This window comes from Haladaptatus litoreus, from assembly GCF_900156425.1.
Lineage (GTDB): Archaea > Halobacteriota > Halobacteria > Halobacteriales > Haladaptataceae > Haladaptatus > Haladaptatus litoreus.
In genome coordinates this window covers 1-56,267 of sequence record NZ_FTNO01000007.1, presented here as the reverse complement: position 1 = coordinate 56,267, position 56,267 = coordinate 1, and the positions used below count along the sequence as shown (strand labels likewise).

The 56,267-nt window shown below is 55.5% G+C and carries 58 protein-coding genes and 6 pseudogenes; 24 read left to right on the top strand and 40 right to left on the bottom strand.

Features of this window, described 5'->3' with window-relative positions:
- Positions 1–85: 85 nt before the first annotated feature.
- The 3 genes and pseudogenes from BW974_RS21545 to BW974_RS25960 form a co-directional block, all read right to left on the bottom strand.
- Positions 86–613: a DUF7342 family protein gene (locus BW974_RS21545; RefSeq protein ID WP_076432870.1), complete on the bottom strand. Its 528-nt coding sequence runs from the start codon at positions 611–613 to the stop codon at positions 86–88.
- Between the two features lie 86 nt (positions 614–699).
- Positions 700–1,119 (bottom strand): annotated as a pseudogene (locus BW974_RS21540) (SprT-like domain-containing protein); the annotation flags it as partial.
- Between the two features lie 666 nt (positions 1,120–1,785).
- On the bottom strand, positions 1,786–2,169 hold the full coding sequence (locus BW974_RS25960) for an SWIM zinc finger family protein (RefSeq protein WP_175609778.1): 384 nt from the start codon (positions 2,167–2,169) through the stop codon (positions 1,786–1,788).
- A gap of 118 nt (positions 2,170–2,287) precedes the next feature.
- Between BW974_RS25960 and BW974_RS21530 the strand changes: the two genes are divergently transcribed.
- Both BW974_RS21530 and BW974_RS21525 read left to right on the top strand, forming a co-directional pair.
- Positions 2,288–2,545 (top strand): AbrB/MazE/SpoVT family DNA-binding domain-containing protein, encoded by a 258-nt coding sequence (locus BW974_RS21530; protein WP_076432868.1) that lies wholly within the window; start codon positions 2,288–2,290, stop codon positions 2,543–2,545.
- Entirely contained in the window at positions 2,545–2,973 is a 429-nt protein-coding gene (locus tag BW974_RS21525) for a type II toxin-antitoxin system VapC family toxin (protein WP_076432866.1), read from the top strand. Before BW974_RS21530 ends, BW974_RS21525 begins: the two co-directional genes overlap by 1 nt.
- Before the next feature lie 409 nt (positions 2,974–3,382).
- Here the strand turns inward: BW974_RS21525 and BW974_RS26770 are convergent.
- The 12 genes and pseudogenes from BW974_RS26770 to BW974_RS21465 form a co-directional block, all read right to left on the bottom strand.
- Positions 3,383–3,601, bottom strand: a pseudogene (locus BW974_RS26770) (SprT-like domain-containing protein); the annotation flags it as partial.
- A 24-nt stretch (positions 3,602–3,625) separates the two neighbouring features.
- Positions 3,626–3,808 carry a hypothetical protein gene (locus tag BW974_RS26765; protein WP_076432864.1) on the bottom strand — a complete coding sequence of 61 codons (183 nt, stop codon included), beginning with the start codon at positions 3,806–3,808 and terminating at the stop codon, positions 3,626–3,628.
- Between the two features lie 232 nt (positions 3,809–4,040).
- On the bottom strand, positions 4,041–5,213 hold the full coding sequence (locus tag BW974_RS21510; protein WP_076433228.1) for an AGE family epimerase/isomerase: 1,173 nt from the start codon (positions 5,211–5,213) through the stop codon (positions 4,041–4,043).
- An 82-nt stretch (positions 5,214–5,295) separates the two neighbouring features.
- Positions 5,296–6,315, bottom strand: a complete 1,020-nt coding sequence (locus BW974_RS21505; RefSeq protein WP_076432862.1) for an NAD(P)-dependent oxidoreductase — start codon at positions 6,313–6,315, stop codon at positions 5,296–5,298.
- A gap of 24 nt (positions 6,316–6,339) precedes the next feature.
- On the bottom strand, positions 6,340–7,140 hold the full coding sequence (locus BW974_RS21500) for a sugar phosphate isomerase/epimerase family protein (RefSeq protein WP_076432860.1): 801 nt from the start codon (positions 7,138–7,140) through the stop codon (positions 6,340–6,342).
- Complete coding sequence (locus BW974_RS21495; RefSeq protein ID WP_076432858.1) at positions 7,137–8,516, bottom strand: glycerate kinase type-2 family protein; 1,380 nt, start codon at positions 8,514–8,516, stop codon at positions 7,137–7,139. Before BW974_RS21495 ends, BW974_RS21500 begins: the two co-directional genes overlap by 4 nt.
- A 21-nt stretch (positions 8,517–8,537) precedes the next feature.
- Positions 8,538–9,872, bottom strand: coding sequence for a glucoamylase (locus BW974_RS21490; RefSeq protein ID WP_076432856.1), 1,335 nt, complete (start codon positions 9,870–9,872; stop codon positions 8,538–8,540).
- A gap of 16 nt (positions 9,873–9,888) precedes the next feature.
- A complete protein-coding gene (locus BW974_RS21485) occupies positions 9,889–11,034 on the bottom strand; it encodes an ABC transporter ATP-binding protein (protein ID WP_076432854.1) in 1,146 nt (381 codons plus the stop codon).
- 36 nt (positions 11,035–11,070) lie between these two features.
- Positions 11,071–12,249: an ABC transporter ATP-binding protein gene (locus BW974_RS21480; protein ID WP_076432851.1), complete on the bottom strand. Its 1,179-nt coding sequence runs from the start codon at positions 12,247–12,249 to the stop codon at positions 11,071–11,073.
- Between the two features lie 3 nt (positions 12,250–12,252).
- Positions 12,253–13,152, bottom strand: a complete 900-nt coding sequence (locus tag BW974_RS21475; RefSeq protein WP_076432849.1) for a carbohydrate ABC transporter permease — start codon at positions 13,150–13,152, stop codon at positions 12,253–12,255.
- A gap of 3 nt (positions 13,153–13,155) precedes the next feature.
- Positions 13,156–14,061, bottom strand: a complete 906-nt coding sequence (locus BW974_RS21470; protein WP_076432847.1) for a carbohydrate ABC transporter permease — start codon at positions 14,059–14,061, stop codon at positions 13,156–13,158.
- Between the two features lie 39 nt (positions 14,062–14,100).
- On the bottom strand, positions 14,101–15,435 hold the full coding sequence (locus BW974_RS21465; protein ID WP_076432845.1) for an ABC transporter substrate-binding protein: 1,335 nt from the start codon (positions 15,433–15,435) through the stop codon (positions 14,101–14,103).
- A 161-nt stretch (positions 15,436–15,596) separates the two neighbouring features.
- Here BW974_RS21465 and BW974_RS21460 point away from each other — a divergent pair, with 161 nt between their 5' ends.
- Both BW974_RS21460 and BW974_RS21455 read left to right on the top strand, forming a co-directional pair.
- A complete protein-coding gene (locus BW974_RS21460) occupies positions 15,597–16,700 on the top strand; it encodes a TrmB family transcriptional regulator (protein WP_076432842.1) in 1,104 nt (367 codons plus the stop codon).
- Complete coding sequence (locus tag BW974_RS21455) at positions 16,700–18,559, top strand: MGH1-like glycoside hydrolase domain-containing protein (RefSeq protein WP_245800242.1); 1,860 nt, start codon at positions 16,700–16,702, stop codon at positions 18,557–18,559. Before BW974_RS21460 ends, BW974_RS21455 begins: the two co-directional genes overlap by 1 nt.
- 41 nt (positions 18,560–18,600) lie before the next feature.
- Here BW974_RS21455 and BW974_RS21450 read toward each other — a convergent pair whose 3' ends face one another.
- The 4 genes from BW974_RS21450 to BW974_RS21435 all read right to left on the bottom strand — a co-directional run bounded on the left by BW974_RS21450 (position 18,601) and on the right by BW974_RS21435 (position 24,074).
- Positions 18,601–19,764 (bottom strand): MFS transporter, encoded by a 1,164-nt coding sequence (locus tag BW974_RS21450; protein WP_076433226.1) that lies wholly within the window; start codon positions 19,762–19,764, stop codon positions 18,601–18,603.
- 438 nt (positions 19,765–20,202) lie between these two features.
- Positions 20,203–20,628 (bottom strand): SWIM zinc finger family protein, encoded by a 426-nt coding sequence (locus BW974_RS25955; RefSeq protein ID WP_245800241.1) that lies wholly within the window; start codon positions 20,626–20,628, stop codon positions 20,203–20,205.
- Positions 20,629–21,379: 751 nt separating this feature from the next.
- Positions 21,380–23,566 carry a heavy metal translocating P-type ATPase gene (locus BW974_RS21440; RefSeq protein ID WP_076432838.1) on the bottom strand — a complete coding sequence of 729 codons (2,187 nt, stop codon included), beginning with the start codon at positions 23,564–23,566 and terminating at the stop codon, positions 21,380–21,382.
- A gap of 79 nt (positions 23,567–23,645) precedes the next feature.
- Positions 23,646–24,074, bottom strand: a complete 429-nt coding sequence (locus tag BW974_RS21435; RefSeq protein ID WP_076432836.1) for a universal stress protein — start codon at positions 24,072–24,074, stop codon at positions 23,646–23,648.
- Between the two features lie 839 nt (positions 24,075–24,913).
- Here BW974_RS21435 and BW974_RS21430 point away from each other — a divergent pair.
- Positions 24,914–25,306: a DUF8147 domain-containing protein gene (locus BW974_RS21430; protein ID WP_076432834.1), complete on the top strand. Its 393-nt coding sequence runs from the start codon at positions 24,914–24,916 to the stop codon at positions 25,304–25,306.
- 342 nt (positions 25,307–25,648) lie between these two features.
- Positions 25,649–25,789: a hypothetical protein gene (locus BW974_RS25950; RefSeq protein WP_175609777.1), complete on the top strand. Its 141-nt coding sequence runs from the start codon at positions 25,649–25,651 to the stop codon at positions 25,787–25,789.
- Positions 25,790–26,023: 234 nt separating this feature from the next.
- Here BW974_RS25950 and BW974_RS21420 read toward each other — a convergent pair whose 3' ends face one another.
- The 3 genes from BW974_RS21420 to BW974_RS21410 all read right to left on the bottom strand — a co-directional run bounded on the left by BW974_RS21420 (position 26,024) and on the right by BW974_RS21410 (position 28,305).
- Positions 26,024–26,800, bottom strand: a complete 777-nt coding sequence (locus BW974_RS21420) for a DsbA family protein (protein WP_245800240.1) — start codon at positions 26,798–26,800, stop codon at positions 26,024–26,026.
- Between the two features lie 111 nt (positions 26,801–26,911).
- The gene (locus BW974_RS21415; protein WP_076432830.1) at positions 26,912–27,448 is read right to left on the bottom strand and encodes a hypothetical protein; all 537 of its coding nucleotides are present in this window, start codon (positions 27,446–27,448) and stop codon (positions 26,912–26,914) included.
- Positions 27,445–28,305 carry a DsbA family protein gene (locus BW974_RS21410; RefSeq protein ID WP_084186438.1) on the bottom strand — a complete coding sequence of 287 codons (861 nt, stop codon included), beginning with the start codon at positions 28,303–28,305 and terminating at the stop codon, positions 27,445–27,447. Before BW974_RS21410 ends, BW974_RS21415 begins: the two co-directional genes overlap by 4 nt.
- Before the next feature lie 106 nt (positions 28,306–28,411).
- Between BW974_RS21410 and BW974_RS21405 the strand changes: the two genes are divergently transcribed.
- Positions 28,412–28,762 (top strand): ArsR/SmtB family transcription factor, encoded by a 351-nt coding sequence (locus BW974_RS21405; protein ID WP_076433220.1) that lies wholly within the window; start codon positions 28,412–28,414, stop codon positions 28,760–28,762.
- On the top strand, positions 28,762–29,025 hold the full coding sequence (locus BW974_RS21400) for a DUF7521 family protein (protein WP_076432828.1): 264 nt from the start codon (positions 28,762–28,764) through the stop codon (positions 29,023–29,025). The genes BW974_RS21405 and BW974_RS21400 overlap by 1 nt, the downstream gene beginning before the upstream one ends.
- A 209-nt stretch (positions 29,026–29,234) precedes the next feature.
- On the opposite strand, the gene BW974_RS21395 is transcribed toward BW974_RS21400, so the two are convergent.
- On the bottom strand, positions 29,235–30,209 hold the full coding sequence (locus tag BW974_RS21395) for a cytochrome c biogenesis CcdA family protein (RefSeq protein WP_076432826.1): 975 nt from the start codon (positions 30,207–30,209) through the stop codon (positions 29,235–29,237).
- A gap of 203 nt (positions 30,210–30,412) precedes the next feature.
- Here BW974_RS21395 and BW974_RS27320 point away from each other — a divergent pair, with 203 nt between their 5' ends.
- Positions 30,413–30,850: a hypothetical protein gene (locus BW974_RS27320; RefSeq protein WP_076432824.1), complete on the top strand. Its 438-nt coding sequence runs from the start codon at positions 30,413–30,415 to the stop codon at positions 30,848–30,850.
- A gap of 384 nt (positions 30,851–31,234) precedes the next feature.
- Here BW974_RS27320 and BW974_RS21385 read toward each other — a convergent pair whose 3' ends face one another.
- Genes BW974_RS21385 through BW974_RS21375 form a run of 3 tightly spaced genes read right to left on the bottom strand, consistent with a single transcriptional unit; the run spans position 31,235 to position 32,433 of the window.
- On the bottom strand, positions 31,235–31,798 hold the full coding sequence (locus tag BW974_RS21385; protein WP_076432822.1) for a DsrE/DsrF/DrsH-like family protein: 564 nt from the start codon (positions 31,796–31,798) through the stop codon (positions 31,235–31,237).
- Between the two features lie 2 nt (positions 31,799–31,800).
- A complete protein-coding gene (locus BW974_RS21380) occupies positions 31,801–32,184 on the bottom strand; it encodes a DsrE family protein (RefSeq protein WP_076432820.1) in 384 nt (127 codons plus the stop codon).
- A 6-nt stretch (positions 32,185–32,190) separates the two neighbouring features.
- Positions 32,191–32,433: a sulfurtransferase TusA family protein gene (locus BW974_RS21375; RefSeq protein WP_076432818.1), complete on the bottom strand. Its 243-nt coding sequence runs from the start codon at positions 32,431–32,433 to the stop codon at positions 32,191–32,193.
- A gap of 205 nt (positions 32,434–32,638) precedes the next feature.
- Between BW974_RS21375 and BW974_RS21370 the strand changes: the two genes are divergently transcribed.
- From BW974_RS21370 to BW974_RS25050, 10 genes and pseudogenes are all read left to right on the top strand, one after another.
- The gene (locus BW974_RS21370; RefSeq protein WP_076432816.1) at positions 32,639–33,820 is read left to right on the top strand and encodes an MBL fold metallo-hydrolase; all 1,182 of its coding nucleotides are present in this window, start codon (positions 32,639–32,641) and stop codon (positions 33,818–33,820) included.
- The gene (locus tag BW974_RS21365; RefSeq protein ID WP_076432814.1) at positions 33,820–34,317 is read left to right on the top strand and encodes a YeeE/YedE family protein; all 498 of its coding nucleotides are present in this window, start codon (positions 33,820–33,822) and stop codon (positions 34,315–34,317) included. The genes BW974_RS21370 and BW974_RS21365 overlap by 1 nt, the downstream gene beginning before the upstream one ends.
- On the top strand, positions 34,314–34,784 hold the full coding sequence (locus BW974_RS21360; protein ID WP_076432812.1) for a YeeE/YedE family protein: 471 nt from the start codon (positions 34,314–34,316) through the stop codon (positions 34,782–34,784). Before BW974_RS21365 ends, BW974_RS21360 begins: the two co-directional genes overlap by 4 nt.
- A gap of 93 nt (positions 34,785–34,877) precedes the next feature.
- Positions 34,878–35,030: a DUF7512 family protein gene (locus tag BW974_RS25945; RefSeq protein ID WP_175609776.1), complete on the top strand. Its 153-nt coding sequence runs from the start codon at positions 34,878–34,880 to the stop codon at positions 35,028–35,030.
- Positions 35,030–36,034 carry a sulfite exporter TauE/SafE family protein gene (locus BW974_RS21355; protein ID WP_175609775.1) on the top strand — a complete coding sequence of 335 codons (1,005 nt, stop codon included), beginning with the start codon at positions 35,030–35,032 and terminating at the stop codon, positions 36,032–36,034. The genes BW974_RS25945 and BW974_RS21355 overlap by 1 nt, the downstream gene beginning before the upstream one ends.
- 393 nt (positions 36,035–36,427) lie before the next feature.
- Positions 36,428–37,549, top strand: a complete 1,122-nt coding sequence (locus BW974_RS21350) for an MBL fold metallo-hydrolase (RefSeq protein WP_076432810.1) — start codon at positions 36,428–36,430, stop codon at positions 37,547–37,549.
- A 20-nt stretch (positions 37,550–37,569) separates the two neighbouring features.
- Positions 37,570–38,853, top strand: coding sequence for an MFS transporter (locus BW974_RS21345; RefSeq protein WP_076432808.1), 1,284 nt, complete (start codon positions 37,570–37,572; stop codon positions 38,851–38,853).
- Positions 38,854–38,988: 135 nt separating this feature from the next.
- Complete coding sequence (locus BW974_RS21340) at positions 38,989–39,393, top strand: helix-turn-helix domain-containing protein (protein ID WP_076432806.1); 405 nt, start codon at positions 38,989–38,991, stop codon at positions 39,391–39,393.
- A gap of 237 nt (positions 39,394–39,630) precedes the next feature.
- Entirely contained in the window at positions 39,631–39,990 is a 360-nt protein-coding gene (trxA, locus tag BW974_RS21335) for a thioredoxin (protein ID WP_076432804.1), read from the top strand.
- Positions 39,987–40,097 (top strand): annotated as a pseudogene (locus BW974_RS25050) (FAD-binding protein); the annotation flags it as partial. The gene trxA and the pseudogene BW974_RS25050, both read left to right, overlap by 4 nt.
- An 862-nt stretch (positions 40,098–40,959) precedes the next feature.
- On the opposite strand, the gene BW974_RS21330 reads toward BW974_RS25050, so the two are convergent.
- The 6 genes and pseudogenes from BW974_RS21330 to BW974_RS21305 form a co-directional block, all read right to left on the bottom strand.
- Positions 40,960–41,679 carry a metal-dependent transcriptional regulator gene (locus BW974_RS21330; RefSeq protein WP_084186437.1) on the bottom strand — a complete coding sequence of 240 codons (720 nt, stop codon included), beginning with the start codon at positions 41,677–41,679 and terminating at the stop codon, positions 40,960–40,962.
- A 65-nt stretch (positions 41,680–41,744) separates the two neighbouring features.
- A complete protein-coding gene (locus BW974_RS21325; RefSeq protein WP_076432802.1) occupies positions 41,745–42,755 on the bottom strand; it encodes a metal ABC transporter permease in 1,011 nt (336 codons plus the stop codon).
- On the bottom strand, positions 42,752–43,540 hold the full coding sequence (locus BW974_RS21320) for a metal ABC transporter ATP-binding protein (RefSeq protein WP_076432800.1): 789 nt from the start codon (positions 43,538–43,540) through the stop codon (positions 42,752–42,754). Before BW974_RS21320 ends, BW974_RS21325 begins: the two co-directional genes overlap by 4 nt.
- Positions 43,537–44,631 (bottom strand): metal ABC transporter substrate-binding protein, encoded by a 1,095-nt coding sequence (locus BW974_RS21315; RefSeq protein WP_076432798.1) that lies wholly within the window; start codon positions 44,629–44,631, stop codon positions 43,537–43,539. The genes BW974_RS21320 and BW974_RS21315 overlap by 4 nt, the downstream gene beginning before the upstream one ends.
- A gap of 553 nt (positions 44,632–45,184) precedes the next feature.
- Positions 45,185–45,637, bottom strand: a pseudogene (locus BW974_RS21310) (transposase); the annotation flags it as partial.
- Positions 45,638–45,907: 270 nt separating this feature from the next.
- On the bottom strand, positions 45,908–47,470 hold the full coding sequence (locus tag BW974_RS21305) for a Na+/H+ antiporter NhaC family protein (RefSeq protein ID WP_076433214.1): 1,563 nt from the start codon (positions 47,468–47,470) through the stop codon (positions 45,908–45,910).
- 261 nt (positions 47,471–47,731) lie between these two features.
- On the opposite strand from BW974_RS21305, the gene BW974_RS25045 reads away from it, so the two are divergent.
- Together BW974_RS25045 and BW974_RS21295 are read left to right on the top strand one after the other, a co-directional pair.
- Positions 47,732–48,091 (top strand): peptide MFS transporter, encoded by a 360-nt coding sequence (locus BW974_RS25045; RefSeq protein ID WP_139328977.1) that lies wholly within the window; start codon positions 47,732–47,734, stop codon positions 48,089–48,091.
- A 236-nt stretch (positions 48,092–48,327) separates the two neighbouring features.
- Positions 48,328–48,978 (top strand): hypothetical protein, encoded by a 651-nt coding sequence (locus BW974_RS21295; protein ID WP_245800239.1) that lies wholly within the window; start codon positions 48,328–48,330, stop codon positions 48,976–48,978.
- Positions 48,979–49,883: 905 nt separating this feature from the next.
- On the opposite strand, the pseudogene BW974_RS21285 reads toward BW974_RS21295, so the two are convergent.
- A pseudogene (locus BW974_RS21285) lies at positions 49,884–51,098 on the bottom strand (orc1/cdc6 family replication initiation protein).
- Between the two features lie 293 nt (positions 51,099–51,391).
- Here BW974_RS21285 and BW974_RS21280 point away from each other — a divergent pair.
- From BW974_RS21280 to BW974_RS21275, 3 genes and pseudogenes are all read left to right on the top strand, one after another.
- Entirely contained in the window at positions 51,392–51,610 is a 219-nt protein-coding gene (locus BW974_RS21280; protein WP_076432790.1) for a hypothetical protein, read from the top strand.
- A 366-nt stretch (positions 51,611–51,976) separates the two neighbouring features.
- A pseudogene (locus tag BW974_RS27485) lies at positions 51,977–52,114 on the top strand (cell division control protein Cdc6); the annotation flags it as partial.
- A 33-nt stretch (positions 52,115–52,147) separates the two neighbouring features.
- Positions 52,148–52,486 (top strand): hypothetical protein, encoded by a 339-nt coding sequence (locus tag BW974_RS21275; RefSeq protein ID WP_175609774.1) that lies wholly within the window; start codon positions 52,148–52,150, stop codon positions 52,484–52,486.
- Between the two features lie 21 nt (positions 52,487–52,507).
- Here the strand turns inward: BW974_RS21275 and BW974_RS21270 are convergent, their stop codons facing one another.
- From BW974_RS21270 to BW974_RS21240, 7 genes are all read right to left on the bottom strand, one after another.
- A complete protein-coding gene (locus BW974_RS21270; RefSeq protein ID WP_076432786.1) occupies positions 52,508–53,122 on the bottom strand; it encodes a DUF8160 family protein in 615 nt (204 codons plus the stop codon).
- Positions 53,119–53,904, bottom strand: a complete 786-nt coding sequence (locus BW974_RS21265; RefSeq protein ID WP_076432784.1) for a ParA family protein — start codon at positions 53,902–53,904, stop codon at positions 53,119–53,121. The genes BW974_RS21270 and BW974_RS21265 overlap by 4 nt, the downstream gene beginning before the upstream one ends.
- A gap of 198 nt (positions 53,905–54,102) precedes the next feature.
- Positions 54,103–54,333, bottom strand: a complete 231-nt coding sequence (locus BW974_RS21260) for a DUF7317 family protein (RefSeq protein ID WP_076433212.1) — start codon at positions 54,331–54,333, stop codon at positions 54,103–54,105.
- Positions 54,334–54,423: 90 nt separating this feature from the next.
- Positions 54,424–54,738, bottom strand: coding sequence for an HVO_A0114 family putative DNA-binding protein (locus BW974_RS21255; RefSeq protein ID WP_245800238.1), 315 nt, complete (start codon positions 54,736–54,738; stop codon positions 54,424–54,426).
- A gap of 96 nt (positions 54,739–54,834) precedes the next feature.
- Positions 54,835–55,176, bottom strand: coding sequence for a type II toxin-antitoxin system VapC family toxin (locus tag BW974_RS21250; RefSeq protein ID WP_245800237.1), 342 nt, complete (start codon positions 55,174–55,176; stop codon positions 54,835–54,837).
- 6 nt (positions 55,177–55,182) lie between these two features.
- On the bottom strand, positions 55,183–55,386 hold the full coding sequence (locus BW974_RS21245; RefSeq protein WP_076432782.1) for a hypothetical protein: 204 nt from the start codon (positions 55,384–55,386) through the stop codon (positions 55,183–55,185).
- Positions 55,387–55,563: 177 nt separating this feature from the next.
- Positions 55,564–55,983 (bottom strand): hypothetical protein, encoded by a 420-nt coding sequence (locus BW974_RS21240; RefSeq protein WP_076432779.1) that lies wholly within the window; start codon positions 55,981–55,983, stop codon positions 55,564–55,566.
- Positions 55,984–56,267: the final 284 nt, after the last annotated feature.

Genomic DNA, 56,267 nt, shown 5'->3' with positions numbered 1-56,267 from the left:
CAACGAGTGAAAGCGTACCCAATCGACGAGCGAGATGGCGTAACAGGGTCTCATCGAGTGTTTTCTCGGTATCGTCGTTCATCGATCAAGCGGACGCTTGTGTGGTGTTGTCGTGGTTCTGTCGTGCCTGTTCGAGTTCTTCGATTCGCCGTCGAACGGTTTTCCACTCTTGCAACTCTGACCAGACATCCTCGACATCAGCATAGTCTGCATGATCGAGTGCATCCACGTGGTCGGGCCCCTTAGCATCGTATTTTTCGCGGTAGCGCCGCTCTTTTTCGATCAACGTGTTTAATCGCTGTTCGAGTTCCTCCATGGGGAGTCCACGTAGCCGATGAATCCGTCGCCATTGGAAATAATCCTCGTCACGGACGAATTCGTCTGGCGTCTCGTTGGTCTGCGTTAGCATCCCGATTTCCGTGAACCACTGCAGGTAGTCTCGAGCGGTTTCCTTCGAGACATTTGCTCTGTCGGCAATCGCAGCAACTCGTGTTGGCTCATACAGCTGCAGGGCAGTGGTGTACACCCGATCTCGTGTAGATTCGTTTTCCCACGTTTCGGTCCATTCCTCGGCGAGACTTGGTGGCTTGGGTGGGGTATCGTCTGAGGTCATATCCTATTCTTCGCACTACTACAGCATATATCTTGCTCGTGCTTAAAATATTGAGTAGTGAATACGAGTTATCGATTTTCGTGATGTTACTGACCGACTCCCTCCTGGACGTGAATCGACCCACCGCACTCACTACAGCTGTACTGGTCAGGGTTACGTACCGTCTTTGAACGTCGATAGCGGGGAATCCGACCGCCGCAGTCCTCACAGACGAGCCACCACTTTGGCGTGGTGAAACGTTCGCAGTGCCGCGAGGTGTCGAGGCGGTCCGTCCAGCGGGTGAATGTTGCCCCGTGATCCGCGTCGCCGAACTCGTGATACTGCCAGGCGTGGATGAATTCGTGCCGGACAGTCGCACTGAATTGCTCCCAGCCGTGGTGTTCGTAAGCCTTCCAGGTCAGCGTGATCGTGATTGCCTCTGTTGTCGGGTCGTACTTCGTGACGCCCGCCTGTCGTTGGGCTTGGTGTGAAACCTCCCAGTCGATTGCTTCGACCGGTAGGTCAGGGAAGTGCTCGGCGGCGACGTTCGTTGCGTGTAGCTGTGCTCGGTCAAGGAGGGCTGTCGGTGTCTCCGGTGTATCGTTGGTCTCAACAGTTAGAAACTATATCAGTAGAAAGAGAACAGTGAGAGATGTCGGATTAACAACTGCCGAGATTCCGGAAGTCGCTCTGGTTACATTTTGAACAACGGGATGGTTTCGAGATAAAGGTGGTACCGCATTCTTCGCATTCAAAAATATCACCGGCCGCCCGTACCTGCTGTCCCGTCTGCCGAGACGGTTTTTCTGAACTAAAAGCACCGCGTAACCGATGTAGTATTTCCATAGCAACGTATAGACACTTGCTCTACATCCATAGGCTTTATCACCAAAATGCCATAATGGCTTCCATCATTACTGTATAGAATATTGTTAATGAAGTCGGCTCACCGGTTATGAGATGCCGCTGAAACCCTCATACTCGCACTCCTTAGGTTCGTCATTCTTCACCCTCTAAGGAAAGTCTCAAGCATCCCGGGAAGTACTCGGCGGCGATATCGGCCGCGTGCTGTTGTTATTTCCCTCAGGTGTATCGTCGGTCGCTGCATCCGTGCTTTCCGTCAGCGTTTACTGGTCGGTGATATCTAAAAACGTCACTTGGCGAGACATGGATAAAAACAGCTGAAGTGGTGGTTAGTTCGGCAGTTCTTTCCGTCCCGTTCTCACGCATGGCCAGCACGGGAAGTCACCGAGACCGTCACAGTCGCAGTCTTCGGGTTCGGTCTCGTCCTTGGAGGGGAAGGCCTCAAGCGTCCCGTCATCGGTTGCGTGTTCGACGGCGGCCATGTGTTTGCAAAAGGCGTTGCGGTGGACGTGATGCAGGCACGTGCAGGCCATTAGGTCTTCAGTCACGTCGTCGATGGAGACAGTGTACTGATGGGATTCAGGGTTCTCGTGGCTCTCGTTGGTGACTTCGATGAGTCCGGGGGCATCGACGTCGACGGAGAACTGTTCCCACTGTGCGCGTTTCTGTGCCGTCTCGTCAGCTTCAAGGGCTGCGGATTGTTTTGTACTCATGGTCTTCGGGTAGCACTTCAGAAGACCGGTGCCGAGTGTTGGCGCACCCGTAGGGTTCACGAATCATCACGCTACATGAGGCGCAACATGTATCAGGTGAGAGCTTGTACTACCGAGTATGGCAACCGAAGAAACCAAGGTCAGCGACCGGGGAATGGTTACGATTCCGGCGTCGCTCCGCCGACGGCTCGACATCGAACCGGGCGACAAACTCCGCTGGAATGCGGACGATGAGGGAAACCTCTCTGTCGAGGTTGTCAAGCAACGCTACGGGGCGTTCGACGACTTTGAGCCGGTGTCAATGGGTGGTAGTGGGTCCGAAACGCACGACCTCGCGGGTCACGAAGAAGATCCTGCCTTCTTCGAGAACAACTGATGGCGGTTGCAGTCGTCGATACAGGCGTTCTCATCGGGATGGCGGATACTGATGACCAACACCACGACAGTGCTATGGAGATTGTTCGCGGGATGGACCACGGTGATCTCCCGACAGGGAGAGTAACGAACTACATTGTTCTCGAAACCCTCAATTGGATACACAACCGGAAGCGCCACGGGACGGCAGCAGAGACGTATGAGCGGTTGAATCAGTCTGCTGGATTCGAAATCCTCCACGCGGCACAAAAGGACTTCACCAGCGCTGTCACCCTTTTTCAGACCTATGATGGCCTCTCCTTTGGGGACGCGACAATCGTTGCGTACATGCAGCGAGAAGGCATCGAGTATCTGTACTCGTTTGATGATGACTTTGACGTGATCGAGGAAATCACTCGTCTAGAGACACCAGATAATCCGTTCAACTGATTATAGAGACCAGTCTTGCCTTGGCAGCTCAGATTGGTAGTGCAAATCTTTTGTAAGGAGTTCAAATCTTTCCTAAGGGCTTCCAAGGGGTTTTGGACAACTATAGTACGAGAGGAGCTTCACGAAGGTTATCGGAGGTTAGTATAAGCTACTAACCAAGTCTCGCTCTAAAACTCGAAGCAAAAGCGATGGCAATAACTCACGGAGAAAGCAATAGCCCGTGATAATTTTCCTCGTGTCTACTCCTTATCACGAGAACGACTTAAACAAGAATTGGTTAGTGACCGTCCGCTTCCTCGACGTGTAGTGACCCACTGCAGTTGCTACAGCTGTACTGTTCGGGGTTACGTACCGTCTTCGAGCGTCGATACCGAGCAATCCGACCGCCGCGATCCTCGCGAACAAGCCATCAATTTGGCGCGGTGAATCGCTCGCAATGCCACGAGGTGTCGAGGCGGTCTGTCCAGCGGGTGAACGTTCGCCTGTGATCGGTCTCGTCGAACTCGTGATACTGCCAGGCGTGAATAAGTTCGTGCCGGACGGTGGCGCTGAATTGCTCCCACCCGTGCTTCTCGTAGGCCGTCCAGGTCAGCGCAATTGTAATCTCCTCCGTTGTCGGGTCGTACTTCGTGACGCCCGCTTAGCGTCGGGCTCAATGTGAAGTCTCCCACTCAATCGTTTCGACCGGCAGATCCGGGAAGTGCTCGGCGGCGACGTTCGTTGCGTGCTGTCGTGCTCGGTCGAGCAGAACTGTCGCTGTCTCGGGTGTATCGTCAGTTGGTGCATCCACGCTTTCCGTGAGCGTTCGCTGGTCAGCGATCTCCGAGAACGCCATTTGGTGAGAAAATGCTGGGCAAGCCCGTAGTACTCGCCTTCGTATACGTCGAAGCCTCAAGTCGCTTCGACTGTCCCGTAGGTATCAATAGCGGAAGTGAACACACCCCATGTCCGGTGAATCCAGAAACCGACACTGAAGGTCTCTGCATATTTATGCAGATGGCAAAATAATCAGACAGTTTCAAATAGACCCAATCGAGAACTAACAGGAAGAGCGGCGTTAAGCTAACTCAAAACGCATCCATTGCAACGAATGCGTTACTGATGGGATGGTAGCCCGGTTCAACTGCCATCCCGCGGTTCGGGTCGTCGCGGTCATTCGTCGGGGACAGTCGCTCGAACCAGTTTCCGTGTCGGGGGTTGACAAAGTCCGATTCCCCATACTCCCATAGTCGATCGTACCAGTCTAAATACGCCTCGTCGTCGCGCCCGAGGAGTGCCGCCGCTCCGATGCCCTCGGTTATCGCCCAGCCGTACTTGTCCGCAACGACGGGCGCACCGTCCTCGTCCACAGTGTAGTAAAATCCCCCGTGTTCGTCGTCCCACCCAGTTTCAATCGCCCAGTCGAATAGGTCGCGTGCGGCGGATTCGAGCCACGGATCGTCGCAGAACTCGGCGAGAAGCGAGAGGAGTTTCGACCACTCCAGATGGTGACCCGGTTGGTAGCCCCAGGGGCGGAACTGGTGGTTCGGTTGGTCCTTGTTGTACTCCATATCGTGTGTCCAGTCGGCGTCGTAATGTTCCCAGAGTCGGCCATCCGTCTCCGCCGCGAGGTCCCGAGCGATTCGCTCCGCGATACCGTACGCACGGTCGAGATATCGATCCTCCTCGGTCACGTCGTAGGCGACGATCATCGCCTCGCAGGTGTGCATGTTTGCGTTCAGGCCGCGATATGGGGCAACCGCCTCCCATTCGCCGTCAGCACGGTCGGCGTACACTCCCTGCTCTGACTCCAAGAAGTGCCGATCGAGGGTTTTGACTGCGCGTTCGAGTTCCGTCTTCGCGCCCGGAATTCCTGCTTCGAGCGCCCGTGCACTGGCAAGCACGACGAATGCGTGGCCGTAACAGAATCGCGTGTTGTCTGCGGTGTCGCGACCGTCGAGTATCCAGTCGTAACCGCTGTTCTCAACGTCCCACTGGTGGTTCGAGAGGAACGACAGGCCGTGTTCGGCCGCCGTCCGACACCAGACGGGACCGTCGATGAGCGCGCCGACGCTGAAGTTGTGGACGGCCCGTGCGGTGGCGACGAGGTGTTTCGTCCGGCCGTCGTAGATGAAGCCATCGCGTTCATCAAGTTGGGCGACATACCCGCCGTAGCGAGTGTCGATGCAATCGGGGTAGTAGAAGTTCAGGACGCGGAGTATCTCGCGTCGAAGCAGTCGGGGGTTGCGATAGTTGAGCATTGTCATGAGTCGTGATCTCGTCGGTGGTATTGAAAGGATTCGGCTTCGTTTGGAAGAGTATACAGCGTTGGACGGGTGACAGTCAGGGCGAACTGAAGTGTGCAGCGAGGTGTTCGGCCCACCGCTCGTTCGCGTCCCGCGTTCGTCCTGCAATGTGGGGAGTATGGACGACATTGTGACGCCCGAGGAGCAGGTCGTCGAGTGAAAGCGGTTCCTCATCCCATACGTCCGCGGCGAGGACGATTTCGTCAGCGAGCACCCGTTCACGGACAGCGTCCATGTCGCAGATTCCGGCCCGTGTGACGAGGATGAGTATCGCCCCATCCGGGAGCGCGTCGATGTGATCAGCCGTCACAACGCCTTCTGTCGCGGGGGTCAGCGGAATCGTCGGGGCGAAGACGTCGGCATCGCTCACGAGTTCCTCCATGCTGTACACCCGCCGCGTGCCCGTGCTGTGGAAACACGGTTCGTCGGCGAACGGATCGTAGGCCGCCACATCGGCGCCGAGATGGCTCGCCGTCGCGGCGTAGCGACTGCCGATGTTGCCAATTCCGGCGACACGAACGCGCTTCCGTGCGACGGTGCCGCTCACGAAGTTCGGGTCATCCGCGAACTGGTGGCCGCGCGCGCCGGGCACCTCGTTGTCCAGTTGGTCGAGGTCCCACGCGTCGTGTGTCTCGGTCATGGCGGTGTGTTTTTGCGGGATTTGTCGAAGCGCGTCGATGGTCAGTCCAATACCGAACTCGGACACCGACTCGCTCCAGAACCCCTCCTTTGTGTGGTCGTGGACCGTCACGCCGCGGTCGCGGAGGTAGTTGGCTAGCTCCTCGTCCACGCCGTACATGGAGTCAGTCATCACGAACGTCTCCGTCAGGTTCGTGAACGCTTGAAGATCGGAGACAGAAGCACGGACGCCGAGCGAGACGAGCACCTCGACCGATTTGGGTGAGGAAACGGCCTCGCTCAGGTTCGTCCCCCTCGTTTCGGGCAGTCGAATGAACTCGACGGAGGTCCTATCTTCGGTCCAGAGTCGGTGCAGGTGGTCCGCGGCGAGCGGCCACACGTCTTCGAACAGCGGGTCGACGACAATTGTGCGTGTCATGGTGAGTTTTAAATGTCAGTAGTTCTATTCGAATAAGTACTGCATGGTGTCAAGTATGTCTGGCGGCATCCGGTGTGGTTCGGCGTTGTACGCCGGAATTTCGGCGGAAATCCATCCATCGTAGCCGACGTCCGAAAGCGCGGCGACGACGCTGTCCCAGTCGATGTCCCCCTGAAGAGGATACGTCGGTCGGTGAGCGTCCGTCAGCCAATCCTTGATGTGAACCTTCGAAATCCGATTGCCGAGTTCACGAATCCAGCGGTCGGGCAAGCCCCAGCGGAAGCCGTTGCCCACGTCGAAGTAGGCGGAAACCAGCCCAGCTGATTCGACAGCGTCGAGGAATTCGACGAACTCGCGCGGCGAGTACAGGAAGTCATTTTGGACATTCTCGATGCCGACGCCGACGCCGGCGTCCGCCGCGTAGCCTGCGATTTCGCGCACCGATTCGACCGCGCGGTCGTAGTCGGCGTCGTAGTCTGCACCAGGGGCGATGACCGCCGGAACGATGAGAATCTCCTCGGCGTCGAGCGTCGCGGCCGCGTCCACCATCTCCCGCGCGATGTCGATACCCCGCCGCCGTTTCTCCTCGTCGGCGCTCGACAGCGGATACTCCCAGTGAAGCGTGGTCGAAACGGCTGGAACGTCGAGTTCGTGTTCGACAGCGGTCTTCCGAATCTGCTCGCGTCCGTCCAGCGTCGTCAGCAGGCCGTTGGCTTGGTAGTTCGGTTCGACGCCGTCGTATCCGGCGTCGGCGAGGATTTCACACGTTGTTTCGATGTCCGATGCCGGAAATCCAGCTTGATTGAGCCCGTATTCGTGTTTCATGAGGTCCAGCGTCGTCCGTCGCTCGTTCGCTTCCGTTCTCGTTCGTCCCTGTCATCATCCGCCTGCCCGATAACGACGGCCCGCAAATCGTTGACGTTGGTTCCCGTCTCGCCGGTTTCGATGAGCGCGTTTCGGTCGTCGAGGAACGGATACGCGTCGTGGTTTCGCAACGCGGCGCGTGCGGCCGCCTGCTGCTCGGGCGAAATCGTCTCGTAGTCCACGAGGGCGCCCGCAGCGTCCGTGCTGCCGTCCAAACCGTCGGTGTCGATGCCCGCGACGACGATTCCGGGACGGTCGATTTCCCGCGTCGCGGCGAGGGCAAACTCCTGATTCGGCCCACCGACCCCGTCGCCGTCCACGGTAACCGTCGTTTCGCCTCCGGAAAGGAGAACCGCGGGCGGGTCGAGCGGATTACCGGTCGCGAGACATTCGACGCCGATTGCGGCGTGCGTGCGGCCGACGTCCGACGCTTCGCCGCCGATGCGGGACGACAGGACGAGTGGCGTATAGCCGTGTTCGCTTGCTTGGTTCGCCGCCGCGTTGAGTGCGGTCCAGTTGTCAGCGATGACGTGGTTCGTCACGCGCTCGAAGGCGTCGGCTTCGTCAGGTTCGGCGGCGGTCGTTTCCCGCCCGTCGAGCGTCGTTTCGATGTCCTCCGGAATAGCGTCAAGGAAATCATGGAGAACCGCGCGGGCGTTCTCTGGCGTCGCCTGTCCGGCATACGTCGGCCCGCTGGCGACCACCGACGGGTCGTCGCCGATGACGTCGCTCACGATCAATCCCACGACGCGGGCAGGGACGGCGGCGCGGGCGAGACCGCCGTCTTTCACACTCGACAGCGCGCGACGGACGGTGTTGATGTCGTGGATGTCGGCACCGGAACGGAGCAGACCGTCCGTGACCGTCCGAAACGAATCGAGCGAGATACCGTCAGCAGGGGCGGAGAGGAGTGCGCTGCCGCCGCCTGAAATCGCCGCGAGGACGAGCGTCTCACTGTCAGCGTCACGGGCGGCGTCAAGAATGTCCCTCGCCGCGTCACGGTTGCGTTCGGTCGGCAGCGGATGGTCACCGGGGCGAACCTTGATTCGTGTCGTTTCGGCGGGCGTGTCCGTCACGACGATGCCGTGGGTCAGATGCTCGCCGAGGACGGATTCGAGGCTTGCCGCCATCTCTCCGGCGGCGTTCCCCCCGCCGAGGACGACGACGCGCGAGAAGTCATCGAGGTCGAACGTCTCGCCTGCGACGGTGAGCATCGACCCGTCACGAGAGAGGGTTCGGCGGACGACTTCCCGCGGCTGTGCGGCGTCGATACCCGCGTGCAGGCAATCGAGCGCGACGGTTCTCGGCGACGGTGGCTTGGTGTGGTCGTGAGTCATCGGTTTCCACTTCGGGTTTTCTTACGTTTCGTTCGCGTCCCGTGTTAACAGTGCAGTTAGATACTCGGCGTGGCACCACGCGAGCGGCATGGCGAACCGAACCACGTCGCGGTCCTTCGTCTGTGCTTCGAGGTCGCGGTAGGCCTCCTGCATGTGACCCAGTTCTTCGGCGACGAAGTCAAAGGACACGTCGCGCAGGACGTCCTCGTCGAACTCCTTCTCGAAGTCGAGTCCCGTATCCCACTCGTTCTCCATGAACGCCTCGAACCGTCGTCGAGTCGTGAGGTGTTCGGGAATGTGGCCCTCTTCGTTCGCGTGGCGTACGATCGTTTCGAGGACATCGTTTCCGCGGTCGGTTTCGCCGTTCACGAACCGGTACTGTGCGTGCCACGCGGTGTACTGCAACCACGGTCCGTTGCCGCCGTGTTGGTGGACGTCGAAATCGCGGTAGAATCCCATGAATCGCTGGATACCGCCAATTTCCGGGTCTTCGAGCGCCGTTGCGCTCCTGTTCGCCGCCTCGTGAAGCGACTCTCCGAAGAGGTCGCCGAGGCCGAAGTAGAAGGGAGCGAACAGCGTCACGTCGGGTCGTGTGTCGAGTTCTCCGGACGGAGCGTACCGCCGTGGGACCTGTGCCGGACTCGTGAACGCGCGTTTCACGCCGCCTTCGAGGTGCGACCGGAACGTGGAAACGTGCTGTTCGACGTCCTCGGACTCCTCGGGGAGGAGCGAGAGCGCCCGTTCGATGTCGCGGAGGGCGGACACGAACACGCAGTTGACCCACAGGGTGTAACCGGATTCGATGCGGCCCTCGTGAATGCTCGTCGTGCTCTCGACGAGATGGGCGTTCGAGTCAAACAGGTCGTCGTGAATGTGTGAGACGGAACGGTCCGCCGCCTCGATGACGTCCTCTCGAAACGATGCGTCGGTCGTTTCGAGCGCGTCGGTCGCATCGAGGGCGAACACGGCATTGGCAAGGATTTGGAGGCCGTGTCCGACGTTGTCCTCCTGCTTGTAGATGCCGCGGTCGGTGCCGTCGAGGGCGTATCGCTGTCGCCACCGCCCGTCCTCTTCCTGTGCGACAAGGAAGAATCGGGCGACGTCGAAGATGTGTTTCCGACACTGGTCGGGACGAACGCCCGTTTCGACCGCGTGAAGCCACGCCTTCGTGATGCAGGCGATGTCCCGCGGATAGGCGTAGGGATAACGGTCGTCCGGGTCGCTCGCGAGCGGGACCGACCCATCGCAGTCGGCCGGATAGACGAGGTCTTCGAGGACGTCGAGGTGGAACGTCGGGTCGTCGAGGGCGGTTGTCGGCGAGTCGTGAATCGTGTTGTTTGTTATATTATGTGACATTTATTGGAAAGCGTGGTCAGTTGGAGATAGAGGGTCGATGTTTCCGCTCGTCAGAAAGCCCCCGCGTTTTGCGTGCGATGCCGGAGTCCGAGTCGAAGAGGAACACGTCCCGCGGGGACACCGTCACGCCGAGCTTCTCGCCCGGGTCCGGATAGGTGTCGGACGGGACACGCGCCATCACGTCCTGATTGGCAACCGAGAGGTGGATGAAATTATCGTTCCCTTGGTACTCCGAAACCGTGACAGTCGCGGTGAACGTCCCTTCGGCGGGGTTGTCGAACAATTGAACGTCCTCTGGCCGGAGTCCCAGCGTTACGGTGTCTCCGTCCGCGAGAGAAACCGTATTCGGCGGAACCGTCGCGAGCGTCGTCCCGCCGTGGTGGAACGCCAGTTCGCTTCCATCCTCATGGACCGTCGTCTCGAAAGTGTTCATCGAGGGACTGCCGAGGAACGTGGCAACGAACTCGTTTTCCGGGTGGTCGTAGGCCACTTCCGGCGGCGCGACCTGCTGGAGTTCGCCGTCGTTCATCACAGCGATTCGGTCGGCCATCGTCATCGCCTCCGTCTGGTCGTGGGTGACGTAGACCGCCGTGACGCCGAGGTCGGTCTGCAACTGTTGGAGTTCCGTCCGCATGCGGGCACGGAGTTTCGCGTCCAAATTCGACAGCGGTTCGTCCAGCAGGAACACGTCCGGATCGCGGACGATGGCCCGCCCAAGCGCGACGCGCTGTTTCTGCCCGCCGCTCATCTCTTCGGGTTTGTCGTCCAGCAGTTCGGTGATGTCGAGAAGTTCGGCGATTTCGTCCACCTTGCGGTTTCGCTCCGCCTTGCTCAGATCGGTCGAGTGTTTTAGCCCGTAGGCCATATTCTCTCGCGTGTTCATCTTGGTGTAGAGCGCATAGCTCTGGAACACCATCGCGATGGAACGTTCGCTCGGCGCGAGGTGTTGAACCTCGCGGTCGCCAATGGTGATCGTCCCGTCGGTTACGGTTTCGAGTCCGGCGAGCATCCGGAGCGTGGTGGATTTCCCACAGCCGGATGGCCCGACGAGGACTAGAAACTCGCCGTCATCGATGTCGATGTCGAGCGAATTGACCGCCACTTCGCGGCCCTGTGCGTCGTCGTAAATCTTCGTGAGGTCGTTCAGTTCAAGCGTCGCCATTCGTCTCACCTCCGTGGTCGTATTCCGTAGTTCGGTTCATCGAATCGCCTCCCCCATCGCGTCGAACGCATGGAGTTCCGTCCGGTCGAACGCTACGTCGACGCTCGTACCGGGCGAAACGCCCTCGGGAAGCGCCCGAACGCGGGCGATGAACGTGTTGTCACCTCGCGCGAGTTCGAGTTCGTAGGCGTTGCCGAGCGGTTCGATAACCTGCACGGAACAGGTCACGGCGTTCGTCAGATTCTCCGAGTCCGGTTGGGAGACGTTCGCCACGTCCTCGCCGAGCGTTTCGAGCAGATGCACGTCCTCGGGTCGGACTCCGAGCGTTTCTGTGTCGGCGGGAAGCGCCGCATCGAGCGAGACGGCGTCGCCGTTCGGCAGGAGCGTGACGCCGTCGTCGACGAACACGTCGAAGAAGTTCATCGGCGGGTTGCCGATGAAACCGGCGACGAACTCGTTTGTCGGCGTCTTGTAGATCTCCTCGGGGGTTCCCACCTGTTGCAGTTTGCCGTCATCCATCACGGCGATGCGGTCGGCGACGCTCATCGCCTCTTCTTGGTCGTGGGTGACGTACACCGTGGTCGTTCCCAGTTCCTGCTGGAGTTCCCGAATTTCGAAGCGCGTTCGAACCCGGAGTTGTGCGTCCAAGTTCGACAGCGGTTCGTCCATCAGGAACGCCTTCGGTTCACGAATGATGGTTCGACCGACCGCGACGCGCTGTCGCTGGCCGCCCGACAGTTGGCCGGGTTTCTTTTCGAGGAGGTCCTCGATTTCGAGGAGTTCGGCCGTGTGTTCGACTTTTGCATCGCGTTCCTCGTCCGTAACGTCCATCTTCCCGAGCGGGAATTCGAGGTTGCCGCGGACGGTCTTGTGCGGGTAGAGCGCGTAGCTCTGGAACACCATCGAGAGGCCGCGCTCTTGTGGAAGCGTCCGCGTGACCTCCTCGTCGCCGATGTCGATGCGTCCGGCGGTCGGCGTTTCGAGTCCGGCGATCATCCGGAGCGTGGTCGATTTGCCACAGCCAGACGGGCCGAGAAGAACGAGGAACTCGCCCGGTTCGATGTCGAGCGAAAGGCCCTCGACGGCCAGCACGTCCCCGTATGACTTTTCGATGTCTGAGAGCGTGATTCCGGCCTGTTTCGTCTCGACCGCAGACTGGTTCGTTTCCGTACTGGAAGCCGATTCCGCGTCAATTTCGGTCGTTTCGGAGGACATTGGTTAGCCCTCCACCGAACCGAAGGTGAGGCCTTCGACCATGTATTTTTCGAGGTACACGAACATGATGATGATCGGAATGCTCGTCAGCAGCGATGCAGCCATTATCTGTCCCCACACCTGGTGGAACCCTGACGAGAGTGCGTCCAGACCGATAGGAAGCGTGAACGTCGATTGGGACTGGAGGAAGATGCTGGCGAAGAGGTACTCGTTCCACGCGATCATGTACGTGTAGATGAACACGGCCACGATGGCGGGTGCCGACAGCGGGAGTGTGATGCGGAAGATGACTTCCAACCGCGAGTAGCCGTCCATCATCGCCGCCTCCTCGATTTCCGGTGGGACGCTCCGGAAGTAGTTCCCGAGCATGTACAGCGACACCGGCAGCGTCTGGACGAGGTACGTGATGACCAGACTGCCGAGGTTGTCCACGAGTCCCATCCAGACGATTATCTTGAAGAGGGGCACGACCAGCAGGATACCCGAGAACATGTACACGAGCAGGACGCCGCGCGAGAACAGGCCTCGTCCGGGGTAATTCAAACGGGCGAAACTGTACGCGCCGAACGTCGAGACGACGACGGACATCCCCGCGGTAATCACCGAAATGATGAGGCTGTTTTTGAAGTACGTGACGAACGGGAACGTCTCGGGGCTGAAGACGCTCTCGTAGTGTTTCAGCGTCAGGTCCTGTGGCACGAACGACGGCGGGAGCGAGTAGATAGCGCTCTCCGGCATGAAGCTCGTGACGACCATCCAGTAGAACGGAAGGAGCGAGACGAACAGCGTCAGCGCTATCGCCCCATAGAACACGACCCGTTCCCACAGGCTGGTTTCGATGCGACTTCGTCCGAAGGCGTTACTGAAGCCCTCGGACACCGTAGCGAGTATCGTTTGTATCATGTGTTACCACTCCAGAATCCAGCTGACGTACACGAGCACGAACATCATCAGCGCGACGAAAAGCACCATCGCGATGGCGGCCGCCTGCCCGTGATTGTAGTTTGCGAACGCCGTCTGGTAGGCGTACAGCGACAGGGTGTTTACCTTCTTGGTCAGCAGCCAGATGTCGGCGAACTTGTTGAAGTTCCAAATCCAGCGAAGCAGGAAGACGGTGGCGAGGACGTACTTCAACTCGGCGAGTGTGATGTCCTTGAACCGGGCGATGTATCCCGCACCGTCTATCTTCGCCGCCTCGTACATGTCGCTCGGAATCGCTTGCAGTCGAGCGATTATCATTAGGAACGCAAACGGGAAGTAGCGCCACGCGTCGAATGCGATGACCGTCCAGAGCGCGGTTTTCGCGTTGTTCAGCAGGTCGATGTCCCCGCCGTAGATGCCGAGGACGTTACTGAGGAAGTACGGAACCATGCCGTACAGTGGGTCCAACAGCCACTGCCAGACGTAGGCCACCGCGATGAGCGGGGCGACGTACGGCAACAGCATGAGGCCGCGGACGAGGCGACGGCCGCGGAATTTCCGGTTGAACAGAATTGCGACGCCGAGTCCGCCGACGGTCGCGAGCAGGTCGCTGAGGAGCGTGAAGATGACAGTCGTTTTGAGCGCATCCCAGAACTCGCCGCTCGAAAGGAGAGTTTGGTAGTGTTCGAGACCGACCCACGTCGGGGAAGCGTCAGGTGACAGGGGGACGTTCGTAAAGCTCAGGTAAACGTTATAGAGGACGGGGTACACGATGACCGCGGCGACCAGCAACAACGCCGGTGCGATGAGCAGATAGCCGAGAATGGCCTCCTTCTGCTCCACGGTATAATCGCCGTCCAACGACAGCTTCGTACGATTTGCTAAACTCATGAGTAAAATTGGGTCATGGTCGGTTTCAAGCGAGATCGATTACTCCTTGATGGCGTCTCGCATCTTCTTCGCCTGCTCTTTGGCGACGGTGTCGGCGCTCTCGCCGTCCGTCACGCGGGAGATAGCCTCGGCGACGAGGAACTTGTTCGTGATGTTGCCGAGTTCCGGGAACGCCTTGCCGTCGACGTAGCCGAAGCGCTCGATGTTCTCGAAGGCGGCAGACACGTCCTCCACCGTCGAACCCCACGCTTTCAGCGTCTCGTTGTCCTTGAACTCGTCGCTGCTCGCGGTTTTCTTGAGAACGGGGTTCATTCCGCCAGGGGCCATGTGGAGCCAGTCGACGTACTTCTTCGTCATCATGTACTCACACAGCGTCTTTCCGGATTCGAGCTGGCTGTCTGAGGCCGACTCAAAGAGGTTGAGACCGACGATTTGGCCGAACGAGCTCTTGCGCTTGTGTTCGACGTACGGGGCAAAGCCGGTGTCCTTCACCATCTTCTCGCCCTTGTCGACGAGGTCGCCCATGATGAACGTCGAGTACTGGATGAGGTGGGACTGTTCGTTGAGGAACGTGTTGTTCGCGGTCTTCCACGTGTCCTTGCCCGGCGGCGTGTATTTCGAGAGTTTGCCGTAGAAGTCGAGGGCCTCTATCATCTCTTTGCTGTCGAATACGATGTTGCCCTCCTTGTCGAACACGCGTGCGCCGTTCGAGCGGGCGAAAGGCGTGAAACACTGACGGGCGAACGCCGTCTTCTTCGTGCCGACGACGATACCATACTGGTTCTTATCGGGCTTGTGGAGCGTCTTTGCCGCCTTCAGCATGGCGTCCCACGTCGTCGGCTGTTTCAATCCGTTGTCCTCCAAGACACTCTTTCGGAACCACATCCCCTCGACCCACCCGTACATCGGAATCGCGTAGTGGCCGCCGTCGGGCGCTTTCGTGAGGTCAAGTGCACCTTTGTAGAACTTGTCCTTACCGATAGAGCTGATGACGTCGTCGGCCGCTTTCGTCGAGAGAAGACCGCCGCTGCCGAGCTTTTGCATCGGCGAGAGGCCGAACTCCGCGACGGTCGGAAGCGTGTCGGATGCGCGGGCTGACGAAATCCGGGTCGGCAGGTCGTCTTCCTTGACCGCGTTCATCGTGACCTTCGCTTCGTGGTTCGATTCAAACGAGTCGAGGACGCCGTTGATGACCTTCTTGCGGTCGTTTTCCACGTTGCTCGTCCAGAAAGTGATGTCCTTGGATTCGCTGTCACTACCACTGCCGCCGAGACTGCCGATACAACCGGCGAGCGCCGTTACGCCAGCCGCCCCGCCGAGTGATTTTAGCACCGTACGTCGCGTTTTTTCCCCGTGTTTGTGGTCGCCTGTCATAGGAACTCTTTCCTACTCAACCATGAAGAATAAGACATATATAAATCTTGCCCATAGGTTTGATACAGGAGTGAATATGAGAATTCGCATGGTCGGTACGAGGCACAATTCAGAAATTCGGTTAGAAGATTCAACTTGATAGGATGGCAAGCAATACACAGATGGACATCGACGAACTTCGCGACGGACTCCGAGAGGCCGGACTTTCGACGTATCAAATCGATGCATACGTTACCCTCCTCTCCCTCGGGAGCGCGTCCGCGACGTCCCTCGCTGAACAGGCGGATGTTCCGCGGTCACGGATTTACGACGTACTCCGGGACTTGGAGGAGGACGGCTACGTGGAAACATACAAACAGGACGCGCTGCGTGCGCGGGCCAGCGAACCGACGGACGTACTCCAGAACCTCCAATCGCGGGCGGAAACCCTCACGAACACGGCCACCGAGATTCGAAAGAGGTGGCAGCAGGCCGGCGTAGGCGGCCATCGAATCAGCGTCCTCAAGCGCGTCGAGACGGTCATCGAACGGGCCGAGGAAGCGATACGAAACGCCACCAATCAGGTACAACTGTCGGTGACGCCCGAACAGTATGAGGCACTCGCCCCCGCCCTCGAAACTTGCTACGAGAACGATGTCTTCGTCTCCGTGTCGCTCAACACGAGCCACGAACAACCGACGGACCTCCCGACCGACGAGGAGTTAGACGGCGTCGTCACGGAAGCGCGTCACCGCCACCTTCCCGCGCCGTTCCTCGCCCTCGTGGACCGGAAAATAACCTGCTTTGCACCGCACACCGACCCGGTGGAGCAGTACGGTGCGGTGTTCGAAGACGAGACGCTCTCGTACGTCTTTCACTGGTATTTCGAGGCCGCACTTTGGGAATCGTGGCCCATCGTCCACACGAACCACAGCGAGACGCTTCCCGCCGAGTACGTGAACATCCGGCGCTGTATTCGAGACATCGCGCCGCTCCTCAAGGAGGGTGCGACCATCACCGCGACGGCTAAAGGCCGGGAGAGGGGGAAACGAAACGTCGTAGCGCTCACCGGGGAAATCACGGACGTACTGTACGCCAACGGTGACCTCCGCGACGCGACACAGACACCCTCGCTCTCCTCGCTTGCGGGACAGGCGACCATCGTCATCGAGACGGACGAGGGCGAATACGGTATCGGTGGCTGGGGTGCCGTGCTCGAAGACATGGAGGCCGACAGGATCATCATCGAAACAGTGAGTTACCCCGATGACCAGGAGGACACCTGATGCTTCCCGACGACTGTGCACTCGCCATGGATTCTGGCCGACAGGTGATCGTCGATTCGGTGGGGAACGTCACCCCCGAAACGCCCGAAACCGGGGTGTACGAGTCCGACCATCGGTACCTCTCCAGCCTCGAAATCGAGGTCGGAGACGGCGACGGGTGGATCGTCTTCGGTCGCGAGTCCCGTGACCGCGGCGTGACGACGACACTCGCCAGTCCGACCGTCGGAACTGGCCGTGGCGAGCAGCGATCGTGGACGCTCGGCAAACGCCTCGAACTGACGGCGACGGGTGTCACCGCCACGGTTCGACTCACGAACAACACCCAAACCGCGCGGGAAACCGAAATCACGTTCGACCTCACACCAGATTTCGGCCACGTCTTCGAAATCCCGGCGTTCTTCTCGCCACGGGAACACCAAAACAGACCGATAACCGTGGAAGAACGCTCGTCCGGGTGCACGTTCGTAGGGACCCTCGCGGACGGGACGGAACGGCGGGTCGAGGTCGGGTCGGAGTCCGCCCTCGATGCCACCGTTGACAACGAGTCGGCGACGTTTTCGACCGCCGTGACGGTTCTCCCCGCATCGACGCACTCGGTCGAACTCGACATCGACCTCCCGGCCGGACGGCGGGACACGCCCGAAATCAAGTCTGACGTCGATTGTCCGCAGTACGGACAACTCATAGAACGCGCTGCGGGAACGCTCGGCGCGCTGATGCTCCCGTGCGGCGTCCCGGCGGCGGGCGCACCGCGATTCCTCGCGCCGTTCGGCAGGGACTCGCTGGTCGTGAGTTATCAACTCCTGCCGTTCGATTCGACCGTTGCGGAGCGAACGCTCCGGTTTTTGGCCGCGGAGCAAGGGACAGAAACCGACGATGCGACGCTCGAAGCGCCCGGCCGTATCATGCACGAGAAACGACACGGCGACCTTCCCGCCATCGGCGAAAGCGTTCGAACGCCCTACTACGGAACGATCGATGCGACGCCGCTGTTCGCCGCGCTATTTTCGGACACGATGGCGGAAACCGACGACGAATCGCTGTTCCATTCGGTGTACCCCCACGCCAAGGCGGCCGTCGAGTGGACGCTCGACGAACTGGACGAGGAAGGCCTTCTCTTCTACGAACCGCACGACCGCCCACTCGGGCTTTCCCATCTCGGATGGAAGGACAGCGCCAGGGCACTTTTACACCCGGACGGAACGCCTGCACAGGGGGCAGTCGCTCTCGCCGAGGTACAGGGCTACGTGTTCCGCGCACTGACGCGGTTCGCGCCGCTCGCCGAGCGTGCCGACGATTCGACGCTCGCGGCGGCGTGCGACGACGCCGCGAAAACGCTCGTCGAGACGTTCGAGGAACATTTGTGGCTTCCCGAGGAGGGGTGTTACGCGCTGGGCATCGACGACCGAGGCGTCATTCCGAGCGTGGCGTCGAATCAGGGTCACGCGATTTGGGGCGGGTTAGGAAGCGACGAGCGAGTCGCGCAGGTCGCGGAACGACTGACGAGCGACGACATGCTCACGTCGGCGGGCCTTCGAACGTTCGCGGCATCCCACGATTCGTTCGACCCGCTCTCGTACCATCGTGGGAGTGTCTGGCCGCACGATACGAGTATCGCCGCGATGGGGTTCGCGGAGCGGGGGTACCACGAAGCCGCCGAATCGCTCGCCGTGTCAGGGCTGACGGCACTGTCCGACACAGTTCGGGCGGACTTCCCGGACCGCTTCGGCTTCCCGGAACTCATGGTCGGCTTCGACGAGGACCTGTCGGTGGGGACGGTTCGCCACCCGGACGCGTGTATTCCAGCGGCGTGGAGCGCCGGGAGTGTGTTCGGCTTTCTGCAGAGCGTACGGAATTGAACCGGGGTACGGCAGACGCGATAGCTGAATTGGTCCGGTAGTCACGCCGAGCGACGAACGACGACGAGGAGGAGTATCGCCGCGATGCAGGTCAACCCGGCCAACAGCTCCCATCCGGTTCCGTAGCCCGATCGTTCGACCAGTATGCCGAAGACCGGCGGGGCGACGAGTCCGCCGACGTTGATGGCGGTCTGTCCGCCTGCCGTTGCGGCCCCGATATCGTCGTCATCGACGAGGGTGCTCAGACAGGAGTAGAACACGCCGGTCGAACCGTATATGGAGAGGCCGAGTCCAGCGAACACGACGAGCGCGAGAGGAAACGATGAGATGCCCGAGGCGAGCGCGGCGAACAGGACGACGCCGCCCGCGATTTGCACGAGGGCGACGGTCGCCGAGCCACGGGCACCGCCCAGTCTGTCGGCGGCGGTTCCGGCACCGATGCGGGCGGCACTTCCCATGACTTGCGTGAGCGCCAACACGATACCACCGATGGCGGTCGTTTTGCCGAGGCCATCCACGACATAGAGCACGATGTAGCCAAGCATAGCGAAAATAGACGCACCGAGGAAGAACCCGGCGGCGACGAGCAACAGATACGGCCCGTTCGACCGAAGGTTGGAGAAGTCGGGGCGCGACATCCGTCCGTCGCCGGACGACCCGCCGTAGACGGTGGCGAATCCAAGCGCGTAGCCGCCCGCGAGGACCGCGATGACCCAGAAACCGAGTTGCCAGGCTGCGACCGCCGCGACGCTAGTGACGACGAGCGAGGCGACCGCGCTCCCGGCAGTGACGCCGACCTGTTTCAACCCCATGGCGAGGTTCTGTCGCCCGTCCGGCGCGCTGGCGATGATGCCCCGGTTCGACGCGGGCATCGCGGACGAGTAGGCCGCGCCCAACACGACACCCGCGACGAGCAACCATGCGTACGAGGTGGCGATGGAAACGCCGACGGTGGCGGCCGCGAGACCGCCCAATCCCACGACCATCACGCGTTTTTCGCCGTAGCCGTCCACCGCGGCACCGCTCGGGAACAGCGCGAGCGTGTAGCCGAACAGCGCTGCCGTCAGGAAAAAACCGACGCTCGACGCCGACAGGGAGAAGGCATCGCGGACGACGCCCGTCGCGGCGAAGATACTGTAATAGCAGAGGCTCGCCGCGGTTTGCCACCCGGTAACCGTCGCAACCGACCGCCAGCTTTCCGACACGAAAGTAGATTCCTCATCGAAAACCACTCGAGGCGGGGCGGTAAGTTTGACGACAGCGGCCAACGTTGTACCGTTCTTCTGGCGGGAAATCACTTTTCAAGTAATATTCAATCCTACTATTCTAAGGGAAACGTACTCAACCAGCTTTTGGCTGAAGTGTAGCATGTTCATAGACATAAAGATCAAGATCAAGATCATGGTCCTACATCGTGGAGGCTGCCGTTCTTTACATCTGATTGAAATATTCCGCTCAATTACATCGAGCAAAAATTCAGAGAAGTGCCTAGCGGTGACATCCCCGTGCGCTTGCGCTCGGTCAAGCAGCCTGCTCTCAGTCGTCGCGTTCGGTCGAACCAGCAGTGCTTTCGTTGAGCATTTGCCGGGTAGCTACATTGGACAGCGTCGTTTAGCGTAACATAAAATGAAAAAGTGGGTGGGTTAGCAGCAGTCGGTGAGTGCGTCCTTCCGAGTGGCCTCCGCGCCACAGTTCTCACCCTGCCAGAACGTGTGATCGACGGTGCCGTCCGTGTCGTAGCCAGTGTGTGGGGAACCAACATGATCGTTATTATTATACACCGACAGGAAAGCGTTCAGCGAGCCGTCGACGGTTGCGTTTTCGACGGCGGCCGTGTGTTTGCAGTAAGCGCTGCGGTGGACATGATGCGGACAGGTGCAGGCCATCAGTTCCTCGGTCACATCGTCGATGGACACGACGTATTGGTGGGCTGCGGGGTTCTCGTGGCTCTCATTGGTGACTTCGACGAGTCCGGGGGCATCGACGTCGAAGGCGAATTGGTCGGCCTGTGCGCGTTTCTGTGCCGTCTCGTCAGCTTCAAGTTCACTAGGCGATTTCGACGAAGACAAGTACTCCACGAAGGGCCAATACGCATCCAAGCAAACGGTTGGATTGAATTACCGGCAGGGCGTCTCATATCGCCTACAGCTGAACAAACGTGTAGGCAAGTACTGCCTGCTGGAAACCTTCATTAGTTCTGAAGTCACCTTGTAATCCATGGGAAAGTTAGTAGCTATAACGACTGATAACAAGGAAATAGAATGTCACGATATAAGAGAAGGAGACAATGGTTTACAACTTCGTAACGAGGAGAAAGAGCTTGTTGGATATATTCCCTATAACCGTCTCTGCTACGTAGAAACGACGTAAGCTAGTTTCTGATCAATTCCCGAAGGACATTGCTGGGCTTGCCGAGCATCGACCCGACAAACTCGACGAACTCCGGGAGATTGTCTGTGAGGAAGTCGGCGAAAAGTAAGTTGTTGTGTCGTCCTTTTGAAATTCCGTAGTGGTTGAGATACTACGGGCTATGATAGAGTGTGCGCTACTACCAAGAGCGATTTTACAGAGAAAACGGGTTATGGAGTTATTTGTGCGTAGGCCATTAGAGACATACAGCGATAAGGTTAAATTATTCACATAATGAATAGTCAAATGGCTGGCGTTGGAGCACTTATCCTTCTAATCGCAGTTGTAACGTTCTTCATGCCTGGAATGACGATCCTCGATTTCGAAATGAAGACAACCTAGTGCATCACCAGATCGCGTCCACTGTGGAAGGGTGTCGCCTGTCGACGTCGATCCCGAGGACGAGTGCCGTCACTTGTACCCCAATAATCGAAGACCGTTCAGTGAAACGAGGACTGTAGACCCTTCGTGCCCGACCACTGCGAGTGGGAGTGAAAGTCCACTCAGGAGGATGGTCCCCACCATGAGCGCAATTGCACCGAAGGCAATAGCGAGGTTGATCGTGAGCGTCCGGCGTGTCTTTCGACCGAGCCCAAGCACATACGGTATTTTGCTGATATCGTCGCCCATCAGGACAATATCGGCGGTTTCGAGTGCGACGTCTGTTCCGGCACCCCCCATCGCAACACCCAAGGTCGCCGTGGCGAGCGCTGGTGCATCGTTCACTCCATCACCGACCATCGCCACGGTATCGTAGCGCTCAACCAACTCCTCAACACTCGCAACTTTCTCCTCGGGAAGTAACGCTGCCTGGACCTCGTCGATACCGACCTCATCTGCGATCCGCTGTGCGACGCGTTCGTTGTCGCCCGTCAGCATCACGATGTGGTCAACGTCGAGAGCCCTGAGTTCCGAGATCATGTCTGCAGCCCCCGGACGAACGGTGTCAGTGAACGCAAGCCAACCGAGCACGTGGACCGAGTCCTCGATCTCCTGTGCCACGAGCACGCTCGTTTTTCCCTCCGATTCCAGCGTTTTCAATCGCTCTAATCCCGTCCCTACCCCATCGATTGTCCGGTCTGCAAGGACTGTCCCGAAGTAGGTGGAATTGCCGATATGGATCGTCCGGTTTTCGACCACAGCTCGAACTCCTTTACCGGCGACCGCTCGAAATCCGTCAGCGTCCGGGATGTCGAGTGACTGCTGCTCTGCTGCTGTGACGGTCGCCTCGGCGAGGTGATGTTCCGAGCGGGTCTGTACCGCGGCCGCCACCGCCAGGAGCTGGCCGTTGGTACTCACCGCACTGGAGATGGGACTTGCGTCGCGGACTATGACATCGGTTAGCTGTGTATCGCCTTTGGTGAGCGTCCCGGTTTTGTCGAACGCGACTGCATTGATGTTCGCTGCTGCCTCGACGTGTTCACCGCCTTTGAACAGGACACCCTGCCTTCCGCCCGACGCAATCGCCGAGAGCACCGCCGCCGGCGTCGAGATGATGACCGCACACGGTGATGCCGCGACCATGAGCGTCATCGCCTGGTAGAACGTACTCGTGAACTCTGCGTCCAGCAAGAGCAGTGGAAGCGCGATAGCCGCGATTGTCAGGCCGAACACCCCGAGAACATACGGCTGTTCGAGGCGGTCGATGAGACGCTGCGTAGGTGCCTTCTCGCTTTGGGCGCTTTCGACCATATGGATGAGTCGCGTGATGGCCGACTCGTGTGCCTGCCGGGTCACTTCGACCTCTAAACTCCCGCTTTCGTTGATCGTCCCGCCGAATACCTCGTCTCCGGGACCCTTTGGCACGGGCATGGACTCGCCAGTGAGTGATGCCTGATCGACCGTACTCTCGCCTGCTTCGACAACGCCGTCGAGTGGAATCCGGTCGCCGGGTCGGACGACGAACACGTCGCCAACCGCGACTTCGTCGGTGGGCATCGTAACCTCCTCGCCATCGCGCACCACCTGTGCTGAGTCTGGGCGCATCTCGATGAGCGACTTTATCGCACGGCGCGACCGCCCAATGGCGTAGTGCTGAAGCACGTTCGACAGTGAGAACAGGAACAGCAACATTGCCCCTTCGAACGGCGCACCAATCGAGAGCGCTCCGAGTGCGGCGACGATCATTAACAGGTCGATATCGACCGCTTGATGGCGGAGTGTCTCAATTGCTCCCTCAAGACCGTACCACCCACCGAAGACGTAGGCGACGCCGTACCCGGCCCACATGAGGAATCCAGGCCCGTCTAGCCATCCCGTTGCCAGACCGGTCACCATCCCGGCAAGCGTCAGACCGACGAACACCGCTTCTCGACGCAGTTCCGAGCGGGTACTTACGTCGTCTAGTCCAGTTTCAGTATCCTCCCGAACTGAAACGTCGTGGTCACGGACTACCTCTTTGAGTGTCTCTTCAGCGGTGACATTCCCGTCGTATGTTATGCGTGCGCTCCCAGTCCGGAAAGAAACCTCGGCATTGTGGACGCCTGGCGTGTTCTGGAGGTGCCGTTCGAGTGCCCGTGCACCGGCCTTACCACGTCCTCCTCGCCGTTCGATCTGTACAGTACACGTAGACTGTTGTGAGCGCTCGGCAACGGTCACGTTCGATACACCGGCACTGTCTCGGTACTGTCTGTAGCGTTCTTCGGCAAGCGGGTGCCGTAGTTCATTCTGGAGAGAGTCATCGGATGATTGTCACCGGAACCCGTGCTCGACGCGTAACTGTCTCGGCGACACTTCCCAAAATAGCCCGTTCAATGTCTGACCGACCGTGGCTCCCCATCACGATCTGATCGACATCGTGTTCGTCGGCGTATTCGAGTATCGCTCGTGCTGGACGGCCGACTTCCGTGACAGTATCGAGGTCAAGATCATGATCTGCGGCAAACTCCGTCGCAGATGTGTGAATTCCGTCGGCTCGTTCTTGGGCCCTGTCATACCAGTTGCTGGCGGCTGGGAGTCCGCCCATCTCAACGTCGATAAGAGAGTCAGCTGGGTTAATAACGTGGATTGTGGTGATGACAGCCTTCGAGAATTTTTCGATGGCGTACCTGAGAGCACGCTCGGAAAGTGGAGACCCATCGAGCGGAACGAGAACGGTTTCGGGCATTATTATGGATTCTGTGCTGAATCTAAATGAACGTACTGTTTAATAGAGTGGTCTACTTGTTGTGCTGAAACGAGTAGTACTGACTGCGTGAGCGCAAAACACTCACACCGAGCTTCTGACTGCTTCCAGAACCGCGTTCGTCGTCGCCGTGTCTCTCGGTTGTGCACGACGACTCGGGATCAGACAGTCCAAGCGACGAGGACCCTCACTTCCAGGGATAACCCGGAACCGTGTCGTCGGAGCGCACTTTCCCGATCTATTAAGATCCAGTATCCTCATCCGGGTCATTCCCCTGTACGCGAAGTTCTTTGGCTCAAACGAGTTCGTCGGAAGTCGCGAAAGCAGGGAACGCCACATCAAATGACCATTCGATCCTATCAAGACACGTTGGACGAATTTCCCGTCTGAAGTCGAAATTTTCGAGTTGTCTGTCAACAAGGTAGAATGGAACTTACCGAATCGAGACGTAGCCTACTGGCGAGTAAGTATCGAGGAAGTCGACCACAAACTAGCCAGCGAGAGCAGCAACCGTTAGAAAATCAGAGACAATGACCGATTCGCTCCCTGAATGCAGCATTGACCTGCGATAATCCCAGCGTTATGGGATGAACACATCCTTAGGTGGCTCACCACAATCAGCTACGGAATGAGTGGATAGGCATCGGAAGAGCCTGACGACCGGGAATACCTACCAGAATATTTTGGCCGAGTGGCAGTTCCCTCTCAGTGAATTGACTGAAAGATCGGGCAGGCATATCTTAGATTCCAAATGTGGCGGGAGTCTTGATTTTTGGGAATTAGGCTCCAACTATTTGTTCTATAAACGTGATATTACTCCCATGAACACTCGTACAATAGCTCTCGGAGCGGGTACCGCCGTCACCACCTTTTTATTGACTGGTGCCGCAACAATCGAACTACTCGGAGCCGGGGAAGCACCTGCGACAGGAATTATCGGCGTCTTCGTCGGTCTCGTCATCGGGCTGCTGGTAGGCGGGATTGTCAGCGTATATGCTGACCGCCTCTCGGGAATCGCTGCATCGGCCCTCGTTGCTTACGCGACATTCGGTGTCGCGTTCGTCGCAATCGCGGGAATGAGCTATGTCAACGTTCCCGGTGTAGATGACGTGTTCAGTTTCCCCATTCACATCGGTGTAAGCTTCGTAGCCGCCCTCATCGTCAGCTCGCTGGCCAGTCATGGAAGACGCGGGAGATGGCCTGCACTCATCTGAATTCGACTTCAAATGGGAAAAATGAGTATACTCGTGAATCAAAGCGGATCCTCACAGTCCGTCGGAAAGCAGCCCTCTTTTCGTTTCTTCAATCTCTGGGCGTTACTGGCGTCCGTAGAAAGAACGATGTTGTGATTCCATTTGAGACGTATCCACCCGATGCTGATGATCCGTGGGCGTACTATGCTGTTGAGCATGAGCACGTCTGGGAAGAGTTTGCGACAGACTATCTCCAACGAGCAGGAGCATCTGAGTTGCTTACGCAGAGGGATGATGGGAAGCGCGTCTTCGCAAGTCGATTGTGACCCAATCGTTATCGTTCCTCAGTTCCGAGTTAGTAGTATGAGCAAGAACGAATCCGCGCACATCAACGCTCAGGAGTACATCCGGAGCGCCCGTGAGCGGGTTGAAGCGCGAGAAAATGGTGTTGCAGCCGAGAGCCTTACGGCTGTTGCAGCGCACGTTGCCAACCTCGAAGACTAGCGTTTTCAGCAAAACAGCGTCATCTTCATTATTGTTTTACTGGAGACGACTGAGTATTAGCGCACTAAGCAGAACTAAGGTAGTCTGTCAGGCGTGTCAAAATGTGACATCGAGAAATTAGTCGAGGTATTTTAAAGCGAAAGCTGTAACTTTAACACCCCTGTTATACCATCATCGATATAAAAAACCTGCTACAGTACTATCTCAGTCGCCCAGTATCAATCGTGGACGATATTATGCATTATCGACCTTTCTAAAAGCCTTTTTAAACAATGAATATGGCTGTGCGCCAACAATTTTACCTGCTTTCGTCGACTCTCTATCAAAGATAATGAACGCGGGTGTTCCCCGAATTCCATTGGTTTCAGATGCCTTTATATCGTCATCAATACTTGCTCGCACGGCTTTTTTATTCTTTTTCATACAAGACGCAACCGCAGTAGCATCAACACCTTGAACGCTGTCGGTTATCTCTAATAGGTTCGACCGCTGAGCCCACCCCGAGTTTTCTTTTCCCTGTTTATCGAACATAGTCGAATGCCAGCGCTTGAATGCATCTGGGTTCTCATTGCGTACTTTTTGCCACACACATTTTGCCATCTGAGCTGCTGTTTCTGATGCTTGGCCTATGTAGGGTTTTTCAAGGACTACGATTCTGACGTCGCCTGATTTCACATAGTTATTAAGTATTTTATCGGAAGTGTTTTGATCGAATTTTTGACAAAATGGGCACTGATAGTCACTCCAATAGTACATATCGAGCGGTGCATCTGCTGCCCCGATCACTGGATTGCCTTGTAAATCGATACCGAATTTTGTTGTCTTCTCTGTCGCATACAGCAGGGAAGTTGAGTTCCGATTTGAACTATGGCTACTGGTGGTATTGCCCTCAGTTTCTGAATCATTGCTGGACGACGGCAAGATACTCGTGCAGCCAGCTATCGCAGATAGGGATCCAGTCACGGTTTCGAGAAATAGACGTCGGGATTTTGATCCATTGACATCACGCATTGTGATCTTTCTCTCCGGATCCTATTTCACAGTGCCGTTCGCTAGTTTTCTGAATCAGACGCTGCTTTCTATGAGTTCGTCTGTGTGTAGAGCAGTGCATGGTGAATTCGTTCATATATTAAGTCGACATTCACGGGGGTCGCCTGCACGGGCAAGGAATGCTAGGAGGAGAATGATCCCACCAACCCGGAGCAAATCACCATGAAATGGCATCGCAGCCATGGCACCGGCAAATCCAAGAAAACCTAGTAATCCAGCACCGCAACTGGCACACCCTGATGCAACGAGCCCCGGCAATACTCCTATCAGATCAGACAGGCTGGAGATACCAGTCACGCTTATTTGCGCTACGACGTTAACGATGGCAACACCAGTTAGCACAGCGTACGAGATAATAAGGACGAGACCGAACCATCCATTGGTTGCCAACACGTTTTCAGTCAGCAGAATCATCGTGTCATCGAACCATTGCAGCCCCGCACCGAGCATCTGTATCGACATTTCCGGAAAGGTTGAGAGTATCAGTAATACATACGTCACAATCGCAATGAGGATGGCACTAATGACTCGCGAAATCGAGGTTGTTGGGAATGCGAGTGCGCTTTGTAGATCTGCACTCCATCGGCGAACTCGGGTTTGTTCGCTCATTTCATTACCTCTTTAATTGTTGCTTCAAAGCGAGGATATGGTTGTGCACCTTGAATGGACGAGGGCATCCCGTTTGACGTAGAGTTGTCAAAAATAAACGTCGGTGTTACATTGACGCCCTTGTCCTTTCCGGCTTGTTTGTCCGCAGCAACGCTTGCTGCTAAAGACTGGTTGTTCTTTTGCAAACATGACTCGACTGCGCTCGCATCAACGCCCTTCACGCCTTCTGTGATCTCGAGCAGATTTTGCTTTGTTGCCCACCCTGAGTTTGGTTTCTTTTGCGCGTCGAATATCGAGGCATGCCAGCGTTTGAATGCGTCTGGATCCTCTTCCTGTACCTGTCGCCACACACATTTTGCCATTCGAGCCGCTGTCTTTGAGGCGTCTCCAATAGTTACATATTCGAGAATGACAAGACGTACCTTTCCTGGTTTAATATACTCGTCAAGGAGTTTTGGGAAGGTATCTTGTTCAAATCGATTGCAAAATGGGCACTGATAGTCACTCCAGTAATAGAGATCTACGGGCGCATCAGGTGATCCCATTAGAGGGTTATCTTTTAGGTTAATTCCAAAGTCAGTTGTTTTAGTGCTTGCGTATACCAATGATTGGGGTTTAGAGGCGGTAGTACTCGTTGTATCCTCTTGTGTACTGGTTTCGGTTGTCGTTTGTGTCCCAGTCGTTTCAGTGTACGTCTTGGATGTAGTCCTCGTGCTATCTGTGGTAGTGCTTCGCTTTGTTGTAGGTTGTTCGTCAGATCCGGTATTGGTACTCGTACAGCCTGCTAACCCCGTGAGCAGCATTCCGGCAGTCCCAAGGAATGCACGTCGGCTATTTTTATCGACGCTGTCAGACATGATTGTTATCTCAAGCGAGACGCGGAGAGGTCATAATCTACCTGCTCGTTTTCTGAGTTTGAAACCACTGGACATCCTTTAAATGAACCCCATTCCTAATCCGTGTGTGAGTGAGGATCCGAGTCCAGCCGAGTTGCTCAGCTTGCTGGACGATGAGTACGCCCGTGCTATCCTCACTAAAACAAGCAAACAACCGATGTCAGCCCAGACTCTTAGCACTGAATGCGATGCGTCGCTCCCGACCATCTACCGCCGGTTGAACGATCTTGAGGAGACAAACTTAATCGAAAAACAGACCCAGCTGGAGGCTGACGGTAATCATCGGGCAGTCTACAAAGCGGCCGTTGAACATGTCGGAATCAACATTGTCGACGGTGACCTTTCCGTACGTGTCACTGAGCGCGATACTGCCGACCGATTTACGCAGGTGTGGGAAGACATGAGAGGAGATCAATAATGCGTATTGAGTTGTTCGTGGGGAAGTTGCTTGTGATGGCGCTTGGACTGCTCATTGCATATCAGGGGTTTCGTGGCTACCGTCGCAACCAAAGTGAGCCAATGCTATTCGTTTCTATTGGTTTTATATTCCTTACTATTGGTGGAACGATGGGATGTTCGCTGATACAAACGTTGAATATTTCATCTGCTACATTTGGCGTCGCCCAAACAGTATTGATTGCACTCGGAATGGGATGTGTCCTTTACTCGTTGTATGGGTGATGCCTATTTGGCTGGCACAGTCTGGATGGTTTCCTGAACTGGCGTTCGTTCATTGAGGTCTGAAACCAAATGCCATCACTCGACCACTCACCGATTCCAGCAACAGACTGATAGCGCAAAATGTGGGCAATTGTTCCGAAAAGTACCAACAAAAGGGTAACTTATGGAGACACCGGTGCACTATCATACGCGATTAAAATGAGTGAGGGTTAAAACAGCTCGCCAACTGAAATATAACCAAATGATCGGAGCGTAAACCACGTCACGTGAAGACCAATAAGTACAAATGCCGAACTACCAAGCGTTCGGGCACAAGCGGCGTGCTGTCCGAGTGAAAGAGATCCCTTCGAGAGGCTTGCGACGACGCTTAGCCCGATCATGAGAGTTCCCATTCCTGCAGCGAATGCCACAAAGACGGCTAATCCAGAGAGAAGACCCGCCGTAAAGAATGATGACAGCACGATGCCAAGAAAGATAGGGAGATTACAGGCAAGGCTTCCGATACCGTAGAACACCCCGAACGTAAAGAATTCTGAGTTCGATACTTCCCCACGTTGTGGGAGTTTAATCGGTCGTAACGGTGAAATTCCGCGATAGTATGCGACTCCAAGCACAACAATAAGCGGTCCAACGAGTAACTCTAGCGACGCGACATACGGCTGGATCCACTGTCCGACAATGAGAACGACACCACCGACGAGTAGATAGAGCAGAACAATGCCGAAAGTGGCAACCGTTCCGATACGAAGTCCTCTAAATGCGCTGCTTCGACCGCTACCGACGACTGACAGTATTGTACCAACGAACACGGCAGTGACCGGCGGGAGATAGCTTCCCGTCCCAAGTTTCGCAAGCGGTACAACAAAGTGATAGCCAGGTAACAACACCCGGATCCCAGCGGTTGCCATGTAGAACAGCGGAATTGCACCCATGAAAAAGAGCAGAATCCCGTTCCCGAGGAGCAATTGCCGAGCGAGATCCCGCGATTCGCTAGGTAATGTTATCTTCGATTTGGATTTCGTTGGGCCGGAAACGGTATTTTCGGTTCCAACTTGAGCCGAATCATTGGTGAAATAATACGTCAGATACGCTGGCAGCAAGCCGACGCTACACGGGGCGAAAAACATCAGCACGCCCGCAGCGTATGCTGCTGTCAGCAACGACGGCTGTTCAATTGTAGTCATTGTCTACCTTCGGCTGGTGAATCATCTGAGCAAGCGAATAAAAGTGAACAACATGTGCTGGTCATCAAGGAGAAGGCCTGTGATCTCAAGAGCGTATTCACATTCCGGTGTATGATGAGTTGCTCTCTAAATACACGGGGGTTTTTTCTGAGCCAGCAACTCGTCATTCTATTTTATGCTCGTCACGAGTGTTGACCAAGTAAATGCTGCTACGCACTACAATTGTCAAGGGAACGGTAGTCAGCGTCGGGTCGTTTTTCCTGTTTGGTGTTGTAACAGGGCTTCTTCCGAACCCACTGTACGTTCGGATGGTACCACGAACGCTGTTCGATTATACGTTTCTCATCCTCACAGCACTATTTGCTGGTATTTACGTCGCCCAACAACCTACAACTGATCGTTCAGGGAACGACCGCCTAGCTCTTGGTAGTACCATTATTGGCTTCCTCGCCTTCAGCTGTCCGATCTGTAACGTGTTCTTACTCGCACTGTTCAGCAATTCCATACTAATGACATATATTGATCCGTATCGCCCACTCTTAGGTGTTATATCAGTCCTGCTTTTCGTTGGACTCCTTTATTCCCGACAGCGACAAAACTGTGAATTATGTGAGCGCGCAGTTAACTCGGAGAGTCCCTGAGACCGGAGAACAGTTTACAGGCAGTATCAAGAATGTACTCTTACCAAAAGATGGAATAAACGGAGTGCTGATTCCGAGTCATCTCTTAAAGGATTTTGCTGTCATAACGAACTCAAGTCCTATTTCATGAATGTCACTTCCGAATGAGTTAGGCGGTAGCAGAGAGCAGTGCATCCAGCGACCGCACTCCGATTACTACAATACCCTTAGATTGGCTCCGTTACCGACAAAACTCATTCCACTAGTATATTGAAATTGACGAAAATACTTGTCTCGCCCTCCGATGTTGAGGTGGAAATCTAACGTCTTGACGAGAGCCTGGTTGGCGGTCATTCTTCGGGACTGAACGAGATCTGGGCTCGATAGAGTCAGGCAAGGAGTCGGTCAGATAAGGAGTTGGATATCAGCGTCTGCCATGTCCTGTATGGCGGTAGCCGCTCCAACGCCGGTGGTGACTCCATCATGGAAGTCGTCCTCATCGTAGTCCATCAGGTCGATGGTCATCTGACATGCTTGAAACTCCACCCCCATATCGAGCGAGGTCTGGATGAGTTCCTCGATGGTCGCGGTGTCGTTGGCATCGATTTTCTTCTCCATCATCGCGGTCGTCAGTCGATCCATCCCGGGGAGCGTACCGACGACATTCGGCATGGGCATACTCGGGTTCCCGACGGCACTCAGCTTCAACTGCTTCGAACGCTCCTTGTGGAGGATATCAAGCCCCCAGAAGGTATGAAAGACCGTAACCTCGTACCCGAACGCGGCGGCAGTGCTTGCAAGGATGAGTGGCGGATACGCCATGTCAAGTGTTCCTTTGGTAGCGATGATAGACATCTTCGGTTGGCTATCCTCTTCGGTGAGCTGGTTTTCCAACTCCTCGATACGTGACACGAGTTCGGCACGAGAGGGTGCGTCGTCACCGGTCGTGTTTGGTGTGTCCGTACTCATCGTTAGAACGTGAACACCTGCTCGGCGTCCTCGACTTCTTCGAGGAAGGTTGCCGCGCCCGCGAATTTGGTAGTGACGGACTCATCTATCGCGTCTTGATCCCACTCCAGCATGTCGAGTGTCGTCGTGCACGCGACTGTCGTAACGAGGTCGCCACCCTCAGCGACGAACGCCGCAAGCAGGTCGTAGGGGTTCGGCATCCCTGCGTCGAGCAGCGGTTGAATTTCGGTGACGTCTGTTTCACCTTCGAGGAGGTGCGTCAACCCATCGAAGGTGAAGTAAACGAACACCTCGGTGTCAGACGCGAGTGCGGTGTGTCCGAGATTCATCGCCATTGCAAGACTCTTCGGACTGTCGTTGTCGACGATGATTCCGATTTTATCCATCACACATCACTCCGTTTTTCTGATATAATGTTTGTACACGTCGCTATCCTCGTTTTGCTCGAGGAGTTCGACACCACTAGTCGTATCGGCCCAGCCGTTGAGGTCGCTCATGCTCCCTGGGTCGGTAGCGAGGACTTCGAGAACGTCTCCTTCGGCGAGTTGGTCGATGGACTGTTTGGTCTTGACGACGGGCATCGGACAGTTTTGGCCCTTCACGTCGAGTGTCTCGGTAGCTTCGTATTCTGTCATAGTATTGTCTTCAGAATCCAATACTGCTGCCGTGACTAAAAGGGTGTCGATTGTATTGTCCATTTTGCACACTACCAATTGACCGCATTTCCCTTATGCGCGCGTATTATGGCAACAAAACCAGGAAACACGGATTTGGTATTGTGTACTATTGGAACTACTATCCGAATGCTTATTTGGGAGCAGACGGTAGATGAGGATGACTATGACCGAAGGGGATACCCCTCCTACCGACGAATCGGTTGCATCGACCACACCCAAAGAACTGAAAGAGCGTATTGACGCTGGTGAGGATATATTCATCCTCGACGCGCGTTCGGAAGGTGATTTCGAGGAATGGCGTATCGACGGGGAAACCGTGGACATCGTAAATTACCCCTACTTCGAGCTACTCGATGGGGTTCCCGCAGATCTCCGTGCCGACCTCCCAGACGGCCAGCGTATCACCGTCCTCTGTGCGAAAGGCGGTTCGAGCGAGATGGTCGCTGAACACCTATTAAACGAGGGGTACGACGCAGAACACCTCAAACGCGGCATGAAGGGATGGGCACGTATCTACGAATATACGGAACTCGACGCCGGTGACGACGTGACTGTCGCACAGTACCAGCGACCGTCAAGTGGCTGTCTCGCCTACCTCGTCGTCTCTGATGGCGAAGCTGCCGTCATCGACCCACTTCGCGCGTTCGGCGACGAGTATCTCCAGGATGTTCGAACACTTGGAGCCGAACTGAAGTATGCGATGGATACACACATCCATGCCGACCACATCTCGGGAATCCGTACTATCGCCGACAAGACCGACGCAACTGTGGTTCTTCCCGAGATGGCCGTGGCGCGTGGGGTTGAGTACGACATACCCTACGAGACGGTCGAAGACATCGAGCGTCTTCCCGTCGGCGACATCGAAATCGAAGTTATTCATACGCCCGGTCACACCACCGGAATGACCGCGTACAGAGTTGGAGACGTCCTGTTGACTGGTGACGGTCTCTTCACGGAGAGCGTTGCACGTCCCGACCTCGAAGACCCGGAAGCGGCGAAGGACGCCGCACGCACGCTCCACGAGAGCCTCACCGAGAAGGTTCTCTCGTTGCCAAATGACACAGTCATCGCACCCGCACACTTCAGCGACACCGCGACGCCGAACGACGATGGCACGTACACGGCGAAACTGGGCAACCTCGCGGAGCACATGGACGCCCTCACGATGGGTGAAGACGAGTTTGTCGAGTTCATCGTCTCGGATATGCCACCGCGTCCTGCAAACTACGAAGACATCATCTCTACCAACCTTGGTCAGCAGGCGCCAGACGAACAGGAAGCGTTCGAGTTAGAGCTTGGACCGAACAACTGCGCCGCCAGTGGGGAAGCACTAACCAACTAATGATAGACGCCCTCACACCGCTGTTCGCGCTCGAAGAACTCTTTCCACGAGGGATCACGCCGTACCTTCTCGGTGGCATCCTCGTCGGGTTGGGTGCAGCGATTATCTACTTGGCAACAGGGATTATCGCGGGTGCGAGCACGTTCCTCGAATCCACGCTTTCGTACGCCTCTGACGTCCCGCGGTTCAACCGCTTCAAGTACATCAAGTCGAGGGGGTGGCGACTCGTATTCACCGCGGGTATTGTCAGCGGTGCGGCTATCTACGGACTCGTATTCCAGCCTGGTATCTGGACGACCGATGTCCAGTGGTGGCGGCTCCTCGGCGGTGGCTTCCTCGTCGGGATCGGCACTCGGCTCGGAAAAGGATGCACGTCCGGACACGGCGTTTGTGGGGTCGGCTCAATGTCGAACACGTCGTTGGTGAGCGTCGTGACCTTTCTCACGGTCGCCATCGGAACCGCCCAACTCGTGCAAGCAGTGGGGGTGTCACCATGAGCGACGCTAACCGCAACCGATTGTTCCTCCCGATTATTTATCTCGGAGGTCTCGTGTTTGGCTTTGGCCTCGCCGTCAGCGGGATGGCAAAGCCCGAGATTGTTCTTGATTTCCTCCAGTTCAAGGATTTCGGCCTCCTCTTCGTGATGGGAGGTGCAGCAGCGGTCACTGGGATCACGTTCGCGGTCGCGACACGGTATCTCGACCGGGCACCGCTGACTGCCCGTGAGTACACTCGTCGTCTCAAGGAGTTCGACCGAAACGTCCTCTTCGGCGGTGCGATATTCGGCATCGGATGGGGTATTTCCGGTATTTGTCCTGGTGCCGCATACGCCAGTTTTGGTATCGGTAACTACTCCATTCTCTGGGCGATCGCTGGGATGTTTCTCGGTGCCTATGTCCAGGGATACGTGCGCTCGTTTGGCACTGACGACGCCACGAACACGAGCGACCCATCCACTAACTGATCATCATGAAACAACACAACCAATCGACGACCCCTCGAAAGGAGTATTGCATAGAAGTGAATAAATCGAGAAATATCGAATGGGTGAAATAAAATGTTCGGACTCGAAACGCTGAGCAGTTCCGTACAGGCAGTTGTCACAGTGGGACTCGTCCTCACAGAGGCGATCACGCTGTACGTCGGCTACGGTATATTCAGTAGCGTTGCCGGTGAGACCGTCCTCGAAATGATCGGAGGTGACCAGTGATGGAGATTTTCGGGATAAGCCTCATACTGATTAGCGTGTTCGTCGGGTTTGGCTTACTCATCGGAACCCTATTCGGATTCTTCGGAATGGGCGGGTCATTCCTTGTCACGCCCGCACTACTCGTAATGGGCTATCCATCGACGGTCGCGATCGGGAGCGGCTTGGCGTTCGTTTTCGGGACGAGCGTCATCGGCGCACTCCGTCACCGCGACCACGGACAGGTCGACTACAAACTCGCAGCCATCATGACGGTCGCTATGACGATTGGTATAGAAGGCGGGAAACGCGTCGTCTTCTATCTCGAGGCGACCGGGATGTCTGACCTCATCATCAGCATTGCATACGTCGGCCTCCTCGCCCTCGTTGGCTTACTCACCCTGCGCGACGCATGGTCGAACGAGGAGGATGCCGACGAGATGGATAGCTTCGAACTCGCTAACCGTGTCCAGTCTATCCACATCCCACCGATGGTGACACTACGCGGTGACATTCGCGTGTCCGCGACGATCATCTTCGCGATTGGGCTCATCATCGGCGTGTTGTCCGGATTCCTCGGCGTTGGTGGTGGCTTCCTGCTGATGCCAGCGATGATGTACGGCCTCGGGGTTCCTGCCGCAATCGCTGTCGGTACGGACATCCTCCAAATCACGATCTCCGGTGCGTTCGGTGCGTTTGTCTATGCGCGGGCCGGGTCGGTGGCGTTACCCGTCGTCGGTGCACTGCTCGCAGGGAGCGCGCTCGGTGCACGTGTCGGCGCAGGGGCGACTAAACTCGTCAATGAGGATGAAATCAAGGGGTACTTTGCCGCAATGCTACTCGCCGGAAGTATCGCCGTCGCTGCAAAGAAACTCGGAACGGCGTATGGAATCGAGGTGCTCAATACGGTAAGTATCGTGCTCATTTTCGGTGCGGCGATTCTCGTCAGTGGAGCAGTCGTCCTCGCGGCTATCTGTCAACTCCGAGGCGATGGCACTGGACGGTGGTGTCAGCTGACGACGACGTGAACCGCCTTGACGTTCAATTCCGGGCACTCAGCCCGTTCAGTCTGCTCAGTGCCGCTCCACATTCAGCGATCGGCTCTCCACCCCGAACACGAGACCACATAGGAATCGCTCCCTAGAACGGTACTGTATACCAATTAGATGCGTTTTCGGTCTATCCACCTTTGTGGCAGTGATGACACTTCAACTATTGCATTTAATGATGTACACATTGTGAAATATCCCTAAGTCGCCAAATACGCTATGTATGTTTCGAGCCATATCACAATACCTTCTGAGAACCCATATATGGGCGGTAGAGATGTTTTGAGTAGACATATGGAAAGGAAGACATTGAGTGACTCTCGCTTGAATCCAACGGATATAAGAACGCCGAGCCATGTAGTAGTGTATGTAATGAGCAATACTAACTATGCTCCGTCGGAAGTCGCACGGCAAGTGCAGAACGATGCCGAGGATCTTTTCGTCCTCGACGTCCGTCGAGAGGAGGACTACGAGGAGTGGCAGATTCCGGATAGTACGAACCTGCCGATTTACGACGAACTCCTCGAGTACGACTACTCTACGCTCGAAGCGAACCTCGACGAGCTCCCCGAGGACGAGGAAATCGCCGTTGTCTGTGTCGCTGGCGTCACGTCAGCACGCGCCGCCGATTTCCTCCGCGAACACGGTTACGACGCCGAATCTATCGACAACGGAATGAATGGCTGGGGACGCGTCCATCGCCAATACGGTATCGACGCGGCCGACGATGTCACTCAATTCGTCCGCCCCGGGACGGGCTGTATCTCGTACCTCGCCCACGACGACGGCGAGGCCGTCGTCGTCGACCCGACACAATACATCGACGAGTATCTGCAGGCGGCCGACGAACGCAACCTCGACATCGTCGGCGTCGCGGACACGCACGCCCACGCAGACCACGTTTCCGGTGCGCGCCGTCTCGCAGGCGAAATCGACGTCCCCTACTACCTCCATGAGGAAGACACCGGCGAACTGGACCGCGTAACCGAGATTGCGGACGGTGACACTATCCAAGTCGGTGACCGCGAACTCGATGTCCATCACACCCCAGGCCATACGCCTGGCAGTGTTTCCTTCGAATACGGCGACATCCTCCTCTCTGGGGACACGCTGTTCCTCCGGAGTGTCGGTCGCCCCGACTTGGAGGACAGCTCCGAGGACGCCGTCCGTGCAGCTGCGAGCCAACTGTTCGACAGTCTGACCGACCTTACTAACCTCGACGACGAGACAGTCGTCCTGCCGGGACACTTCAGCGACGAGGAAATGCGACCGCTCGCAACGCAACTCGGTGAACTCCAAGCAGAATCGACCAACGAGCACCTCAGCTACGTCAATGATGACGATGAGGACTCGTTCGTCGAGACCATCGTCGAAAGTCTCACGGACGAACCCGCGAACTACAACCAGATAAAACAGATCAACTGGGGAAAAGAACAGCCTGACGGTGACGTCGAGTCACTGGAGCTCGGCCCCAACAACTGCGCCGCGAACTAACGACTTCGGACGTTTCTAGTATGTCATGCACGCAGGGTATCCGACAAAACTGGTCGCAATTTGCGCTCCAGTTGGTTACCGTGTTCGCCGTCGGGTTGACCATCGGAGCCGAACGAAACGTCGTGCCGGTTCTCGGGCGGGACGTTCTCGGTGTCGAATCGATGCTCGTCATCGGATCGTTCGTGGTCAGCTTCGGCTTCGTCAAGGCCCTGCTCAACCTCTACGGTGGGAAGTGGTCCGAATCGTACGGTCGTAAACCGATCCTCATCGCCGGGTGGCTCGTCGCACTGCCGATTCCCGTTATCCTTATCTACGCACCGAACTGGTGGTGGATCTCGATTGGCAATGTACTGCTTGGAATAAATCAGGGGCTGGCGTGGAGCATGAGCGTGAATGCGAAAATCGACCTCGCCGGAAGTGAGGCACGCAGCTTCGCTGTCGGGCTCGACGAAGCCTTCGGATACGGCGGCGTCGCCGTTGGGACGTGGGTCACGGGTGTCATCGCCGCACAGTACGGACTCCGTCCTACACCGTTCTACTTCCTCGCAGGGGTCATCATAATCGCATTCATTGTTTCGATCTTCTTGGTCGAAGAGACACTCCCCTATGCGGAAAGCGAAGCCGAAAGCAAGGCCGATGATGCAGCTGCCGAGCTATCGTTTCGGTCGATACTGAAACGCGTGACGTGGGGCGACAAGACGTTGTTCGCGGCGTCTCAGGCGGGAAGTGTTGAGAAGTTTGTCGATGCGCTCGTCTGGATCGCGTACCCACTCTACCTAACGACTGCCGGATTGACGATCGGGGAAGTTGGAATCGTCGTCGGTGTCTATGGCGGTGTCTGGGGTATTTTCCAACTCTATACCGGGAAACTGGCGGACGACGTAGGGCGACGGTCCCCCGTCATCATCGGGATGTTCGTCGCTGGAATTGGTGTGCTTTCGACGGTATTAGTCGAGGGCTACTGGTTCTGGCTCTTAACCGCTGGTGTGACAGGCGTTGGGATGGCACTGCTTTACCCGAATTTGATTACGGTCGTTGGCGACGCTGCCCATCCGTCATGGCGGGCGACCAGTCTCGGTGTGTATCGAATGTGGCGCGACGCAGGCTACGGATTCGGTGCAATTCTCATCGGCGTGACGGCGGATTTCGTCTCGATTCAGGCTGCGTTCTACGGTGTCGCCGCCGCTATGTTTGTGTCTGGCGGTATTGCGTTTGCTTGGATGCAGGAAACCCATCCCGAACGCAGTGTGAGGCGCATTAAAACCCAAACTACGAGTTCGATAGGCGAAGACCAAAAGCCGTGATGAGATGAGCACATCGTTCGAACCGACACGAAATCACGGAACCCATCGTCAACGGTGCAAATGAAAATGGCGTAGAATTGTGTAACTCATACACAATTCTTTTAACAGTGCAACCCCAACCTAGAGGTGATACCAATGCCGAATTCGATGTCCGAACAACTTCAACAGGACATGGAGTGTGAGGGGCTATTTGACTGTTTTCACGGTCTCAAGGAACTCGATACAGAGTGCTTCCAGGTTCTCGTGGACGCGGAGGAGCCACTAACGATTGATGAGATCGCCGAGGGGGTTGAACGGGAACGCTCGACTGCCTACCGCGCTGTCCAGCGCCTGCTTCAAACCGGGATTATCCAGAAAGAACAGGTGAACTACGACCATGGCGGCTACTATCATGTCTACTCACAGACTGGTTCCGTGGAGATTACCAGGGACATGCGGCGGATGCTCAACGAATGGTACGCTAAGATGGGACAGCTTATCCAAGAGTTCGAAACGAAATACGAACAACACGACGCTGTTGCCCAATCGGTTGAAGGCTAACTACCATCGTGGGCTTGGACACTAATCCTCTCTGATCGTCTCTGTATAAACATATTTCAGCTCGGATGAAACGTTCGATATAACCAATTCTATTGATTATAGAGCATTGTCTCTCCATCTATCTCCGTTGATTTCCCTTTTCTATAATATATATCATATTTCTCGGAAGACTCGGCTAAATAGTATTGTGCACTACTCCCAAAACTCTTAACTACTAGCGGTGGCTATCAGTAGGTGATGACAGTTGAGACTACTTCCGATACAGATAGGACTACGCCGAGTGAATCACGGCACGTCGACGGCCAGTCTGAGTTGGACGGGTTCGTCGCGGACAACGATATTGTCCTCGCGGACTTCTACGCAGACTGGTGTGGGCCATGCCAAATGCTCGAACCCGTCGTCGAAACAATCGCCGCCGAGACGGCCGCCACCGTCGCGAAAATCGACGTTGACGCTAACCCGCAGCTCGCTGCTGCCTACGGCGTCCGGGGCGTCCCGACGCTCATTCTGTTTACTGACGGCGAGCAGGTCGAGAAGGTTGTTGGCGTCCAGAGCGAAGATCAGCTCCGGTCGCTGATCGGGGATTACACCGAATAAATGGCGAGGACATCCGAGACATCGTCATCGCTGGATCCGGCGTTGCCGGACTCTCGGCGGCCGTGTATGCAGCGCGTGCCGACCTCAGTCCCCTCGTCCTTGAAGGTAATTGCACGTTGTGATCCCGAAGCTCAAAGACGCAGGGTTCACAAGTGGAATCGTGACGCGAGCAAGATACGGAAAGGGCCGCAGTTTGATGAAATTCTCCCGCTCTTACAGTTGATGCACAGCTATGGTGACGAGCTGCCTGACGCTTGGATATAGGATTGGCGAGCCGATCGGCTTGTTCAATCGATATGACAAACAATTCTACCAGAGGTTGGTTAGTGTTTTACATTAAGATAGATTGGAGCAGAGATGCGGAGAACAAGCCGATTGCTGGCGAAGACGGGTCTCATGCTTTGCAGACAGCGGCGACTTGCCCAGATCCACTTCCGCTTACGATTATATGCAGAAGTGGCCACCCTAAAACCGAATCCGACAAAATCGCGGACTACAGCCGCTCAGGCTCCTGTGATGCATTTTATAAAGTTCATTTCGCTATATGAAATGTAAACCCTTGGAAGATGAGACTACACAGGTAATAGCAGCCCCAGAATGCACTATTTGGGACAATCATCTCTCTACAAACGTCGCAAACCGAACCACAGACGCCGTCTCTAATCACTCATCTAACCATTAGACGAATCAACAACGATTCGAACCAGAGCCGCCGCTGCTCACCGGCGTTCATGGCTCTGAAGCAGGGTTCCTAGCCGATTCCAGTCTTCTTCATCTCCAGCACATACTAGCTGTCGAACTCACGATTCGCTCTCAGGGCCCTCGCGGTGCTCTCGTCGTTCCAGCACTCAAGCATCGGTTCCAAAGTGACGGTGAACGGTTCTTGGGTGGACATAACATCCGTCTCCGAGAACTGTTCGCTCTTTGCCTAGGCAGTGCCAGCGTTCCCATGCTATCACTGGCCACGGATTATGAGTCATCCAGCGGTGTGACCAGTATCTGTGAGGCGAGTTTTTGTGGAAGACTCGTCTGTTCACCGACGTCCCCGATAGTAACGACCACCATTCCAATTGGCGTGATTTCATCGAGGTAAAGGCGTTCAGTCGGTTCCAACCCGATCGAAACGAGATATTCCAGCACCTCGTCGTTTTGTGTCAGAATCCGTGTCACTTCTACACTTGCCGACTCTTCGACCTCGACCAGCGAAGTAACGTCTTCTGATTGGGGAAGGTCTAGGTTGCTGTCGGGTATCGGATCGCCGTGCGGATCGACCTCCGGCATATCGAGTTTCTGTTCGATTGCTCGACAAAAACGGGGACTGAAGTGATGTTCCAAGATATCGGCTTCGGCGTCGACTTCACTGATCGTGTATTCAAACAACTCCGAGAGCATCGTCTCGGCGAGTCGGTGTCTGCGGATCACTTGTAGTGCGAGTTCTTCACCCTCGGTCGTGAGACGAATCGGACGATACCGTTCTCGGTCGATCAGCCCCCGATTTGAGAGCGTACTGAGCATACTCGTCACTGATGCTTGAGTGACGTCCAACCGCTCGGCAATCTCCGAGTTGGAGACTCGGCCGTCGGCTTCCTTTTCAAGCCGGTAGATACGACGGAGATAATCCTCCATCTTTGGCGTGGCTGCTGGCGACGACTCGGGCGTGTCCGGGGGGTCAGAATCGGCGGAACTCATTTAGTTTAGTTATCATTGAATGGTCAATTTTCGCACTATTTCACTTTCTGGTCGGGGAGCAGTCGTCAGTCCCCACTCGATTCGGTTTCACCGATGTCGATGCTCCCCATCTCAGGGGTTGCGTCCTCGCCGAAGGCAGTCTGGAGCTTTCCGAGTACGACGGCGATAACGTAAATCGCAACTGCGACGAGGACGATAACGCCCCCAGCAGTCGCCTCGCCATAGTACGATACTCCAATTCCGAGAATGACGGCCAGTTCGGCAAGCACGACCGACACGAGTAGGGACTCGTTGAAACTCCGGGCGACCTGACTCGCGCCCGCAACGGGGACGACGAGCATAGCGGCGACGAGGATAACACCCATGATCTGCATCGCGCCGACCACGACCATCGCTGTCAGCATCACCATGATTCGATTGTACCAGCTCACCGAGAGGCCCGAGACCGCCGCGGCAGTTTCGTCAAAGGTGACGTACAGCAACTGGTTGCGTGTGAGCCCGACCACGCCGATGATGATACCGAACAGCGCCAGCAGTATTGCTGCGCTCTCGTTCGAGACCGTCGACAAGTTGCCGAAGAGGAACTGATTCACGCCGACAGCAAGTCCACCCGCGTTGATGCTAATCAGTGTCGTCCCTAACGCGAAGCCCGTCGAGAGCACGATGGCCATCGAGACGTCGTTATAGGCGTCGGTCGCCTCCGAAATGAGCTCGATGAACAGGGCCGCAATCATCGCAACGACGACTGCCGTCAGATATGGGGAAACCCCGAGATCGATGACGGCGTTGAGGAACAATCCCACGGCGACGCCAGCGAATCCGGTATGTGCGAGTGCGTCACCGATCAACGCCAGCTGACGGTGAACGAGGAAAGTCCCGATCAGGGGAGCCATCACCCCGATACAGAGCCCAACCAAGATCGCCCGATGCATGAAGCCATACTGGAGCAGTTCCAACCCGGTCACGCCAGCGAGCCAAGACATGAATCCCGACCAGAGCTCCAAGAACCAGTACAGTGGTCCGAAAACGGAATCCAACGGTCCCGCTTGAAGCGGAGTAATAGGTGGGTGGGTCATTGAGAACCACCCAACAGGTTCGCTGTGGTGCCAAAGGCGCGAGCCAAGGCGTCACTCTCGACGAACTCACTGGCTGGCCCGTCGAAGTATATCTCGCGGTTGAGACAGATGACGCGTTCGGCGTGTTTGGTGACCGCGCCCAGGTCGTGTTCGATGAGCAGAACCGTGATACCGTTGCTATTCAGCGAATCCAAGAGGTCGTAGAACGCTTCGACCGATTCCATGTCAACGCCGACGGTCGGTTCGTCGAGCACGAGCAGGTCGGCCTCGCTGGCGAGTGCTCGTGCGATGAACGCTCGCTGGCGCTGGCCGCCAGACAACTGTGTGACACGACGATTGGCGAACGCCGTCATGCCAACCGTGTCGAGCGCCCGGTCTACGATGTCCCAGTCCTCGCTGGAGAGGCGTCCGAAGCCGACATGCGGGAATCGTCCCATCTTCACGACTTCCCGGACGGTGATCGGCATCTCTTTCGAAGCGCTGGCATGCTGGGCGACGTAGCCGATGAGAGAGCCATCGTCGAATTGGTGCGAGGGGTCGCCAAATAGCCTCGCGGCCCCATCGTCCGGTCGGAGCAACCCTAACATCAACTTCATCAGCGTCGATTTCCCGGATCCGTTCGGACCTACGACCGCAGCGTACTCACCGTGGTCGATCCGAAGTGAGATGTCTTCAACGACCGGGGTAGACGTGTACCCAAAGTCAACGTCGGATAGCACGATGACTGGTTCGGCACTGCTCGCCGCCTTCGAAGCCGTGGGAGTTGTAATGTCCAGTGTACTCATTGGAAGTTCATCCACTCGTTGGCCCAGCCGTCGGGTCCGGCCTTTTCGGGCTGTTTGTTGCCAAGTACGACCTCGAACGTGGGCATGTTGATGTTGTAGGCGATCTCCTCGTATCCCCAGTTGTTCTGAACCCAATTTTTCCGGACGCCTGCGTACGGGGTTACAGGGAAGTACCCCTTGACCTGTGTTTCATTGAGTAGTTGCTTCGCGGGTTTCCGCGACTCGAAGACGCCGTTGGCGATGTAGTTGATGTTGTTTTTCTGGATGACTTCCTTCGCCTCGGCGATGTCCGAGGGCTTGACGTCACCACTGGCTGCGAGGTTGGTGACGAGGGGAACCATCTGGACGTCGTATTTGACGCCAATGTACTGGAAGGCGTTGTGGGCAGCCAGCTGTACGACATCCCGCTCAGCTGCATCAAAGATGGCCAGGTAATCCTGATCTATCCGTTCGAGGACATCAGACTTGTACGTCTCGGCATTGTCTCGGAGCGCACTTTCCTGATCGGGCGCGAGTTTGGCGAGCCCATCGGCGATGTTGTCGACCGATTTCTTCGCTCGGTCGGGGTCGAGCCAGAAGTGCGGGTCCTTGCCCTGCTGCTCTCCGACACCTTCCTCTTCAGGGTCTAGAGTTGCCGCGAGATCGACCAGTTCGACGCCCTTTCGGACGTTGATCAACTGCGTGTCGACATTGTCGTCTTTAAGTGTCTGAATCGCTCGGTCGGCCCACGGCTGGAACCCTGGACCGACGTGGAGAAACGCGTCCGCTTCGATGATGTCTTTCGTGACGCTCGCATTCGGCTCCCACCCGTGACCGTGCAATCCGGTTGGGACGAGATTTTTCACTTGGATAGGCGTCCCGTCGACGATTTTCCGTGCGAAGTCGTAGAAACTGAAAAAGGACGCGACTACGACGGCAGAGCCGTCTCCAGACGCACCCTCATTGCCAGAGCCGCTCGTGGGTTTGGTATCATTGCTATCTCCATTGCTCGTGCATCCCGCGAGACCAGTTGCAAGAAGTCCTGCACCGGCAGTAATGGCTCTTCTGCGTGAGAAACTGTACTGCGATTGCGACTGCTTCGTGTCGTCCATCGTCGGCTAGTCACTGATAGGGCAAATAATATAGTAGTTTCTATCAAAACTGCAATTTAGACTAGTCTAATTCTTGGTTTGTCGTAGCTCTCGTCGAAATCTCACTGCCAGCAGCGTGGTTAGTTTCGTGAGAGCAACAGAACCCCCAACTTCGGTCTCAAGATTGTTCTCATTCGTGTTTTCGAAGGTATCTCGACCGATGGACATCTTTGAAGGTGGATTCGTCGCTCACCGCGACGAGTGTTCGGAGTGAGACCGACGATAATGAGGAAGCTAATGATGGGTGACGAGTACTCTAAGCCAGAAAAAGGTTCGAGAGCCGTATGCATTGAGAGAGCTAGTTCCAACTTCTGGCAGGCTTGGAAGTTGCGACTACAGTGTGCTTAGTAGGCCTGTGATGCGTGGTTTCGGACGAGTCAGTACGTAGAAATTGCCTCGGATCGCCTCGCAAACACCCAATCTTGTTGTTTTAATTACTATTTCAAGGATTTCTCGAAAATACTACCAGTGTCGCCACTCGGAAATGCAACGTGCGGTCTGACTGAGTAACTTTCTATCCGATTCCCGTCGCCTTCTTCAGTAGCGTGAGCGTGTTGTCGGCCGTTACCACCGGCGAATGCTGGTACTCACCGGTTAACGCGACTTGCACAAGCAGATCGACCACTCGCCAGATCGAGTACAACAAACAGGCGAATGCGAAGTAGAAAAACCGTAAGACGAAGTTCTTCGACGTTGTTGCGGCCATGAACCGCTTGATAGTCCGATAGCCATTTTCAATCTCCCAACGATAAGCGTACTCGCTGAGATATCTCTCGCCCCCGTTCGACATGAACACCGAGTACTGGCGGTGATCGATGTACTCGGTATCCTCTTTCCGGCGATAGATCAGTGTCGTATTGTGCCACTCGTTGCTACCGAGATGGAGGTTCCGATCGGTCACATACCGGTTCTGATCCCGCTGGTAGAGCCGTTTCGCTTGCGCTTTCTCGCTGGTCTGCAAGCGCTTCACACTGACTCTCAAAAGCCATTTCTAGTTATTATTCTAACTCTTTCGCGGATTGGCGATGGTTTGAACTAGAGCTGCCGCTGCTCACCCAGCGTTCACTGTCTTGATAGTTCTTAGCCGATTCCAGCCGCTTCAACAGCGTGAGACCAAAGTTGCTAATAAAACAGGCGTCTGTTCGTACTCAATAGTTTTAATAATTGTACAATAGATTGATTACATCCTAATAGAATACGAGATGCAACCAAATACGAAATAGAGGATTCGTTCCGGTTAGTCTGACGAAGATCCGAACGCAGTGCCGACACTCAAGTCTGAATGTTGGGAGAGATAGTACGCGGTAACGAAGAGGCCAGTAACACCGATCCCAAGGAGAACAATCGGACCGACGCCGTAGCCGCTCGCGAGGAATAATCCTGTTGCAACGGTACCACAGAGAATTGCATACGGAATCTGCGTGTTCACGTGATCGACATGATCAGCCCCGGCGAACATAGACGAGAGAACCGTCGTGTCGCTAATGGGTGAACAATGATCACCAAACAGCGAGCCGGTGAGGATCGCTCCGATAGCTCCTGGCAGCGGCGCGCCAAGTTGGTACGCAAGGGGAACTGCGACAGGAAACATGATTCCCATCGTTCCCCATGAGGTGCCGATAGAGAACGAAATAATGGCCGCAGCAAGGAACACAACCGCAGGGAGGAGTTCGGGTGTGATGATGCCCTCGGCAACGCTAACGACATAGGGACCGACGCCAAGTGCTTCACTAACTGAGCCAATGGTCCACGCGAGCGAGAGCACGGCCACAGGGAACATCACCATTTTAAATCCCTCGAAGATGGCGTCACTCACGGCTTCAAGTTCGACACGGGCGTGTCCTACGAGAATAGCGAGTAGTAGTGCGCACGCCGAGAAAACACCCCAGAGAATAGCGTCGGCAGTGGCCGCACCCTTCAGCGCTTCGATTGGAACCTTCGCGGGCCACCCACCAGAGTAGAGTAGTCCAAAGCCGGTGACAGCGACAAGTACCACGATGGGCGCCGCGAAGTACCACCAGCGTGAATCCACGTGGTCCGGCGTAACGATGTCCTCCTCGCGCGTTTCAAGGAGGGGGTCAGCATCGTCACTGAGAACCTTTCCATCTTCTTTCGCGCGGCGCTCGGCGCGCTTCATCGGGCCGAAGTCCCAGTCCATCAGAACGAGGATAAACACGAGTACAACAGCAAGTAGACTGTAGAATCTAAACGGGATGCTCTGGAGGAATACCACAAAGGCACTTTGGTCGATACCAAGCGACGTAAACTGCTCTCTGATAAGACCGACTTCAAAGCCGACCCACGTCGAAACGACGGCAACGCTCACGACGGGTGAGGTAGTCGAATCAAGCAAGTATGCGAGCTTCTCGCGACTGATGTCGAACTTGTCGGTGATTGGACGCATCACTGACCCCGTAATCATCGTGCTTGCATAGGAGTCAACGAAAATGAGCATTCCTAGGACGCTCGTTCCCAAGGCAGCCTGTTTTCGCGTCTTGATACGAGCAATGATACGTCTGGCGAGTGCATTCATACCCCCCGAAAGGAAGATCATCCCGAGCATTGCGCCTGAAAGGAAGGTGAAGAGGAGGAGTTTACTATTGAATGATGCAGTCACATTGTCGATGACCAACTGGAGGGAGTGTGCTGCCCCCGCAACGGGATTCCAGCCCATCAATATGGTGGCACCAATCCAGATGCCGGTAAATAATGAGAGGAGTACTTGCCGGCTTACCAGCGTCAAAACGATCGCAAAGAGTGCTGGGAGTAGACTAATGATTCCGTATGTTTCTGTGGGCATAACAAATGTCGTGTTCATAACGATAGAATATAAATGTTCCATTTCAAGTCCAGATCATAAAATGGAAATTTTTAATGAATTTATTCAGCGTGTACAAGTACAGCCTCCCTCTACAGCTTCAGCTTTTCATGTAACTCACCTACACTCCGCTCATCCTCGATCTCGGCGCGCTCCAAATCGGACTCGTGTTCTTCACCTGGGGCTGTTACTAACGTCGAGTCGGCAGTTCTACCCTTCCGCCTGAACCGGCGGTTTGGGACGGTGGAGGCCGCTGGCGGCGCATTCGCGTCGATTACGGCGGGCTATCTCGGTCAAACCTACGGCGATATTGTTCCGTTTGCGCTCGGTGCAGTTGTCATTCTTCTTGATTTCGGCATCCTACTCGGCCGCAGTGAGGGACTCCTGATATTGGTTGGATGTTTTAAATACCGTCGTAACACCGAGACCCCAAAACGAGAGCCCGGCACTCATAAAGAGATACCAAAGCGCAATCCGGAGATTACTCGGAATTGGGAGATCAGCATGGATCCCAAATTGAGGGACAGCTACGAAGGGAAAAACCATCAAGATGCTTGTTTTAGTATCCATTTGTTTCCACACCGAAACATACCGAGAAAGTGACCAGCCAGTGAGTCCCCAGACAGCCGCAATTAGGACGGCTAACTGCACATTCCAGTACCCATCGATGTAGAGGGTGTCATACACACCGATGCATGACAAATCGATCTAACCGACTTCAGACGACGAGGTACGCGGAGCGGGCGAAAAGCGCCAATGCCAGCGGAGTAGGTCGCAGTATGAGGTTTCGCTAGTCGCCGCGACCGCAGACAATACCCGGCGCAATTGGGAGGAGTTCTGTGACCATCCTCATTAATAACCGCGTACCAACTGTTTCCTGCATGCAACGACTGAATGCACTCTTTCGGCCTGTCGAGCGATATGCGGATGCTGTCTCGCCCAAAACCCATGGTATAGTAGCCGTTGTGTCGTTGTGTAGCTTTATCGGGGTGATTGTTCTGGGGTTCGTCCCGGTGACACGCCAGATAGAGATGTCTGGCTATTCCACCTCGGATTTGCAAGACGCGACGAGCCGGGCGGAAGTGGACACGATACTGCAGGCTCTGGAGCCAGTCATGGATCACGTTATGCTCCTGTCGGTCCTCGATTATATCTTTATTCTGGCTGGGTTCTTCCTGTTTTTCTCACTCCATTCGATCATCCTGAACACGCTGGATAGCCACGACAGGCTGGTACTGATACCGAAGATCGGAATGATCCTGACGATCTCCTCTCGGCTCTTCGATTCCCTGGAGAATCTCTGGGTTATCCTGATCTACACAAATCCCGAAGACTACGCGACCGTCCTGATCAGCCTTATGAACGCCTCTGAAACGGTGAAATGGACGCTCGTCAGGGTTGAGTACCCCATGCTTGGACTGGCCATCGTGCTTGTACTGTTGATACGGTTCACCTCACTGTTCGACGGTCATTCGGAACATCTACGGTAGCATCCCAGCAGCATCTCCCCCCGAAATATCCCCACGAAGTTTGAGCCCCACACCGTGAGTGAATGCATTGAGAGAGCCAGTCTCAACTTCTGCACGCACCGGAAGATGAGACGACACCGGCAATAGCGTTGTAGATTACTCCAGAGAGACGATTATGTTTCTGTCTGTGCGATAATCAATCAAATATGGTTCCAGCGTGCTTACGGGAGGCTAAATAAGAATTCCTCACCCATACATAATATTCATTTATCACGTCGTCTTATCGTGAGTATGAATAATTCGTCGACGAAGCATGTAGATCAGACGATCACGATAGGGGCTGCTGTACTACTGGCTGTGACGGGTCTCCCTGCAGTACTTTATTTTACTCTCTCACACTTTGTTGGAACATACACCGCGAATATCGTCGGGTCAATAACTTCGCTATTGGTCGCCCTAGCGGTAATATATGTATTCAGAACAACAGGCGCTTTCTCGGCATAAAATTCGTCACAGTCCAACCACTAGTGAGCTGACTGTCGATTCTGGAGTACTTCGCAATTCTGCCAGTAAATACTTATTAAAATTAACAAGCGATACGAGCTTCTTCTCTATGCATTGAGTGCATCCAGCGAGCGGGTAGCAGCCCTCGAGGCGTTGCTCCAGCGATGCCATCTGTGGTCGATCAAGGCTGCCACCGGGGATGTAATCCATTGACGCCATCACGTTCCAAGTTGTCAAGCGATCCTGTAGTGTCTCACGGTGGCCCCCCTTGCTTCCCATGCAGCGACCATCGACCACCATCCTGCTGATGGGCTCTCGAAAGTTTCCAGAAGACCCCATCGCGTCCAGTGTCTGACGCATGCAAGACACTGGACATGGTGGGGTGTATATATTAGAGACACTGGACACAGCGGGGTGTCGGATTACAGTTGATCACGGAACCGTTGTTGGATTGACTCGGTTTTCCCTACGATGTCGACTGTCTCCTCAAGTGCCTCTAAGAGAAGTTCAGGGCTCGTATCAAGACCATACTCGTAGTATCGGCCACCCGCCTCTCCTTTGTTTCGCTCTGAACGATTTGCGATTCCCAGCATCGCTAATTCACCAAGATGGTCACGCATTCGACGCGGAACAAGCGGGTCAACTGCAGCGCGTTCACAAACCAGCTCCTACTGCGGCTGGACATCACGGGCGCGTGTCGGTGTTTTACTTTCTTCATTTAGCATCAATAGGGCGTAGAGAACGAGTTGACCCTGATGGGTGAGCCCATTGATTCCCTCGACGACACGGCTTTTTTCGAGTGATTCGCGTGCTTCGTCGACGTATGCTTCAGTGAGTTGTTCGGCTTGATGTTCAACCGCGATGTCGCCTGTTTCCATGAGGAGGTCAAGGCTTTGTCGGGCGTCACCTGCGTCTTTTGCACCGTACGCTGCACATTTTGCGATGACAGCGTCCGGAACGACGTTTTCGTGGAAGGCGATGTCGGCTCGTTGGCGGAGAATGTCACGGAGTTCGGATGCTTCGTAGGCAGGGAATTGCAGTTCTTTCTCGCAAAGACTCGATTGGACCTTTGATGAGAGGCTTTCGCGGAATTTGAAGTCGTTCGAAATCCCGATAATGCCAACCTTCGCTTCTGTGAGGTTTCCATTTGCCCGGGCGCGTGGGATTTGATAGAGGATAGAATCGTCGTTGATGTGGTCGATTTCATCGAGAACAATAATGATGGTATCGCCAACCGTGTCGAGTTCGTCCCAGAGCATATCGTAGATTTGGCGTTTAGAGTAGCCTGTTGTGACGTGCTCTGTGGGTGGGCGAAGTTCGTTGATGAGTTGAATTGCGACTTGGTAGCTTGTAGAGAGGTCTTCGCAGTTTGTGCGGATTGTAGTAAGATCGACATTGTATTCCTCGGCGTCTGATTGGAGCTCAGAAAGGAGGTAACCGGTACAGGCGGTTTTGCCGACGCCGGCTTTGCCGTAGAGGAAGATGTTGGAAGGTTGGTCGCCATTGATGACGGGCTGCAGCGCGGAAACGTATTGCTGTAGTTCTTCGTCTCGACCGACGATTTTCTCGGGTTGGTAGTCCTCCCGAAGAATATCTCGGTTCCGATAGATGTTCGTGTCCGGTTCGAACAGCCCCATTGAACCAAACGTTAGCATACGGTATAATAAACCACCGCGTCTACTGTGTCTCGTGTGTCCACTGTCCCGCTTCTTGACCCACCCACACACCCCACTATGTCCAGTGTCTTCAAAGACTAGAATAGGGTGAGGAGTAAAAACTCACCGCTATATTCTAGAATTCACTTCCTAATTTATGCCAAAGTTATCGTTCGGAATCATTGTACACGCGTTGTAATAAGATTTTCCCCATTTCAGAAGTACTCTCGGGAATTGTCCCCGGACATTTCTGCCGAGACACTGGACATAGTGGGGTGTGTGGGTCGTCACTGCCACCACTCGCCCAAGAAGCACTCGACACCCTCGCAAGTTCCGTTTCGGATGACGACTCCTTCACCGAGCAGCAAGCCTATGCCATTCTCGTTGAGGAGCTCGATCTGAATCAGCCTGCAGCCGCGGATATCATCGAACGACTGCATATGCACGGCCATCTCTATGAGGTCGAGGACGGCTTTCGTCTCACCGATAGCTGACCACACGCTGTCTCTTAACGGTCAAAGAAACGACGGATGGTATTGATGTAACGGTGCCATGCAAACCAAGATTACACTGTCGTAATTAACACCCGGAAGTGGAGCGTAATCACGCCAGACCTGTTCACCAACCATTTTCCACCTCGAAAGCTCGGTGAGAAAAGTGAAAGTAATTACACCCCACAGTAGTCGACCGTCCGTTCCGCATCGAAGGGGGGCGCAAGTTGCGCCCCCCTTGTTATCTGTGGAGGAGCACTCCAGAACCGCTTCGGGGCAAGCTTACGCCCCACGTTCTAGGGTTAATTACGACGGTGTAATTATCGCTCTTCCTCACCTCCTTGTTCGAGCGCGGCCCGTGACTGTTTAGACGGTGATACGATTCCATTGTGTTCGGCGTTTTCGGCGCAAGAATCGGGGAGTGCACGACAAGCACTGAAGTTGCTATACAAAGCGGGAGATTTGGCGCGAACGAGAGACGACTCAGAGGTCGGCGAAAGCCACGTTCGCGAAGCTCGAGACCTCATCGAGAAGGGAAAAGTGCAGGACGAACTCGAATCTCTCCCGACGCAAAGCCAGCTGACGTTATTCAGTTTACTCCAGCTCGAGGCAGAAGGCAAAACACCATGCAAACGGTCGGATATCTACGAACGGTACCAACTCGTTGCAAATCTTATCGACACGGATATTGTCTCTGACCGCACGATTCATGACCGTATCAGTCAGCTTCGACTGAAAGGATTCATCAAGCACGATGAGCGGAACGACGGTATCCACGGCGGTAGTTACTATCTGTATAGTCTGGATATTCGGCAGGAGATCGTCGAAAATGCGCTGCAGCAAAGTAACGCTCGGGTTTCCGATCTCTTCGACGCGTGAATGTCTGGAGGTTTTCTTCGACTACTCTTTCACACCGATGTACTCGTCGAGGTTCTCATTGTCGAGTCCAGCTCGGACTAATCCTTCGAGGAAGTCCTTGTGTTTTTCAATACCGCCGTTTCCGTTGACTAGGCTTCGTCCGTTGTACTGATCATAGAGATCGTTGAGTTCTTGCTGAAGGTCGTCTGGCAGGTACATCACGTACTGTGTGCGTTCCCGCGTGCTACCTGTGTGACCCGTATGGCCCGTGGTGTCCGTATCATCAATATCACCCGTATCCTCCGTGTGACCCGTATCACCCGTACCACCAACGTCATTTCTCTCGCCTACTTCATTTTGGCCACTTGTGTGACTTTGATTACCTGGGTTTCCTGTGTGACCTGTGTGACCTGTGTGACCCGTATTATTTGTCTCACTTATGTCATTCGCGTGGCCTGCATCACTCGTATCATCTGTGTTGTTTGTGTTCTCTTTCTCACCCGTATTCTCCGTGTGGCTTCTGTTGTCCGTCTGGTCTTCCTCACCTGTCTCCTCTTCGCCATCCGTATTCTCCGTATCCTCTGTGTTATTTTTCGGCTTGCTTCGCGTGCTAAATCGGTCGCTGAGTTCCTCATTTTTGTCGACTTGCTCAGTCATCTGTAACCCTCCACGTGATCCGCGAGCTGATTGTACCTGTCCTGCAGATCTTCAATCGTTTTTTCTTCGTGTCGCTCACCTTCATACCCAAAAATCGATCTCCCTTGCTGCCATGCTCGTCGAAGGGCAGCCCGATCTGGGATTTCGAAGACGTGTTCTTCACCGAATGCGGTGTTGAACCAGTCGATCATCTCTTTGTTAATATTGTCACGAGTGATCATGTTGACAACCGCCCCCATTGTCACGATATCAATCCCAAACTCGCTCTCGATCGATTCTATTTCGTCGAAGAGCATTTCGAGCGCGTCTTTGCTCGCCTCGTGAGCTTGTGCCGGGAACAACACGTGCTCCGAAGCAATAATTGCATTGTCCGTGAGCGGGCCAAGATTTGGCGGTGAGTCTATGATGATGTAGTCATAGTCGGTATCGAGTTCAGCAAGCATCATCGACAGCCGTTTCTCGGCTCGTCGTTCGAAGTGAAGCTCCTTTTCGAGTTTGAACATTCTAAGATGCGAGGGCAGGACATCGAACTCGTCATACTCAACGACCAACTCATTGACGTCGCTGAAATTGTTTGCATCAAGGAAGACATCATACATCGTGATGTCGTCAACCAGGTATTGATCTCCAAGACCGAGGGATTTTGTTGCGTAGCCCTGAGGATCAGCATCAACCAGTAGCACGTCGTTCCCTCGATCGGCGAGAGCTCCTGAGAGGTTGAGTGCGGTTGTTGTCTTCCCGACGCCGCCCTTTTGCATCGCAATTGAAATTGCAAGTGTCATGTGTATTGTCCGTGTGACACGGGTAATACGGGTGGTACCTGTGTCCTATATTATCCGTGTTCTGCATGGAACTTAGTTCTACGTCAGACATCGGTCAGAAAAACAGGATCCATCGTAGGCACCCCCGTCCTTTAGGGCGGGTGAGGATGTCACTCAACACTGTTGCGTCAAGGAAAGGAGGGCGAGAGAATGGCTTGCTCATTCAATATCGAGTGCAACGTCAACTTCGTCGTCAAGATCGTCTTTGGTTTGTGGACCGAGGCGAAGCTCAACGCCTGCATCCTGGAGGATTTCCTCCATTTCCCAGCGAGTAACACCAGTGCGCTCTGCGGCTTTCCCGAGTGAGATTTCACCGAGAATATAGAGCCCAATCGCCGTCGCGAGCTTTTCTTTATTTTGCATGGTGTGGCTGTGGTGGTCAGTGGTCACGAGATCTGTTTGAATTCTGTACAATCGACAGCACTATTCTTCTGTGAATATTGATCCCTTATAGTTATTGGAAATGTAGACGGGGCGATGTCACACAATCGGCTCAACAACAACGTGTTCGTGCTGCAGATATGGTTTCTTCGCACGCCCATCCGTCTCGAAGCTGACAACGCCATGGCCGGCTAGCGTTTCGAGGTCACGACTCACTTGCCCCTTATCGCGATCGAGTTGTCGTGCAAGATCACGAACTGACGCAACCTCGTTCTCGGCGAGGTATGTAATGAGATCCCGTCGTTTTGGTGTGAGGATTTCAGCCGCGCTCTCGTGGCTCAGGACATGGACGCCTTCCATTCCACCGCGAGCAAGCGCTCGTGCCATCTGTTTTCGGCGGTCACTGGACGTCATCTGTCGTAGGATTGATCGCTGGAAGATCCTTTGATTGTGCAACGTCAACGAGCTTCTTGTCCGCACAAACGAACGTGAGATCTTCGACATTGGTCGCTAGTGCACGTGCAGCCGAGAGTTGAAGGCTGTCGAGTGTTCGAAGATCATCCTCAAGAATGAGCTCAAACGCATAGTCGAACAGCTGTTCGTCCAGGGGAACGATCTGGAAATCTGCGAGGGCTTCGTCGAAAACGCTGCAAGGAGTGAATCTACCTCGTCGCGGGAGATTGAATCTCGGTTCTGCTTTCGACGAAACGCAGAGACGGTTTCGATTACCGCAAGTGAGGTGATGAGTACGTCATTCTCGGCTGGTTCGATTATCGCGTCAACTACGTCTGTCCCCGGTTCGTCATAGTAGCGCTTCACGAGAGCAGAGGTGTCGAAAAAGTAAGACGGCATTTGTAATTAGAGACGTTCGTCGCGGTCTTCAGAGACGAGATCAGAGATGGGTGTACCTTTCGCTATTTGCTCTCGCGCTTTCTTTAGATCATCGGGAGCTTGGTGGTCGGCGAGGAATGCTTTCATCCGGGCTTCGAGCGGTGTGTGCTGCGACTGCTTGAGCAATTCTCGGCCCATATTTTCTAGATTCTTTTTCGCAGCGTCACTCATACCCACTAGTCGTTTCTCAATCGGTATACCGTTTACGTCGATTGCTTGGGAAGAGGACGGAAGCTCTCTTTGAGATACTCCAGTGAACTCTATTTTTGGTGCGTTCTCGAGGATTGTTATCTGTCGTACTCAAAGGGACGTGGTTAGTATAATATACTAACCACTACCCGTTCGCTCTCAGACCTGCTCTTTCCGAATCGTCACGATATCGGCTGCCACTCGTTCGGAGCCCTCCGCTGCAATCACGAGCAGATTCGGCGCTGGGGTGCAGGGCGCTCGATCACCGACGTGAAATCCTGCATCTGCAGCACCGGGGAGTTGCACCTGATACCCATTCCCCGCGATTTGGAGTGAGGCATTTGCAACTCGGTGGATTGAGACCGTATCGAGCGCAGCTGATGTCGCGAGCTCGACGATATTTTCATCAGTGATTCGATCAGTGTCGACGACGAGAAGGAGACCGTCGAATGTGAACACGCGAATGTTAGCAAGACGAGTGGGTTCGTCGTCGGTCTCCTCAATGAGTCCAGCGGCTCGAGCAGGCTTTGTGACCTGGAGAGCCAAGCCATCGCCGGATCGTTTGATTGTGTTGGGCATTGGTGATTAGTATAGTATACTAACCTAAGAAGATTCGTCTTGATAATGCGCTCTCGACTCGGTGTTGTTGGCGAGAAGCGTTTGGGCCGTGAATCCCCTTTCGTGTCTTCAGTTTCACTTCCACTCTGGTTGGCTGAAGTCTTTATCCATGGCGTCCAAAGAATGGAATGCAGTGAGCGTATCTCAGTAAGTGATGTGGGGGCCTTGTGTTCATCCCAAAACCCATCCTCCCTCATATCGCGTGCTCATTCCCCTTATCACAATGAACTAACTAGTGGCACGAA

Coding starts and splice junctions, on each gene's coding strand:
- BW974_RS21545 (WP_076432870.1), bottom strand. CDS start 613: ATGACCTCAGACGATACCCCACCCAAGCCACCAAGTCTCGCCGAGGAA.
- BW974_RS25960 (WP_175609778.1), bottom strand. CDS start 2,169: ATGAGTACAAAACAATCCGCAGCCCTTGAAGCTGACGAGACGGCACAG.
- BW974_RS21530 (WP_076432868.1), top strand. CDS start 2,288: ATGGCAACCGAAGAAACCAAGGTCAGCGACCGGGGAATGGTTACGATT.
- BW974_RS21525 (WP_076432866.1), top strand. CDS start 2,545: ATGGCGGTTGCAGTCGTCGATACAGGCGTTCTCATCGGGATGGCGGAT.
- BW974_RS26765 (WP_076432864.1), bottom strand. CDS start 3,808: ATGGCGTTCTCGGAGATCGCTGACCAGCGAACGCTCACGGAAAGCGTG.
- BW974_RS21510 (WP_076433228.1), bottom strand. CDS start 5,213: ATGCTCAACTATCGCAACCCCCGACTGCTTCGACGCGAGATACTCCGC.
- BW974_RS21505 (WP_076432862.1), bottom strand. CDS start 6,315: ATGACACGCACAATTGTCGTCGACCCGCTGTTCGAAGACGTGTGGCCG.
- BW974_RS21500 (WP_076432860.1), bottom strand. CDS start 7,140: ATGAAACACGAATACGGGCTCAATCAAGCTGGATTTCCGGCATCGGAC.
- BW974_RS21495 (WP_076432858.1), bottom strand. CDS start 8,516: ATGACTCACGACCACACCAAGCCACCGTCGCCGAGAACCGTCGCGCTC.
- BW974_RS21490 (WP_076432856.1), bottom strand. CDS start 9,872: ATGTCACATAATATAACAAACAACACGATTCACGACTCGCCGACAACC.
- BW974_RS21485 (WP_076432854.1), bottom strand. CDS start 11,034: ATGGCGACGCTTGAACTGAACGACCTCACGAAGATTTACGACGACGCA.
- BW974_RS21480 (WP_076432851.1), bottom strand. CDS start 12,249: ATGTCCTCCGAAACGACCGAAATTGACGCGGAATCGGCTTCCAGTACG.
- BW974_RS21475 (WP_076432849.1), bottom strand. CDS start 13,152: ATGATACAAACGATACTCGCTACGGTGTCCGAGGGCTTCAGTAACGCC.
- BW974_RS21470 (WP_076432847.1), bottom strand. CDS start 14,061: ATGAGTTTAGCAAATCGTACGAAGCTGTCGTTGGACGGCGATTATACC.
- BW974_RS21465 (WP_076432845.1), bottom strand. CDS start 15,435: ATGACAGGCGACCACAAACACGGGGAAAAAACGCGACGTACGGTGCTA.
- BW974_RS21460 (WP_076432842.1), top strand. CDS start 15,597: ATGGACATCGACGAACTTCGCGACGGACTCCGAGAGGCCGGACTTTCG.
- BW974_RS21455 (WP_245800242.1), top strand. CDS start 16,700: ATGCTTCCCGACGACTGTGCACTCGCCATGGATTCTGGCCGACAGGTG.
- BW974_RS21435 (WP_076432836.1), bottom strand. CDS start 24,074: ATGCCCGAAACCGTTCTCGTTCCGCTCGATGGGTCTCCACTTTCCGAG.
- BW974_RS21430 (WP_076432834.1), top strand. CDS start 24,914: ATGAACACTCGTACAATAGCTCTCGGAGCGGGTACCGCCGTCACCACC.
- BW974_RS25950 (WP_175609777.1), top strand. CDS start 25,649: ATGAGCAAGAACGAATCCGCGCACATCAACGCTCAGGAGTACATCCGG.
- BW974_RS21420 (WP_245800240.1), bottom strand. CDS start 26,800: ATGCGTGATGTCAATGGATCAAAATCCCGACGTCTATTTCTCGAAACC.
- BW974_RS21415 (WP_076432830.1), bottom strand. CDS start 27,448: ATGAGCGAACAAACCCGAGTTCGCCGATGGAGTGCAGATCTACAAAGC.
- BW974_RS21410 (WP_084186438.1), bottom strand. CDS start 28,305: ATGTCTGACAGCGTCGATAAAAATAGCCGACGTGCATTCCTTGGGACT.
- BW974_RS21400 (WP_076432828.1), top strand. CDS start 28,762: ATGCGTATTGAGTTGTTCGTGGGGAAGTTGCTTGTGATGGCGCTTGGA.
- BW974_RS21395 (WP_076432826.1), bottom strand. CDS start 30,209: ATGACTACAATTGAACAGCCGTCGTTGCTGACAGCAGCATACGCTGCG.
- BW974_RS27320 (WP_076432824.1), top strand. CDS start 30,413: ATGCTGCTACGCACTACAATTGTCAAGGGAACGGTAGTCAGCGTCGGG.
- BW974_RS21385 (WP_076432822.1), bottom strand. CDS start 31,798: ATGAGTACGGACACACCAAACACGACCGGTGACGACGCACCCTCTCGT.
- BW974_RS21380 (WP_076432820.1), bottom strand. CDS start 32,184: ATGGATAAAATCGGAATCATCGTCGACAACGACAGTCCGAAGAGTCTT.
- BW974_RS21375 (WP_076432818.1), bottom strand. CDS start 32,433: ATGACAGAATACGAAGCTACCGAGACACTCGACGTGAAGGGCCAAAAC.
- BW974_RS21370 (WP_076432816.1), top strand. CDS start 32,639: ATGACCGAAGGGGATACCCCTCCTACCGACGAATCGGTTGCATCGACC.
- BW974_RS21365 (WP_076432814.1), top strand. CDS start 33,820: ATGATAGACGCCCTCACACCGCTGTTCGCGCTCGAAGAACTCTTTCCA.
- BW974_RS21360 (WP_076432812.1), top strand. CDS start 34,314: ATGAGCGACGCTAACCGCAACCGATTGTTCCTCCCGATTATTTATCTC.
- BW974_RS25945 (WP_175609776.1), top strand. CDS start 34,878: ATGTTCGGACTCGAAACGCTGAGCAGTTCCGTACAGGCAGTTGTCACA.
- BW974_RS21355 (WP_175609775.1), top strand. CDS start 35,030: ATGGAGATTTTCGGGATAAGCCTCATACTGATTAGCGTGTTCGTCGGG.
- BW974_RS21350 (WP_076432810.1), top strand. CDS start 36,428: ATGAGCAATACTAACTATGCTCCGTCGGAAGTCGCACGGCAAGTGCAG.
- BW974_RS21345 (WP_076432808.1), top strand. CDS start 37,570: ATGTCATGCACGCAGGGTATCCGACAAAACTGGTCGCAATTTGCGCTC.
- BW974_RS21340 (WP_076432806.1), top strand. CDS start 38,989: ATGCCGAATTCGATGTCCGAACAACTTCAACAGGACATGGAGTGTGAG.
- trxA (WP_076432804.1), top strand. CDS start 39,631: ATGACAGTTGAGACTACTTCCGATACAGATAGGACTACGCCGAGTGAA.
- BW974_RS21330 (WP_084186437.1), bottom strand. CDS start 41,679: ATGAGTTCCGCCGATTCTGACCCCCCGGACACGCCCGAGTCGTCGCCA.
- BW974_RS21325 (WP_076432802.1), bottom strand. CDS start 42,755: ATGACCCACCCACCTATTACTCCGCTTCAAGCGGGACCGTTGGATTCC.
- BW974_RS21320 (WP_076432800.1), bottom strand. CDS start 43,540: ATGAGTACACTGGACATTACAACTCCCACGGCTTCGAAGGCGGCGAGC.
- BW974_RS21315 (WP_076432798.1), bottom strand. CDS start 44,631: ATGGACGACACGAAGCAGTCGCAATCGCAGTACAGTTTCTCACGCAGA.
- BW974_RS21305 (WP_076433214.1), bottom strand. CDS start 47,470: ATGCCCACAGAAACATACGGAATCATTAGTCTACTCCCAGCACTCTTT.
- BW974_RS21270 (WP_076432786.1), bottom strand. CDS start 53,122: ATGACTGAGCAAGTCGACAAAAATGAGGAACTCAGCGACCGATTTAGC.
- BW974_RS21265 (WP_076432784.1), bottom strand. CDS start 53,904: ATGACACTTGCAATTTCAATTGCGATGCAAAAGGGCGGCGTCGGGAAG.
- BW974_RS21255 (WP_245800238.1), bottom strand. CDS start 54,738: ATGACGTCCAGTGACCGCCGAAAACAGATGGCACGAGCGCTTGCTCGC.
- BW974_RS21250 (WP_245800237.1), bottom strand. CDS start 55,176: ATGCCGTCTTACTTTTTCGACACCTCTGCTCTCGTGAAGCGCTACTAT.
- BW974_RS21245 (WP_076432782.1), bottom strand. CDS start 55,386: ATGAGTGACGCTGCGAAAAAGAATCTAGAAAATATGGGCCGAGAATTG.
- BW974_RS21240 (WP_076432779.1), bottom strand. CDS start 55,983: ATGCCCAACACAATCAAACGATCCGGCGATGGCTTGGCTCTCCAGGTC.